The sequence below is a fragment of the Bradyrhizobium macuxiense genome (genome assembly GCF_001542415.1).
GTDB lineage: Bacteria > Pseudomonadota > Alphaproteobacteria > Rhizobiales > Xanthobacteraceae > Bradyrhizobium > Bradyrhizobium macuxiense.
Genome location: NZ_LNCU01000098.1, coordinates 86,585 through 137,513, shown reverse-complemented (window position 1 = coordinate 137,513; position 50,929 = coordinate 86,585). Strand labels below are relative to the sequence as shown.

General features: G+C 62.1%; 56 protein-coding genes and 2 pseudogenes. 26 read left to right on the top strand and 32 right to left on the bottom strand.

The annotated features are described in order from the left end of the window. The first annotated feature begins 347 nt into the window (after nt 1-347). The 4 genes from lanM to AS156_RS29790 all read left to right on the top strand — a co-directional run bounded on the left by lanM (nt 348) and on the right by AS156_RS29790 (nt 2,569). Nucleotides 348-746 (top strand): lanmodulin LanM, encoded by a 399-nt coding sequence (lanM, locus tag AS156_RS29805; protein WP_066512377.1) that lies wholly within the window; start codon nt 348-350, stop codon nt 744-746. A gap of 307 nt (nt 747-1,053) precedes the next feature. Next, nucleotides 1,054-1,134 (top strand): pyrroloquinoline quinone precursor peptide PqqA, encoded by an 81-nt coding sequence (pqqA, locus tag AS156_RS29800; protein WP_035721241.1) that lies wholly within the window; start codon nt 1,054-1,056, stop codon nt 1,132-1,134. Nucleotides 1,135-1,404: 270 nt separating this feature from the next. Then, nucleotides 1,405-2,232, top strand: coding sequence for a transporter (locus AS156_RS29795; protein ID WP_245313132.1), 828 nt, complete (start codon nt 1,405-1,407; stop codon nt 2,230-2,232). 100 nt (nt 2,233-2,332) lie between these two features. Next, a complete protein-coding gene (locus AS156_RS29790; RefSeq protein ID WP_066512261.1) occupies nt 2,333-2,569 on the top strand; it encodes a hypothetical protein in 237 nt (78 codons plus the stop codon). 4 nt (nt 2,570-2,573) lie between these two features. Here AS156_RS29790 and AS156_RS29785 read toward each other — a convergent pair whose 3' ends face one another. From AS156_RS29785 to AS156_RS29770, 4 genes are read right to left on the bottom strand one after another with little or no spacing between them, the layout of a single operon-like run. Continuing rightward, nucleotides 2,574-2,927, bottom strand: a complete 354-nt coding sequence (locus AS156_RS29785; protein WP_066512260.1) for a hypothetical protein — start codon at nt 2,925-2,927, stop codon at nt 2,574-2,576. Nucleotides 2,928-2,968: 41 nt separating this feature from the next. Then, nucleotides 2,969-3,679 (bottom strand): ABC transporter ATP-binding protein, encoded by a 711-nt coding sequence (locus tag AS156_RS29780; RefSeq protein ID WP_066512252.1) that lies wholly within the window; start codon nt 3,677-3,679, stop codon nt 2,969-2,971. Further along, complete coding sequence (locus AS156_RS29775; protein ID WP_066512247.1) at nt 3,669-4,406, bottom strand: ABC transporter permease; 738 nt, start codon at nt 4,404-4,406, stop codon at nt 3,669-3,671. Before AS156_RS29775 ends, AS156_RS29780 begins: the two co-directional genes overlap by 11 nt. 1 nt (nt 4,407) lies before the next feature. Beyond that, on the bottom strand, nt 4,408-5,370 hold the full coding sequence (locus AS156_RS29770; protein WP_245313137.1) for an ABC transporter substrate-binding protein: 963 nt from the start codon (nt 5,368-5,370) through the stop codon (nt 4,408-4,410). A 104-nt stretch (nt 5,371-5,474) separates the two neighbouring features. Here AS156_RS29770 and AS156_RS29765 point away from each other — a divergent pair, with 104 nt between their 5' ends. Beyond that, the gene (locus AS156_RS29765; RefSeq protein WP_066512238.1) at nt 5,475-5,834 is read left to right on the top strand and encodes a hypothetical protein; all 360 of its coding nucleotides are present in this window, start codon (nt 5,475-5,477) and stop codon (nt 5,832-5,834) included. 24 nt (nt 5,835-5,858) lie between these two features. Here the strand turns inward: AS156_RS29765 and AS156_RS29760 are convergent, their stop codons facing one another. Both AS156_RS29760 and AS156_RS29755 read right to left on the bottom strand, forming a co-directional pair. Further along, complete coding sequence (locus tag AS156_RS29760; protein WP_082747804.1) at nt 5,859-6,689, bottom strand: quinoprotein dehydrogenase-associated SoxYZ-like carrier; 831 nt, start codon at nt 6,687-6,689, stop codon at nt 5,859-5,861. Nucleotides 6,690-6,735: 46 nt separating this feature from the next. Then, nucleotides 6,736-7,662 carry a quinoprotein relay system zinc metallohydrolase 2 gene (locus AS156_RS29755; RefSeq protein WP_066512237.1) on the bottom strand — a complete coding sequence of 309 codons (927 nt, stop codon included), beginning with the start codon at nt 7,660-7,662 and terminating at the stop codon, nt 6,736-6,738. 155 nt (nt 7,663-7,817) lie between these two features. On the opposite strand from AS156_RS29755, the gene AS156_RS29750 reads away from it, so the two are divergent. Beyond that, on the top strand, nt 7,818-8,699 hold the full coding sequence (locus tag AS156_RS29750; protein WP_066512236.1) for a substrate-binding domain-containing protein: 882 nt from the start codon (nt 7,818-7,820) through the stop codon (nt 8,697-8,699). After that, the gene (locus AS156_RS29745) at nt 8,696-9,259 is read left to right on the top strand and encodes a PQQ-dependent catabolism-associated CXXCW motif protein (RefSeq protein WP_066512235.1); all 564 of its coding nucleotides are present in this window, start codon (nt 8,696-8,698) and stop codon (nt 9,257-9,259) included. Before AS156_RS29750 ends, AS156_RS29745 begins: the two co-directional genes overlap by 4 nt. Nucleotides 9,260-9,279: 20 nt before the next feature. Here AS156_RS29745 and AS156_RS29740 read toward each other — a convergent pair whose 3' ends face one another. The 6 genes from AS156_RS29740 to AS156_RS29715 form a co-directional block, all read right to left on the bottom strand. Further along, entirely contained in the window at nt 9,280-9,579 is a 300-nt protein-coding gene (locus AS156_RS29740; RefSeq protein ID WP_066512232.1) for a copper-binding protein, read from the bottom strand. 109 nt (nt 9,580-9,688) lie between these two features. Continuing rightward, nucleotides 9,689-10,318, bottom strand: coding sequence for a hypothetical protein (locus AS156_RS29735; protein WP_066512229.1), 630 nt, complete (start codon nt 10,316-10,318; stop codon nt 9,689-9,691). Continuing rightward, nucleotides 10,315-11,163, bottom strand: coding sequence for an ABC transporter permease (locus AS156_RS29730; protein ID WP_066512227.1), 849 nt, complete (start codon nt 11,161-11,163; stop codon nt 10,315-10,317). The genes AS156_RS29735 and AS156_RS29730 overlap by 4 nt, the downstream gene beginning before the upstream one ends. Continuing rightward, on the bottom strand, nt 11,160-11,981 hold the full coding sequence (locus tag AS156_RS29725; RefSeq protein ID WP_066512225.1) for an ABC transporter ATP-binding protein: 822 nt from the start codon (nt 11,979-11,981) through the stop codon (nt 11,160-11,162). The genes AS156_RS29730 and AS156_RS29725 overlap by 4 nt, the downstream gene beginning before the upstream one ends. After that, entirely contained in the window at nt 11,978-12,949 is a 972-nt protein-coding gene (locus AS156_RS29720; RefSeq protein ID WP_066512222.1) for a YVTN family beta-propeller repeat protein, read from the bottom strand. The genes AS156_RS29725 and AS156_RS29720 overlap by 4 nt, the downstream gene beginning before the upstream one ends. Nucleotides 12,950-12,963: 14 nt before the next feature. Further along, complete coding sequence (locus AS156_RS29715; protein WP_066512220.1) at nt 12,964-14,145, bottom strand: ABC transporter substrate-binding protein; 1,182 nt, start codon at nt 14,143-14,145, stop codon at nt 12,964-12,966. Nucleotides 14,146-14,289: 144 nt separating this feature from the next. On the opposite strand from AS156_RS29715, the gene AS156_RS29710 reads away from it, so the two are divergent. Continuing rightward, nucleotides 14,290-14,805 (top strand): DUF3280 domain-containing protein, encoded by a 516-nt coding sequence (locus tag AS156_RS29710; protein ID WP_082747808.1) that lies wholly within the window; start codon nt 14,290-14,292, stop codon nt 14,803-14,805. Nucleotides 14,806-14,818: 13 nt separating this feature from the next. On the opposite strand, the gene fghA is transcribed toward AS156_RS29710, so the two are convergent. Both fghA and AS156_RS29700 read right to left on the bottom strand, forming a co-directional pair. Continuing rightward, nucleotides 14,819-15,664, bottom strand: a complete 846-nt coding sequence (gene fghA, locus AS156_RS29705) for an S-formylglutathione hydrolase (protein ID WP_066512218.1) — start codon at nt 15,662-15,664, stop codon at nt 14,819-14,821. Between the two features lie 25 nt (nt 15,665-15,689). Further along, nucleotides 15,690-16,310, bottom strand: coding sequence for a response regulator transcription factor (locus AS156_RS29700; protein WP_066512216.1), 621 nt, complete (start codon nt 16,308-16,310; stop codon nt 15,690-15,692). 189 nt (nt 16,311-16,499) lie between these two features. On the opposite strand from AS156_RS29700, the gene AS156_RS29695 reads away from it, so the two are divergent. Next, the gene (locus AS156_RS29695) at nt 16,500-17,864 is read left to right on the top strand and encodes a histidine kinase (RefSeq protein WP_066512215.1); all 1,365 of its coding nucleotides are present in this window, start codon (nt 16,500-16,502) and stop codon (nt 17,862-17,864) included. 130 nt (nt 17,865-17,994) lie between these two features. Further along, a complete protein-coding gene (locus tag AS156_RS29690; protein ID WP_066512214.1) occupies nt 17,995-20,436 on the top strand; it encodes a TonB-dependent receptor in 2,442 nt (813 codons plus the stop codon). Nucleotides 20,437-20,520: 84 nt separating this feature from the next. On the opposite strand, the gene AS156_RS29685 is transcribed toward AS156_RS29690, so the two are convergent. Beyond that, entirely contained in the window at nt 20,521-21,495 is a 975-nt protein-coding gene (locus AS156_RS29685) for a helix-turn-helix domain-containing protein (protein WP_066512212.1), read from the bottom strand. A gap of 416 nt (nt 21,496-21,911) precedes the next feature. On the opposite strand from AS156_RS29685, the gene xoxF5 reads away from it, so the two are divergent. From xoxF5 to AS156_RS29650, 7 genes are all read left to right on the top strand, one after another. After that, entirely contained in the window at nt 21,912-23,714 is a 1,803-nt protein-coding gene (xoxF5, locus tag AS156_RS29680; protein ID WP_066512210.1) for a lanthanide-dependent methanol dehydrogenase XoxF5, read from the top strand. A gap of 107 nt (nt 23,715-23,821) precedes the next feature. Continuing rightward, nucleotides 23,822-24,319: a c-type cytochrome, methanol metabolism-related gene (locus AS156_RS29675; protein ID WP_066512371.1), complete on the top strand. Its 498-nt coding sequence runs from the start codon at nt 23,822-23,824 to the stop codon at nt 24,317-24,319. 47 nt (nt 24,320-24,366) lie between these two features. After that, the gene (locus AS156_RS29670) at nt 24,367-25,476 is read left to right on the top strand and encodes an S-(hydroxymethyl)glutathione dehydrogenase/class III alcohol dehydrogenase (protein ID WP_066512207.1); all 1,110 of its coding nucleotides are present in this window, start codon (nt 24,367-24,369) and stop codon (nt 25,474-25,476) included. 33 nt (nt 25,477-25,509) lie between these two features. After that, nucleotides 25,510-26,073, top strand: a complete 564-nt coding sequence (gfa, locus tag AS156_RS29665; RefSeq protein WP_066512201.1) for an S-(hydroxymethyl)glutathione synthase — start codon at nt 25,510-25,512, stop codon at nt 26,071-26,073. A 213-nt stretch (nt 26,074-26,286) separates the two neighbouring features. Further along, nucleotides 26,287-27,225: a hypothetical protein gene (locus tag AS156_RS29660; protein WP_136626494.1), complete on the top strand. Its 939-nt coding sequence runs from the start codon at nt 26,287-26,289 to the stop codon at nt 27,223-27,225. Nucleotides 27,226-27,301: 76 nt separating this feature from the next. Then, complete coding sequence (locus tag AS156_RS29655) at nt 27,302-28,444, top strand: epoxide hydrolase family protein (RefSeq protein WP_066512192.1); 1,143 nt, start codon at nt 27,302-27,304, stop codon at nt 28,442-28,444. Nucleotides 28,445-28,795: 351 nt separating this feature from the next. Further along, nucleotides 28,796-29,428 carry an invasion associated locus B family protein gene (locus tag AS156_RS29650; RefSeq protein WP_066512190.1) on the top strand — a complete coding sequence of 211 codons (633 nt, stop codon included), beginning with the start codon at nt 28,796-28,798 and terminating at the stop codon, nt 29,426-29,428. Between the two features lie 108 nt (nt 29,429-29,536). On the opposite strand, the gene AS156_RS29645 is transcribed toward AS156_RS29650, so the two are convergent. Continuing rightward, nucleotides 29,537-30,055 (bottom strand): YybH family protein, encoded by a 519-nt coding sequence (locus tag AS156_RS29645; protein WP_245313130.1) that lies wholly within the window; start codon nt 30,053-30,055, stop codon nt 29,537-29,539. A gap of 274 nt (nt 30,056-30,329) precedes the next feature. Here AS156_RS29645 and AS156_RS29640 point away from each other — a divergent pair, with 274 nt between their 5' ends. Next, the gene (locus AS156_RS29640) at nt 30,330-31,556 is read left to right on the top strand and encodes an ABC transporter substrate-binding protein (protein WP_066512183.1); all 1,227 of its coding nucleotides are present in this window, start codon (nt 30,330-30,332) and stop codon (nt 31,554-31,556) included. Nucleotides 31,557-31,743: 187 nt separating this feature from the next. On the opposite strand, the gene AS156_RS29635 is transcribed toward AS156_RS29640, so the two are convergent. Beyond that, entirely contained in the window at nt 31,744-32,682 is a 939-nt protein-coding gene (locus AS156_RS29635) for a LysR family transcriptional regulator (RefSeq protein WP_066512180.1), read from the bottom strand. On the opposite strand from AS156_RS29635, the gene AS156_RS29630 reads away from it, so the two are divergent. Continuing rightward, nucleotides 32,590-33,909 carry an LLM class flavin-dependent oxidoreductase gene (locus AS156_RS29630; protein WP_082747803.1) on the top strand — a complete coding sequence of 440 codons (1,320 nt, stop codon included), beginning with the start codon at nt 32,590-32,592 and terminating at the stop codon, nt 33,907-33,909. The two genes, AS156_RS29635 and AS156_RS29630, sit on opposite strands and share 93 nt — an antisense overlap. Nucleotides 33,910-34,018: 109 nt before the next feature. After that, nucleotides 34,019-34,278 (top strand): annotated as a pseudogene (locus AS156_RS41320) (IS701 family transposase); the annotation flags it as partial. Here AS156_RS41320 and AS156_RS45105 read toward each other — a convergent pair. From AS156_RS45105 to AS156_RS45100, 3 genes are read right to left on the bottom strand one after another with little or no spacing between them, the layout of a single operon-like run. Continuing rightward, on the bottom strand, nt 34,227-34,775 hold the full coding sequence (locus tag AS156_RS45105; RefSeq protein ID WP_283807951.1) for a DUF2130 domain-containing protein: 549 nt from the start codon (nt 34,773-34,775) through the stop codon (nt 34,227-34,229). The pseudogene AS156_RS41320 and the gene AS156_RS45105 overlap by 52 nt on opposite strands. Continuing rightward, nucleotides 34,717-35,040, bottom strand: coding sequence for a DUF2130 domain-containing protein (locus tag AS156_RS45675; protein ID WP_283807950.1), 324 nt, complete (start codon nt 35,038-35,040; stop codon nt 34,717-34,719). Before AS156_RS45675 ends, AS156_RS45105 begins: the two co-directional genes overlap by 59 nt. After that, nucleotides 35,021-35,626 carry a hypothetical protein gene (locus AS156_RS45100; RefSeq protein WP_245313129.1) on the bottom strand — a complete coding sequence of 202 codons (606 nt, stop codon included), beginning with the start codon at nt 35,624-35,626 and terminating at the stop codon, nt 35,021-35,023. The genes AS156_RS45675 and AS156_RS45100 overlap by 20 nt, the downstream gene beginning before the upstream one ends. Nucleotides 35,627-35,817: 191 nt before the next feature. Here AS156_RS45100 and AS156_RS29620 point away from each other — a divergent pair, with 191 nt between their 5' ends. Both AS156_RS29620 and AS156_RS29615 read left to right on the top strand, forming a co-directional pair. Further along, nucleotides 35,818-36,615, top strand: coding sequence for a type IV toxin-antitoxin system AbiEi family antitoxin domain-containing protein (locus tag AS156_RS29620; RefSeq protein WP_066512177.1), 798 nt, complete (start codon nt 35,818-35,820; stop codon nt 36,613-36,615). After that, the gene (locus AS156_RS29615; RefSeq protein WP_066512175.1) at nt 36,602-37,522 is read left to right on the top strand and encodes a nucleotidyl transferase AbiEii/AbiGii toxin family protein; all 921 of its coding nucleotides are present in this window, start codon (nt 36,602-36,604) and stop codon (nt 37,520-37,522) included. Before AS156_RS29620 ends, AS156_RS29615 begins: the two co-directional genes overlap by 14 nt. A 621-nt stretch (nt 37,523-38,143) precedes the next feature. Here the strand turns inward: AS156_RS29615 and AS156_RS41315 are convergent. Then, nucleotides 38,144-38,338: a LexA family protein gene (locus AS156_RS41315; protein WP_245313136.1), complete on the bottom strand. Its 195-nt coding sequence runs from the start codon at nt 38,336-38,338 to the stop codon at nt 38,144-38,146. A 113-nt stretch (nt 38,339-38,451) separates the two neighbouring features. On the opposite strand from AS156_RS41315, the pseudogene AS156_RS29605 reads away from it, so the two are divergent. After that, nucleotides 38,452-39,572: pseudogene (locus tag AS156_RS29605) on the top strand (IS630 family transposase). Here the strand turns inward: AS156_RS29605 and AS156_RS46125 are convergent. From AS156_RS46125 to AS156_RS45090, 7 genes are all read right to left on the bottom strand, one after another. Next, complete coding sequence (locus tag AS156_RS46125) at nt 39,539-39,799, bottom strand: CopD family protein (RefSeq protein WP_082747801.1); 261 nt, start codon at nt 39,797-39,799, stop codon at nt 39,539-39,541. The pseudogene AS156_RS29605 and the gene AS156_RS46125 overlap by 34 nt on opposite strands. A gap of 178 nt (nt 39,800-39,977) precedes the next feature. Next, nucleotides 39,978-40,202, bottom strand: coding sequence for a hypothetical protein (locus AS156_RS29600; protein ID WP_066512369.1), 225 nt, complete (start codon nt 40,200-40,202; stop codon nt 39,978-39,980). A gap of 535 nt (nt 40,203-40,737) precedes the next feature. Further along, nucleotides 40,738-40,953 carry a hypothetical protein gene (locus tag AS156_RS29595; RefSeq protein WP_066512170.1) on the bottom strand — a complete coding sequence of 72 codons (216 nt, stop codon included), beginning with the start codon at nt 40,951-40,953 and terminating at the stop codon, nt 40,738-40,740. 371 nt (nt 40,954-41,324) lie between these two features. Further along, entirely contained in the window at nt 41,325-41,558 is a 234-nt protein-coding gene (locus AS156_RS29585) for a hypothetical protein (protein WP_066512167.1), read from the bottom strand. Nucleotides 41,559-41,583: 25 nt separating this feature from the next. Then, entirely contained in the window at nt 41,584-41,988 is a 405-nt protein-coding gene (locus tag AS156_RS29580; protein ID WP_066512164.1) for a hypothetical protein, read from the bottom strand. Nucleotides 41,989-42,377: 389 nt separating this feature from the next. After that, on the bottom strand, nt 42,378-42,650 hold the full coding sequence (locus AS156_RS45095; RefSeq protein WP_245313128.1) for a site-specific integrase: 273 nt from the start codon (nt 42,648-42,650) through the stop codon (nt 42,378-42,380). Then, on the bottom strand, nt 42,586-42,825 hold the full coding sequence (locus AS156_RS45090; protein WP_066512160.1) for a hypothetical protein: 240 nt from the start codon (nt 42,823-42,825) through the stop codon (nt 42,586-42,588). Before AS156_RS45090 ends, AS156_RS45095 begins: the two co-directional genes overlap by 65 nt. Between AS156_RS45090 and AS156_RS45085 the strand changes: the two genes are divergently transcribed. After that, nucleotides 42,824-43,105 carry a hypothetical protein gene (locus AS156_RS45085; protein WP_066512158.1) on the top strand — a complete coding sequence of 94 codons (282 nt, stop codon included), beginning with the start codon at nt 42,824-42,826 and terminating at the stop codon, nt 43,103-43,105. The genes AS156_RS45090 and AS156_RS45085 overlap by 2 nt on opposite strands. Nucleotides 43,106-43,850: 745 nt before the next feature. On the opposite strand, the gene AS156_RS29560 is transcribed toward AS156_RS45085, so the two are convergent. Next, a complete protein-coding gene (locus AS156_RS29560; RefSeq protein WP_066512156.1) occupies nt 43,851-44,645 on the bottom strand; it encodes a class II aldolase/adducin family protein in 795 nt (264 codons plus the stop codon). A 186-nt stretch (nt 44,646-44,831) separates the two neighbouring features. Between AS156_RS29560 and AS156_RS29555 the strand changes: the two genes are divergently transcribed. Next, complete coding sequence (locus tag AS156_RS29555; RefSeq protein WP_066512154.1) at nt 44,832-46,319, top strand: M81 family metallopeptidase; 1,488 nt, start codon at nt 44,832-44,834, stop codon at nt 46,317-46,319. A 6-nt stretch (nt 46,320-46,325) separates the two neighbouring features. Further along, nucleotides 46,326-47,336: a glutathione S-transferase N-terminal domain-containing protein gene (locus AS156_RS29550; RefSeq protein WP_066512142.1), complete on the top strand. Its 1,011-nt coding sequence runs from the start codon at nt 46,326-46,328 to the stop codon at nt 47,334-47,336. A 3-nt stretch (nt 47,337-47,339) separates the two neighbouring features. Here the strand turns inward: AS156_RS29550 and AS156_RS29545 are convergent, their stop codons facing one another. The 3 genes from AS156_RS29545 to AS156_RS29535 all read right to left on the bottom strand — a co-directional run bounded on the left by AS156_RS29545 (nt 47,340) and on the right by AS156_RS29535 (nt 50,857). Next, the gene (locus AS156_RS29545) at nt 47,340-47,612 is read right to left on the bottom strand and encodes a hypothetical protein (RefSeq protein WP_066512141.1); all 273 of its coding nucleotides are present in this window, start codon (nt 47,610-47,612) and stop codon (nt 47,340-47,342) included. 183 nt (nt 47,613-47,795) lie between these two features. Continuing rightward, nucleotides 47,796-48,425 carry a 2-hydroxychromene-2-carboxylate isomerase gene (locus AS156_RS29540; protein WP_066512140.1) on the bottom strand — a complete coding sequence of 210 codons (630 nt, stop codon included), beginning with the start codon at nt 48,423-48,425 and terminating at the stop codon, nt 47,796-47,798. Nucleotides 48,426-48,934: 509 nt separating this feature from the next. Further along, entirely contained in the window at nt 48,935-50,857 is a 1,923-nt protein-coding gene (locus AS156_RS29535) for a flavin-containing monooxygenase (RefSeq protein WP_066512138.1), read from the bottom strand. Nucleotides 50,858-50,929: the final 72 nt, after the last annotated feature.

Genomic DNA, 50,929 nt, shown 5'->3' with positions numbered 1-50,929 from the left:
GGCCGAGCCGCTCCTTGCCGGTCAGAGTACCTTGCCGGGTCGTCTGTCCGGCCGGGGCAGCGGCCCCACTCTCGGCAGACGCGGATCCGACGAGGCAGAGCGCGAAGAAGCAGCCCAGGGCATTCCTGTAGATATGGCGCATGGCTGGCCTCGCTCGATCTTATGGTGCGATGCAATCGACTGACACCGTCAGATGATCACACGGGCCGTTTCTTTCCACCCGAAACCCGATCGCCTTTCGCAGCCCGTACAATCTGTGCGAACTTTCGCTGAGATCTGTTATCGTCGTTCGCGATTTCCCGGCAACGCTCAGCGTCGCCGTCGGGGTACCCCAGGGGAGACGAATGATGATATCGCGCCGATCCGTTGCTCTGACATTGGTCGGAGCAGTTCTGTCCGGTCCCGCCTTGGCGGCGTCCCGCCACGGCAGCGCGCTCAAGATGCTCGATCCGGACAATGACGGTACCGTCGATCTCGCCGAGGCCAAGAAGGCCGCGGCCGCCCTGTTTGCCAAGCTCGATCCTGATCATGACGGCACGCTCGACGTGCGCGAGCTGCGGGGACGGCTCACGGCAAAGGAGCTCGCGGCGGCAGATCCCGATCACGACGGCACCCTCACGCTCGACGAATATCTCGCGGTCGTCGAACAGCGCTTCAACGCGGCCGATCCGGACAAGGACGGAACGCTCGATGCGAAGGAGCTGAAGTCGCGCGCCGGGCGGGCACTGCTGCGCCTGCTCAAATAGGGCCATGCACCGGTTCGACCCGGACCGTGACAAAAAAAAGTTGCGATTTCACTCCTGGACAAGACGCAGGTGAAGCGACCGAGGCAGTGATTGATGGCGGCGCGGCAAAAGCCGGAAAATGCCTGACAGAACAATGTCGGGAGTTCCGACTCGCATCCGCTCCCGCCGGGCGTGGTCGCGCCCTTTGTCAAGCCGCATGTCCAGCAGCGAAGTCGGCCGTTATCCCCCGAGCTTGCGCCGTGCCGGGGGTGGTCCTAGCTTCCGCCCGGGCGCGAGCTATCGCGCCAGCTGACTTGGGAGCACGCGAATGACCTGGAAGACTCCGAAGATCGTCGAAGTGCCGGTGGGCATGGAAATCAACATGTACGCCTGCGCAGCGCGCAAGTGACTTGAGGCGATTTGCCCGGCTCGTGCAGCTCGCTGCATCGAGCCGTGGCAGACGTCTCAGTTACAGCGGCTGTTGAACCATCGATGGCCGCGATCGGTACGAAGGCCGGCTTCCACTGCCGATTTCCGCCTGTAGCCGATTTGCCGACTGCCTCGCGCCTGCGTTAGGGTTGCACCTCTTTGCAGTGGCGCGGATTTTCAAGTCGGTCCGATGGCTATCGGAATCAAGAATGTTCATTGGGCAGAGACGTTATGCGCTGCGAGCGCGATCGTGGCCGCGCTGTTGCCGCTTGCCGTGCAAGCTGAAGAAGGTGTCGATACCGAGCACATCTTCGGATTCATGATCGGATCGGATGTTGGCCCCGTCGGGGAGCGCGAATTCCAGACCGAGACCACAGGCCGCTTCGGCAAGGATAGCGGAACCTATCGCGCGCTTGGTCAGCAGCTCGAGGCGGAGTTCGTGCCCATGCAGGATTTCCGCGTCGAGGTCGGAACGACGTTCATGGCGCATGACATCGCCGGTGTGCCCGGTCTCGACGATCGCCGCCAGCTGTCCTGGCAGGGCGTATCGGTCGATCTTCGTTACCGCTTTCTCGATCGCGAGACCGCCCCGTTCGGCATGACGCTGGCGATGGAGACTCACGCCGATCGCGTCGACGAGACGACCGCGGCCGTGGTCCGCAGCTACAGCACCGAACTCACGGCCGCGTTCGACCGCGAGATCATTCCGAACGTTGCGGTGGCGGCCTTCAATCTCAGCTATCAGCCGGAATGGACACGCATGCCCCAGACCGGCGCCGCCGAGCAGGACGCCACCCTCGGCGCGGCGTTCGGGCTGATGGTGCAGGTGCGGCCGGACATCCTGCTTGGAGGCGAAGTGCGCTACTTCAGGAAATATGACGGGATCGGCCTCGACGCGTTCGCGGGGCAGGCGCTGTTCATCGGCCCGACCGCTTATTTCCAGATATCCAAACGCTCGCGCCTGACTGCGTCCTGGGGCGTCCAGGCCTGGGGGCAGCGTACGGGGAGCAACGCGACGCTCGACCTCGTCAATTTCGAGCGCCACCAGGCGCGGCTAGTGTTCGGGCTCAACTTCTAGGCCGGTTCCTGTTCACTTTCACGAGGCCGTGAAACCTTGGATTGCCTGATCACGTACTTCGCCGCATTATCTGGCGATGGGCACGTTTTGAGGAGTGCACATGAACCTGATCGACCTGATCGTCACCGTATGTGCCGTGGTGTCGCCCGCGAGCTGCGAAGAGAAGCACCTGGTCTTCGACTGGCAGGGATCGTTGCAGCAATGCGCGATGGCCGCACCGCCCTATATCGCGCAATGGATCGGCGAGCATCCGAAATGGACAGCCGTCAAATGGCGTTGCGAATATCCGCACGCTCATGACCATGCCGGCGCAGGCGGCGGCGCGCACATCGGCTAGGCGCTTACTTGTTGCAGTTTTTGAGGTCCTTGTCGGAGACCGAGAACACGGCGTCTGCCTTGATCTCGATGTCACGGACGAAGCACTGCTTGGCGCCGGCGTAGCTGACCTTGGCATCGTAGCGGCCGGGCTCGACGCCGGTGATGCGCAGGCGCTCGTCGTGGTCGACCTCTTTGTCCTTGTCGTTCAGCGTCTGGTTGGGACCCCACTCGTTCTTGCCGGCTGGCGACAGCTCGAAGCCCGAGATCGTCGCGCTGGTCAGATTCCACAGGCGAATGCCTTTGCCCTTGCTCTGGGCGAGCGCCATGCCCGGCAGAGCGAGCAACGAGACGGCAACGACGATCAACGCACGCGACATCGAAAGAACCTCCCTGGATTTCGTTCAAGGATGAACGCGTCTCACATATTTGCAAGGTCCAACTGCGCGAGCCGCGTCTTGATCTCGGTGATCTCTTGCTCGCTCCGTGTCGGCCGCGGCGTCGTGATCGTCTCGACGTGAAGGATCCGGGCCGGCCGTGCCGACAGGAAGAACAGCCGATCGCCGAGGCGGACTGCGTCGTCGAGATCATGGGTGACCAGGAGCGTCATCATCTTGCGGCTGGCGACCAGCGTGGCGATCTGGTCCCGCAGCCGCCCGGCGAGCGCGCTGTCGAGTGAAGCCAGTGGCTCGTCGAGGATCAGGAAATCGGGTTCGACGGCAAACGCTCGCGCCAACGCGACGCGGCGGGCGAGCCCGAGCGACAATTCGCCGGGGAAATGGCTGCGGTGCGCGCTCAACTCCAGCACCTCGAACAGCGTCGACAATCTGCTGTCGTCGACATGCGGCGCCGCGAGCCGCACATTCTCCTCAACCGAACGCCACGGCAGCAGCCGCGGATCCTGAAACACCATGCCGAGCCGGACGCCGGCGGAGCGCACGACTTGGCCCTGGTAGTTGTGGTCGAGGCCGGCAAGGATCCTGAGCAGGGTACTCTTGCCGCAGCCCGAGGGGCCGAACACCACGCCGACTTCGCCGGCGTTGAGCGTGAAGGTGACCCCTGCGAGCACGTCGTGGCGCTTGCCCGCCGCGCTCTCGTAGCTCTTGCCCGTGATATTGACGTCAAGCTGCACGGAGCCGCCACCGCGATAGTCTGGTTTCAAACGGCTGCACCAGCAGGGTTTCGATGACCAGCACGACCGCCGCAAAGCTCAAGGAGTAGGCGAGCAGCAGCGGGATGTCGAACAGCTGGAACGCGACGCCGATCTCGAAGCCGACGCCGTTCGGCCGGCCCAGCAACTCGGCGACCAGCACGATCTTCCACACCAGCGAGAGCCCGGATCGCGCCGCGGCGGCGATGTAGGGCGCAAGCTGCGGCAGGATCACGTGCCGGTACAGGCGACCGCGTGGAAACGCAAAGGCGGTCGCCATCTCGTCCAGTGCCGGATCGAGCGCGCGAGCGCCCTCGCGCAGGGTAACGACCGCGGTCGGCAGCTTGTTGATTGCGATCGCTGCGATCGCCGCGACTTCGGTGAGCCCGGCCCAGATATAAGCCAGCACGATCACGACGAGCGCCGGCAGGTTAAGCAGCAGGATCAGCCAGGGATCGCCGATCCGGTCGACCAGCCGGACCCGGCCCATCGCGTAGCCGATCGCCGAGCCGAGTGCCATGGCCAGCGTGAAAGCCAGCGCAACGCGCGCCAGCGTCGCGCCGAGATTGAGGAACAGCGCCCCGGATCTGGCTTCGGTCATCATCGCCGACAGCACGATCGGCGGCGCCGGCAATTTGGCCTCGCCGATCAGAAGCGAGGCAATCCACCAGGTCACGATGAACAGCACGAATGACAGGAGACGCAGCACCTCAATCTCCAGGGATGGCTTGATAGAAGGTGCCGGGATCGAGTTCGGTTGCGTTCCCGACCAGCTCGCGGCCGCCGATCTGCGCCAGCACACGATAGAGCACGCGTGCATCTGCCTCCTCGTCGGCCACCGGGCGGCGCGGAATGCCTTCGCGGTAGCGGTCGCGATAGGCATGCAGGGTGGCGGCATCGGGCGCGCCGGTGAGCGGCGCGATCGCGTCCCATTCGGCATCCGAGGTCGCGAGTATCTCCTTTGCCGCGCGGGTCATGGCGATGAAACGGGCCACCGTGTCGCGGTGGGCGTCGGCCCAGGCTTCGTCGAAGACGTAGCCGATCATCGCGATCCGTCCCTTGGTGCCGAGCTTCTTGAGGATGTCCTCCATGCCGGCAAGGCGGCGAAAGCCCTTGGCTTCGAGGGCCGCACAGAAATTCCAGTAGTTGAGCACGGCGTCCATCTCGCCGCTGACCGTCTTGGCTGCGAGCAGCGGCGGCGCACCGTAGACGATGGTCGATTGCGATTTCAGGTCGATACCGTCCTGCTTCAGCGCCGCCTGCAGCAGCAGCCAGTTCTTGTCGATTGCGCCACCGGCGATGGCGAGCTTGTGCCCTCTGAGATCAGCGAGCGTCTTGATCGGCGACGAGGCCGGGACCATCACGGCGCCGAGCGCGCTCGAATAGGGATAGAACTGCAGCTTGGCGCCGAGCGAGCGCTCACGCGAGACCCACGGCCAGTCGGATACCATCACGTCGGCCGTACCGGCACGCAGCGCGATCTTGCCGGCCTCTGGACTCGCGAGCTCGACGGTGTCGATCGACAAATTGGCCTTCTTGTCGAGACCGTGGGAGCGGATGACCGCCAGTTCCCAGGCCAGCGTCCCGGTCTTCTGCGCTGCAATGCGGATGGTCTCCGCGTCGCAGGAGGTGCCGGCCTGCATGACGGCCAGAACGGCCGCGGCCAGCAGCATGCGAACAGAACCCTTCATTGTCTCGTGAGCCACTTCCCCGAATGTTTTCTTTTCTGTCGTAGACTCATAGCATAGCCTGCGGCAGCAGAAGAGGAAGCAGGACCATGGCACGAGCTGGCATGCTAGGACCGATTGTCGCCGTCGCGGCCGTGCTCGCAGCGACGGGCATGAGCGCGCGGGCCGATGAAGTCAACGACTATCCGACCTCGGCGCGGGCCGACTATGTCTTCGGCTGCATGAAGGCCAATGGCGAGACCCAGCAGACGATGGAGCAGTGCTCCTGCTCGATCGACATTGTCGCATCGCTGCTACCCTATGACCGCTATGTCACGGCCGAAACCGTATTGAGCATGTCGCAGGTGCACGGCAATTTGGGGACGCAGTTCCGCTCATCCGAGCAGGCCACCAACGCGCTCAATGATCTGCGGCGGGCGCAGGCGGAAGCCGAAGTCAGGTGCTTCTAGCGTCAGACTAGATGGCCAGAGGCGTCAGGTCCCGGAAGCGTCGGCATTCCATTCATGCTGGAAGACATGCCCGTCGGTGTCCTTGGCCTCGGCGCGGAAGTGCTTTGCCCCATTCGAAACGTAGGTAAAGCGGATATTGGGGTCTTCGGAGATCGAGATTCCGCCCTCCATCGCCAGCACCGGGCTGTCGTCCTGCCAGAGCTGCACCTCGTTGATGAAGAAGGCGGGGATATAGAGGTGCGTGACCTGGTCCATCTGAAGGCCGGAATTGTTCGGATGGCCGATCATGATCTGGGCTTCGCGGATGTTGCTAGCCGGCCCCTGTTCCGGCCTGGCGAACTGCCGGTAGCGCATCTGACCTAACCGATTCTTCGCCTCTTCGGCATCTTTGACTGCTGGCGCCGAACAGCCGCCGGACGCCTTCACGTAGACCTTGGTTACGTAGAGCTTGCCGTCGCTGAGCTCGGCCACCGCGTGCACATCGGTGTAGTTGTTGACCCGGACGCGGGTCGAGATCTCGGTGACGTTGGCGTCCGGACCCAGCGTGAATTTCGCGGCCATCGGGGCGGGGTTCTGGTCGATTACGAGCGTGATCGTCTTGATGCGACGGTTGTCGCCGGGCGACAGCTTGGTGCGCAGCGTCACCGGGACGATCGCGGCGTCCTCCGCGCGTGCCGGCATCTCGATGCCGATCACGTCGCTGCCGTCATTCATCGGACGGTTGTTGAAGATGTCCTGCACGAGCCCCGGCCAGGGATCATAGGCATCCGCGGCCGCCGCGGGCGCGACGGATGCAGCCAGTGCGACTGACGCAAGGCTGGCGAAGCAGAGCAGGCGGATGCGATGTCGAAGCATGGTCACTGATCCAATTTGGCAGCATCACTATAGGATACTGCGGCAGCTATTCCCATTCCATTTCCGAAAATGCTGCAGTTGCGTTGCGCGCATTGTAGTCGTCGAACAGCTGCCAGCGCGACCGTTCGGACGCTGCGGCAGTTTCGGCGGCCACCGTGATCGGCTTGCCGCTGGCGATCAGTGCACGAACGTCCGCGGCCAGCGCGTTGAGATAGCGCCGCTCGTCGGCGAGCGCTGCAGGCCATTTGCTCACGGCTCCGTGACCGGGAACTACGCGCTCGGCGGGGATCGCAGCTAGCTCATCGAGCGCGTCCAGCCAGCCCTTCAGGCTGCCGTCGACCACCGGAATATGGGTCAGGAACACCAGGTCGCCCGCGAACAGGGTTTTGGTCCGCTCATCGAACACCGTGAGGTCGTTATCGCTGTGGGCCGGCGGCCACGCCTTGAGCGTGAGACTGCGACCGCCGAGATCGAGCTTGAGCGTGTCCTCGACCAGCACAGTTGGTGATACGAGGCGGACCTCGTCGATCAACGCATCGCCCATCGTACGGCGAAAACCGTCGAGGTAGAATTGCCCGCGCATCGTCAGGGCGCGCGGCAGGTTCTTGTGGCCGACGAAGCTCGCCCCGGGGTCCACGAAGGCAGCGTTGCCGAAGCTGTGGTCCGGATGGGCGTGGGTGTTGATCACGTAGCGGATCGGCTTGTCGGTATGCTTTCGGACCGCGGCCAGCAACTGGCGCCCTTCGCGGACGCTGCCGCCGGTGTCGATGACCGCGACGGCGCTATCGCCAACGATGAATCCCACATTGGCGATGGCGCCTTCGTTTTCGCGGGTCATTAGCGCGGTGACGCCGATGTGTACGAATATTCCCGGCGCGACTTCGCTTACAGGCAATTCCGGCTCTTGCGCCCGGGCTATGGTCGAGGCACCGAGCATCAGCAGCAGTGCGATCACTGAAATGCCATGAGCCATGTTTCCGCCTTAGTTTCACCGGGAGGCGCGATCTTCCGGTTTGCATTGCAGCAAGCAACGCGACGCTATCGCGAGGATTATTCCTGTTGCACGCCATGGTGCGCCGGGCAATCTATGGATGGCGGCGACCCGTCCGATCGAGAGGAGACCGTGTAATGAGAATTGTCGGATGTCGTCCCGTATTACTCGCGCTGGTCGGCCTTATCGCCTGCTTCGTCGGACGCGACGTGGCGCGTGCGCAGGTCAACGACCAGGGCGAACTCTCCATAGAACTGGTCGATCCTAAGGTGCTGCGCATCTGCGCCGATCCGCGCAACCTGCCGTTCTCGAACGACAAGGGTGAGGGATTCGAGAACAAGATCGGCGAGCTGTTTGCCGAGAAGCTGCAGAAGAAGCTCGACTACATGTATTTCCCCCAGGCGACCGGATTCGTGCGGGTGACGCTCGGATCGCATCGCTGCGACGTGATCCTGGGATTCCCGCAAGGCGACGACCTCGCGCAGGGGACCAATCCCTATTACCGCACGGCCTATGCGCTGATCACCAAGGCAGGAGGCGGCCTCGATGACGTCGCAACGCTGGAGGACGAGCGGCTGAAGGGCAAGCATATCGGCGTCGTCGCGGGCACGCCGCCTGCGACCAACATGGCGCTCGCCGGCCTGATGGGGAATGCGAAGCCATATCCGCTGATGATCGACACGCGTTTCGATTCCTCGGCGGAGGCGATGATCACCGATCTGACCAAAGGCGAGATCGATGCCGGTATCCTGTGGGGACCGATGGCGGGCTTTTACGCCAAAAAATCCAATCCGCCGCTGCATGTCACGCCGCTGGTCAAGGAGACCACGGGGCCGAAGCTCGTCTATCGCATCGGCATGGGCGTGCGTCCGGCCGATCAGAACTGGAAGCGCCAGCTCAATCGGCTGATTCAGGAGAACCAGCCGGCGATCAACAAGATCCTGCTCGACTACGGCGTGCCGCTGCTGGACGAGAATAACCAACCGATCGGACCGGAGACCGCAAACAAGTCGCCATGATCAGGCTGTCCGCAGCCGCGCTCGCAGCAATGCTTGCCATGGCCGCGCCTTCCGGCGCGCAGGAGAGGCCGACCGAACCTGCGGACTATCGCACCGAAGACTACCGTGCGCCGGTGCCTGCGACGCTGGCCGGCGCACGCGTGCTCACCACGGCGGAAGCGGAAACGATCTGGCGCGAGAAGTCCGGTACTTTCATCGATGTGCTGCCGCGTGCGCCGAAGCCGGCGAACCTGCCCGCCGGCACGGTGTGGCGCGACAGGCCGCGCCTCGATATCCCCGGCAGCATCTGGCTGCCCGACACCGGCTACGGCAGACTTGCCGCGCCGACCGAGGATTATCTGAAGCGCGGGCTGGTCCGCGCCTCCGGCGGTGACGCCACAAAGTTGCTCGTGATCTATTGCCAGGAGAATTGCTGGATGTCCTGGAATGCCGCCAAGCGCGTGCTGTCCTATGGCTATCGCAACGTCGCGTGGTATCCGGATGGAACCGACGGCTGGGAGCGTGACCTTTTGCCGCTTGCAGCCGCCGAGCCTGAGCCACGGGCTGGCGAGGAGAAATGACTCCCCGCGCCCGTGAGCCGTTACGGCTTCTGCTTCTCGAGCTTGCCGATCGTCTTGCCGCCGTTGCTCTCGGTGGCGGAGAAGGAGACCTTGTCGCCGGCGTGGAACTCCTCGAGCGATTGTCCCTTTGGCACCTTGTATTCCTGGGCATTGCCGCCCGCTGCGCCGACCGTGCCGGATTGCGTCTGCTGGATGACGATGGTTCCGGCCAATCGGTCAATCTTGGTGATCAGTCCCGACATGGATTGCTCGGCCAAAGCCGCTGACGTGACCAGGCTCGCGACCGCAAGGCTGGTCAGGGCGATCTTAGCTGCTCTCATCTATGTCTCCCAATTTCAGAGGTAGTTGGAGACAACGGGGAGGCGGGCCAGTTGGTTCCGCACTTTGTCCTGGAAGAAGGTCGCGAGGCCGAGGTGTCTTGCCGCAGGGCTAATCAAGTTCCTGCTGAATCGCACGGCTGAGCGCGAAAAGGCGCTGATCGATCGTGGTCGGCACCTCGCAGACATATTTCACCACGTGCCGGCGGTCCTCGAAGATCCGCGTCTCCCAGGTCAGCTGATTGCCGAGCGCATCGACCTTGGCCTGATCTGGCGGCGTGGCGTCCTGTAGGGCCTGCAACGCGAGCGTATCGTCTCGGATCTTTTCCGCCGCCGCGCGCTGCTTGCGCATGACGCGCTCCAGTCCGTTCATGACCGACGCGCGCTGCGCATTCAGCGTATCGAACAGGCCGGCAAACAGCAGTTTTCCGGCGTTGGTTTTGTCTGCCGCCGCAGCCGACAGGAAGCTGGTGATCTCCTTCTGCGCGTCCTCGATCGGAAATCGGCGCGCCGAAAGCTTCGTCACCAGTGCGCTGATTTTCGGATCGTCCTTCCACTTGGTTTCGGCGTCATCGAGCGGCGGCCCGGCCCAAACGGCGGCGATCGAGATTTCGGGGACCTTGGCCTGCGCGCATGGCCAGTCGGGATAGCGTGGATCGACGGCCCGCGCGGCTTGGCTCGACAGTGCGGCGGCGAGCAGCGCGCCGAGCGCGACTTGCCCAATTGTGCTTTGCCATCTCATGCCTCGCCTCCGCCAGGCCCGCGGCGGACCAGGCCGCGCGATGGATCGTAAGCAAAGATCGCGGCCACCATGAAGACCACCGTGCAGCCTCCGACCACTGCGAGCGAAACCCAGTTCATCTTGCCGTACAACGCAAACCGTATCAGCTCCACCGCATGCGTGAAGGGATTGCACTGGCAGACATAGTACAGCATCGGGCTGCCCTCCTGCACGCGCCAGAGCGGGTAGAGGGCCGATGATGCAAAGAACATCGGGAAGATGACAAAGTTCATCACACCGGCGAAATTCTCGAGCTGCTTGATGACGGACGAGATCAGCATGCCCAGCGCGCCGAGCATCAGGCCGGACAGCACCAGCGCCGGAAGCACCGTGAGATAGCCGATCGTCGGCGGCGCGATGTCCCAGAACCACGCGATCAGCAGGAAGGTGTAGACCTGCAGCACGGAGACGGCCGTGCCGGCCAGCAGCTTGCAGAACAACAGATAGCCGCGCGGCAGCGGGCTCACCAGCAACGTCCGCATGTTGCCCATCTCGCGGTCGTAGACCATCGACAGCGAGGACTGCATGCCGTTGAAGAGCTGGATCATGGCCATCAGGCCGGGCGCGATATAGACCTCGTAGAGGATATAGGTCTCGTAAGGTGGAATGATCGAGATGCCGAGGACCTGGCGGAAGCCGGCGGCGAAGATGAACAGCCACACCAGCGGCCGGACCAGCGCCGAGATGAAGCGCTCGCGCTGATGCAGGAAGCGCAGCGCCTCGCGCCACACGATGCCGTTGAGGCAGACGATGTATTCCGACAGCGAGAAGCCGCTTTTCGCCGATGCAACCGTCGTGCTGCTCATGAGGGTGGCCTCCCGGTGAGCGTTTGCGTCCCGGTCAGGCGCATGAACGCCGTGTTGACGTCCTGGGCGCCGGCTTCGGCAATCACGCGCGACACCTGGCCATGCGCCAGCATCTTGCCCTGATGCAGTACGACGAGGTCGTCGCTCGGCAGGATCTCGTCGAACAGATGCGTCGCCCACAGCACGCCGATGCCCTGTTCGGTGACGAGCTGCCGGACGTGGTCGAGGATGTCGGCGCGCGCCTTGACGTCGAGCCCGACGGTTGCCTCGTCGAGCAGCAGCAGGCGCGGCCGATGCAGCAGCGCGCGGGCGATCTCGAGCCGCCGCATCTGGCCGCCAGAGAGGTTGCGCACCTTGCTGCCGGCGCGATCGGCGAGGCCGATGCGGCCGAGCACCTCGGCGCTGCGCAGCCGCGCCTCGCGCCGCGAGATGCCGTGGAGGGCGGCGTGATAGAGCAGGTTCTGCGTCAGCGAAAGGTCGAGATCGAGCGTGCGCGGCTGGAACACGACGCCGAGCAGCCGCAATGCTTCGCCCGGTGTTCGGCTGATGTCATGGCCGAAGATGCTGATCTTGCCGGTCTGGATGCCGAACAGCCGCGTCACCAGCGAGAACAGCGTGCTCTTTCCCGCACCGTTGAGGCCGAGCAGGGCGGTGAAGCTGGCGGGCGCGACGGTGAAGTTGACGTCGATCAAGGCGCGGCGCTGTCCGTAGCTGTGGCTAATACGGTCGATGGACAGCGCGGGCTGCGCGGCCGCGGCCGGCTCCGGCGCGGGGTCCGGCAAAGGCTGATTTGCGATGTGCGCGTCCGTTGCTGTCATGGCTTTCCGATCGTGACCCCCCAGGGCAGCTCGCCGACCTGGATGGTCTTGATCACCTTCTGCGCGGCGACGTCGATCACCGAGACGTCGTTGGAGACGCCGTTGGTGACCATCAGGTATTTTTCATCCGGCGTGAAGTCCATGTGCCAGACCCGTTGGCCCACCAGCAAATATTTGAGCACCTTGTGCGTGGTGGCGTCGACCACCGCGACGCGGTTGGCCGGACCAAGCGCGATGAACGCCGTCTTGCCGTCCTTGGTCATGCCGATGCCGACCGGCTGGATCGCCTCGCTCCGCAGGCCGGGAATGTCGAAGGTGATCTTGCCGGTCACTACGCGCTTGGCGGGATCGATGATCGACACCGTGCCCCCGATCTCGGAGGACACCCACAGCTCGGACTCGTCCTGCTTGAACACGGCGAAGCGCGGTCGCGAGTCGACCAGCACGCTGGCCACGACCTGGCGCGTCGCGGTGTCGATGAAATGCGCCATGCTGGTGGTCTCGGAGGTGTTGATCAGGATCTTGCCATCCGGGCTGACGGCCATGCCTTCGGGTTCGACGCCGACCTGGATGTCGCCGATCCGGGACCGCTTCTCGAGGTCGATCACCGTAACGGTGTTGTCGTTCTCGTTGGCGACATACATGGTCTTGCCGGCGGCGTCCTGCGTGAACAGTTCGGGATCGGGACCGGAGGGGAGGGTGTCGACGATCTGCTGGGTCTTGGTATCGATCACCTGGATCGTGTCATCGTCTCCCACCGCGACCCACACGAACTTGCCGTCGTGGGAGAACTCGATGCCGCGCGGCCGCTGGCCGACCTTGATCGTGTTGGTGACGCTCCAGCTGTCGGTGTCGATCACCGTGACCGTGTTGCCCTTCTCGTTGGAGACGTAGGCGACGTAGGCGGACGCCGGCGCGGCGGCGGCGAGCCACGCGAACATCCCGGTGAACAGACAACGGCGCCACATGCGTTACTTCTCCCTCACTGCAGCTTGCACTTCGTCTCGGGCCGGTCAACACCGAGCGTATCGAGTTCGGAGACCTGATGCAGGAAGCCCTCCTGCGGCGACACCGAGACCACCATGCGACCGTCAGCCAAAAGGATCGGCTGCCGGAGCTGCAGATTCCAGTCCCGCAAGGTCAGTCGCGTGCCCTTGAAGGCGGCAACCGAGAAACTCGGCCCCTTGAGGAAGGCAATGACCTTCTTCGGATCATTGGAATTGGTGCGCGCCGTTGCCTCCCCGATCATGCGGGCGGCGGTCCAGGCCTGCATGTCGAGCGCCGTCATGTGCCGGTTGTTCAACTTGATGAAGCGGTTTTGTATCTGGATGGCACCCCACTGGTCATGCGCAGCGTCCCAACTGGTCGGCACCAGGCCGGCCGAGCCCGCCACCGGCCGCGGGTCCCAGGTCCGGTAGGGCAGATAGTCGGCGAACACCTCGCTCTCGTCGGCTGCGACGAGAACGTCATAGGCGGGCGCCTGCTGCGTGAACACCGGCATCTGGCGCTGGATCAGCGTCACGCCGCTGTCGGTGCGGCGCGCGCCGCCGGTGTCCTCGAACGTCCGCTCCTGGACGATCTTGGCGCCGAAGCGGGTGGCGGCGCGGCGCAGCGCATCGGCGTAGAGCTTGTCCGGCTCATGCGAGCCGACCACCAGCAGCCAGCGCTTCCACTGCTTCCACACCAGATACTGGCCGAGCGCATCCGCCAGCATCGAGCGAGTCGGGGCGACATGGACGACGTTGGCGCGACAATCCTGCTCGCGCAGCCGATCGTCGGTCGCGCCCGCGTTCAACAGCAGCGTGCCGCGATCGCGTAGCGCGTCGGCGACCTTGAGCAACGCATCGGCGGAGAGGTCGGTGATGATATAGTCGTTGCGGCTGGCGAGATCGGTCGCGACCTTGGCGACATCGTCGGTATCCTTGACCCGGACCTCGTCGAGCACGAAGTGCTGGTTGAGGAATTTGCCCGTCGTGTTGTTGTCTTCGATCGCGAGATTTGCGCCGGCGACGCCGTCGTTGGCGGCGGGTTGTTCGGCTAGCGACAACGTTTCCTTGACGCCGGCACGACCGAGATAGCCGATATGGATCTCGATCGGATCCGCCGCCAGCGCCTGGCTCGCTACCAGGCTGAGCGCGATCGCGCCGATCAGCCATCGGAACATAAGTCCTCCCGTTACGTCTTCTCTTTGTCGAGCATGCTTCCGCTTTTGCGGATCATGCTGCGGCTTGCAAGATGACCGAATTGTCCTAGCTTGCAACCCCGCATTTTGGCGTTGCCGCGTTACAAATTCGATTGGTTCACGATCATGAGATCGACATTCATCTTCGTCGTGGCGGTGCTCGTGATGTCGGCGGCGGTGCGCGCCGAACCGCCCAAGCTCGCGGTGTTCGACTTCGAGATGATCGACACGAGCCTGCAGGGCGAGGTGAACGGGCCGCGGGCGGACGAGCAGGCGCGGCTGGGCCGGACCGCCGATCAGGTGCGCAAGGAGCTGGCCGAGTCCGGCAAGTTCCGTGTCCTCGATGTCGCGCCGGTCAATGCTGCGGCGCACGACAGCAATCTTCAGGCCTGCGGCGGATGCGACGTGACGCTGGCCGACAAGCTCGGCGCCGATCTCGCGCTCACCGGCACAGTGCAGAAGGTCTCCAATCTGATCCTCAACATCAATCTCTATCTGCGCGACGTCCATAGCGGGAAACTGCTCACGGCTGCCAGCGCGGACATGCGCGGTAACACCGACGAATCCTGGTCGCGTGCGACCAGCTATCTCGTGCGCGAACGCCTTCTCGCGCCGAATTACGGCGCGCCGCAGGCGCGATAGAGCGAGGCAAAGGTCAGGCCTTCAGGCGTGCGGCGTGCCAGCGCAAATGATCGGTCATGAACGTTGAAATGAAGTAGTAGCTGTGGTCGTAGCCGGGCTGGCGCCGCAGGGTGAGGGGAGTGTTGGCCTTCTCGCAGGCGGCCTTCAAAAGCTCGGGCCGAAGCTGCTCGGTGAGAAACTGGTCGGCATCGCCGTAGTCGACGAGCAGATCGGAGAAGCGGGCGCCGTCCTCGATCAGCGCAACGGCGTCGTGCTTTCGCCACGCAGCCTTGTTGCTGCCGAGATAGCCGCCCAGCGCCTTGTTGCCCCATGGCACTTGCGAGGGCGCCACGATCGGCGCGAAGGCGCTCGCAGCGCGATAGCGCTTGGGGTGGCGCAGCGCCACGGTCAGTGCGCCATGGCCGCCCATCGAGTGGCCGAGGATCGATTGCCGAGTCGTATCGACAGGGAATTGCGCGGCGATCAGGGCAGGCAATTCCTCGGTGACATAGCTCCACATGCGATAATTGTTGGCAAACGGCGCTTCCGTCGCATCGACATAGAAGCCCGCGCCAAGTCCGAAATCGTACGAATTGGCGGGATCGCCGGGCACGCCTTCGCCGCGCGGGCTGGTATCGGGCGCAACGAAGATCAGGCCGAGCTCGGCGCAGGCCGCCCGAAACTCGCCTTTCTCCGTGACGTTGGCGTGGGTGCAAGTCAGTCCTGACAGATAGGTGACCACCGGAAGCTTCGCGCCGGCCGCATGAGCCGGGACGAACACTGAGAAGGTCATCTCGGTCTTGGTCTCACGGCTCGGATGGCGGTACACGCCCTGCACGCCGCCATGAGATTTGTTCTGGGAAATCGTCTGCATTGTCATGTCCCTTTAGCTGTGAAGCGCGGCGTCAGGCGACGCCGCTCTCGATTGCCAACCGCACCAGCTCCGCCGAGCTGCGCACGCCAAGCTTCTGGCGCATGATCGATGACGTATTGGCGACAGTCTTGTAGGAGGAATGAACCAGCCAGGCGACCTCCGACAGGCTCTTGCCGGAACTGAGCAGGCGCAGGATCTCCATCTCGCGCGAGGTCAGTTTGGACAGCGGATTTTGCGCGAAGGTCGGCCGCGCGAAGGCGACGCTGCGCGCAATCGCGGGCGGCAGATAGACGTCGCCATTGCCGACCTCGCGCACCGCTTCGACCAGATCATTGGGATCGCCGGTCTTGGAGACGTAACCCTTGGCGCCGACGTCGATGGCGCGTGCAGCAAACACCGGGTCGTCGTTCATGCTGAACATGATGATGCGTGCGGCGCCCTCGCGCGCCAGGATGCGGCGCGCCAGCTCGAAGCCGGAAACCGTCGGCAGGTTGATGTCGATCACGCAGATATCGGGCTTTTCGGCAACGAAGGCGCGTTCGCCGCTCTCGGCGTCCGGCGCTTCCAGCAGCACGATCTCGGGATCGTCGGCGAACACGGTACGGCAACCCGAGGCGACGATCGGATGGTCATCAACGATCAGAATGCGCATGGCGTTGTTCCGTCGACCCGCTTCAACCCGTTCATCATCGCATTACCTTGCACGAAGAACCGGTGAACACCGGTTCCGATCCGGTTGTGCACCGCGTGCGAGATTGCAGTAGGCTGCGATTAGATAGCCGGGCAAATTTGGCTGTCAACGATCCTCTGGGAGGAGGACGTCACGGTCAGGGGCAACGCGATGTGGCGAAAACTATCCTTGCGCGCACGGATCAACCTGCTGCTGGCGCTGATCCTGTTGATCGGACTGGGCATCAATATTGCGCGGCTCGTGCTGGAAGCGGGACCTCGGGTGCAGGCTGAAGACCAGAGCACGATCCGCCTGGCGCGCGAATTCGTCGGGACGATCGTTGCCGGTCTCAACGAAGCGCCGGATCCCGATGCGCGGCTTGATCGGATCGTCCAGGACCTGAGCCGGCTGCGTCATGTCAGCATCACGCGGCAGGATAACGCGACGGCCAAGGCGTCCGAGCGTCCGGAGGAAGTCAGCGACGGACGCGCGCCGCCAGCATGGTTCATCGCGCTGGTACATCCGGAGCAGACCTCGGTGCGGGTGCCGATTTCGATTCACGGCCAGCAGCAATCGCTGCTGATCACCTCGCATCCCGACGATGAAGTGGCCGAGATTTGGGACGGAATCGTCACCCAGGTCGAGGTCGGCTCGGCGATCGCGGTTGCGCTGTTTCTGGTCACCATGCTGGTGGTCGGCCGTGCGCTTGCACCGCTGGAGGCGTTGTCGCAGGCCATGACCAGCATCGAGGCGGGGTTCTACGATGTGCGGGTCGAACCGGGAGGATCGCCCGAGCTGGCCGCGATCTGTTCCAAACTGAACCATCTGGCGGCGACCCTGGGCGAGGCGGTGGACGGCAAGCGGCAGCTTGCCGAGCGCGCGGTGTCGTTGCAGGACTCCGAGCGCAAGGAGATCGCGCGCGAGCTGCACGACGAGTTCGGGCCCTATCTGTTTGCACTGCGAGCCCATGCGGGCGCCCTGACGCGCATGTCGGAGGTCGACAAGCCTGATCCGGTGGCGCTGCGCAAGCACGGCAATGCGATCCTCGAACAGGTCAACGCCCTTCAGCAGTTCACGCGCCGTATCCTCGAACGATTGCGTCCCGCCGGCTTGGCCGAGCTCGGGCTTCGCGATGCGCTCGGCGCATTGGTGCGGCTGTGGAGCGAGTCGCATCCCGAGGTGGAGATCGAGAGCAGCGTTTCGAGTGCGCTCGGCGACGCCGGCGAGATGGCCGATTTGACGATCTATCGCATCGTCCAGGAAGCTCTCACCAATGTTTTCCGGCACGCCGAGGCAACGGCGGTCAGCATCACGATCGCACCTGCCGATCGGCAGGCCGGCGTGCGCGACAGCCGCGTCTGCGCGCTGGTCCGCGTGAGCGACAATGGCCGCGGTCTGCGACCGGACCATAAGCTCGGGCGCGGTCTGACCGGAATGCGCGAACGGATCCTCGCGCTCGGCGGGACGCTCAACGTCAATTCGGGCGATGATGGCGTCACGGTCGAGGCGCTCGTTCCCAAGGCCGTGCAAGCCTAGAAGCGATCGCTTCGCTTGGATTCGGGAATTATTCCCGAATCTTTCGGGAACAGTTTTGGATGGCGTGGCGCGCAATCTGCTTACTAGTATCCCGGTACGAACCGGTGGGGATCGACAAGGCCGGTCGTCGATGGGTGGACGGATGGGCGGCGTGCGGTTCGTGATGGTCGCGTCAATTGCGATGGGCCTGGTTGTCGGCAAAGACGCCGCCTTTGCGCAAGGTGGATCCGAGCACGTCGAAACGCTGCCGCCGGTCGAGGTCACGGCGCCCAGCCAAGGCGTGAAGCGCGGTCGCCCGCGCGAGACGAGGCGTATCGTTCGTCCCCAGCCGAGAGTGGCGATACCGACCACGCCCGCATCGACGCCCTCGTCGGCATCCGCGATCGATGCCGACAAGGTTCCGGGCAGCGTCAACGTTGTCGACACCAGACTGATCGAACGGACCGGATCGCCCAACATCACGGACGCGTTGCAGCAGAGCGTACCCTCCGTCAACATCTCCGAGGTTACCGGCAATCCGTTTCAGCCGAATCTGGAGTTCCGGGGCTTCGTTGCGTCCCCCGTTTCAGGCACACCCCAGGGGCTCGCCGTCTATCAGAACGGCGTTCGCATCAACGAAGCCTTTGGCGATACCGTCAATTGGGACCTGATCCCGACCCTCGCGATCAAGTCGGTGACCGTCGTCACCAACAATCCAGCCTTCGGGCTCAATGCGCTCGGCGGTGCGGTGGACCTCCGGATGAAGGACGGTTTCAGCTATCAAGGTACCGAGCTCAGCGTGATCGGCGGCTCGTTCGGCCGCATCCAGGGCTCGGGGCAGTGGGGCAAGACGATCGACAATAACTATGCCGTCTACGGCGCCCTCGAGGGTGTGCACGACGACGGCTTCCGCAACTTCTCGCAGTCCGACATCCGCCGCTTCTACGGGGATATTGCCTACAAGAACGACGCCAACGAATTCCACCTCAACATGGGCGTTGCCGACAACAAGTTCGGCGCCACGGCAACCGTGCCCGCGGAATTGCTGCAGCAATATTGGGGCGCGACCTACACCACGCCGCAGACGTCGCACAATCAGGTGGGCTATTTCAACCTGACAGGCAAGGTCGAGGCGACGCCGACCTGGACCATCGAAGGTGCCGCGCATCTGCGCTTCTTCAAGCAAAGCACCCAGGACGCCAATCCGACCGGCACGCAGCCCTGCGACGACCCGACGCTGCTGTGCTTCGGCGACAGCTCGACGCCAGCCTTTGGCCTGAACGGCGTGCAGCTCAGCAATCCATTCCCGTCGGATGCGTTTCTGGGCGAGAACGACCGCACCTCGACGCGATCTACCACGGCCGGTTTCTCGCTGCAGGCGACCAACGACGACAAGCTGTTCGGCCACGGCAATCACTTCACCGTCGGCACCAGCATCGACACCAGCGTCACCTGGTTCAATGCCAGCGCCGAACTCGGCACCTTCGGCTCGAATTACGTCTTCAACGGCAGCGGCATTTTCCTCGGGCCCTCCGGGTCGCCCGTGACCGATGGACCGGTCTCGCTGCGAACCACCAACCAGTATATCGGCCTCTTCGCGCTCGACACGTTCGACGTCACCGACAGGTTTTCGATCACGGGAGGCGGCCGGTTCAACACGGCCAACGTCAACCTGCAGGATCAGCTCGGTACCGCGCTCAACGGCAACCATGACTACAACAGGTTCAATCCGGTCATCGGCGGTACCTACAAGATCACGCCCGAACTGACCTTCTATGCCGGCTATTCGGAGGCCAATCGCGCGCCGACGCCACTCGAATTGGGCTGTGCCGATCCGGCGCATCCATGCACGATTGCGAGCTTCCTGGTGTCGGATCCCGACCTCAAGCAGGTGGTGTCGCACACGATCGAAGCGGGGTTGCGCGGGACCAGAGAGCTCAACATCGGGACCCTGAGCTGGAAGCTCGGAGGTTTCCGCGCCAAGAACACCGACGACATTCTCGATATCCCAAGCCCCATACTGCAGGGCTTTGGTTATTTCCAGAACGTCGGCGATACAAGGCGGCAAGGCATCGAGGCCGAGGTCAACCTGAAATCGTCTGTACTGCAGGTCTATGCCAGCTATTCCTTCATCGATGCGCGTTTCCTGAACTCGCTGTTGCTCGGCTCGAACAGCCCGTTTGCGGACGCCAACGGCAACATCCAGGTTTCGCCCGGCGACCAGATCCCTGCGATTCCGCGCCATCGCATCAAGGCCGGCATCGACTATGCCGTTACGGATCAATTCAGGATCGGCGGCGACGCCATCTGGGTCAGCAGCCAGTATTTCATTGGTGACGCATCCAACCAGGCGCCGAAGCTGCCGTCCTACGCCGTGGTCAACGCGCACGCGTCGTACCAGATCAACAAGACCTTCCAGATCTTCGGCCGCATCGATAACATCTTCGACAATCGCTACGCGACCTACGGCACCTTCTTCGACACTGGTCAGCTGCCGAACTTTGCCAATGGCGGAGCGCCCTTTACCGACCCGCGCTCGCTCAGCCCGGCGCGGCCGCGCGCCTTCTATGCGGGCCTCAAGGCGACGTTCTAGGATTGTCGCGGCGAGCAGGTGAAGATCGCCTATGTCGGCACCGGCGAAATGCCGGTCGCCGTGCCCGGATGCCGGACGGAGGCGTTACTCCAGCACCACATCCGCCGGAATGCCGCCGTGCTGCGCCTTGTTGACGGACGAGGGCGCGATGCCGAAATACTTCCGGAACACGCGGCTGAAATGCGAGGAGCTCGAGAAGCCCCACGAAAATGCGACGTCCGTGATGGTCTTGCCGTTCTGGGATTCCAGCTCCTGCCGGCAGTGCTGCAGCCGGGCCCGCCAGATGTAGTCGCTGACCGTCATGCCGCGATCGCTGAACAGCATGTGCAGATAGCGCTTGGAGCAGCCGAGCGCCGTGGAAATGCGGTCGATACACAGATCGGGGTCGCGCAGATGCTCGCGGATGAAGCCTTGCGCCCGGACATAGGTCGCCTCGGCGCTGCCGCGGTCGAACATCGCGCCGGTCTCGCGCAGCGGCAGCAGCAGCAGGTCGATCAGCGAATCGGCGACGCCGACCGCATTGAGCGGGGACAGCTTCGAGGCCTCGCCGAAAGCGGCGTGCACGAAGTCATAGGCGATGCGGCCGGTGCCGTTGCGCGCCGACAGCTTGCACGGCGCCATCTTGGAGAGCTGGAAGCCGCGCTCCTTCAGGAGATCCTTGGGGACGATGACGACCTCGTGACGCGTCAGGGACGGGCTGATGATGGTGTGCGGGCAGGAGACGTCGTAGGCGAAGCAGTCGCCGGGCACGATGTCGAAGTGCCGGCCTTCCTGCTCGAAATGCGACACGCCATGTGTCTGGAAGAGGATCTTGATGTAGGGGTGTTCGCTCAACTTGATGCGCGAGAACGTGTGCGCGATTCGATGCTGACTTGCCTCGATTTGGCACAGCTTCAAGCGCGACACGGTGGTGTAGTTGATCCGTCCCTCGAGCGAGGACCCTTCGAGGGCATCGACCTCGAACTGACCGCACAGGTCGGTCAGCGCATCGGACCAGCGCTCGATTTGCCGCTTGGGCGTCAAGCCGTTTGTGCTGAGTGAATGGACTGTATCGGACATCTTTCCAGCCACCGATTCGATCCCCAAACGTGACTGCTCATAGCGCGAAAGTCTGGCCCGAGATAATGCGCCTTTTCCCTCATTTCGTGAGCGGTAGAGGGGGAGGGCGGGATTCTTCCCGGTCAATGTCGGGCGATCCTCCGACTAAGTTCTTGCGCCGTCAAGCGCAACCTTGGAGGGCACGAGGCGCGACAATGCCTCTCGCTGGGCACTGATGCTGTGCAGCATAACGCAGCCTCCCAGACGAATTCAGGCCGGACCGGAAAATTTTAGCGGAGTTTCGCTGTCGAACAAACACCTCTTCGCTCTTGGGCAAGTCGTCGCATGCCGATCGGGGTACGGCTAAGGAACCAAAATGGAAGAAGTGGGCCGTTTCAACGGAAACCCTGAGCTCTTGAAACTGGGAGGAATCCACGATGCGCAAGGTACTTTACGCGACAGGTGTTGGGGCAATGGCGATGATCGCCGCCGGGGCTGCCAATGCCAACGAAGAACTCAGCAAGATGTCGAAGAACCCGAAGGACTGGGTAATGCCAGCCGGGGACTACGCCAACACCCGCTATTCGAAGCTGAATCAAATTAACGCATCAAACGTAGGAAAGTTGCAGGTCGCCTGGACGTTTTCGACCGGCGTGCTGCGTGGCCACGAAGGCGGCCCGCTGATCATCGGCAACACGATGTACGTGCACACGCCGTTCCCGAACAAGGTCTACGCTCTTGACCTTTCCCAGGACAGCAAGATCATCTGGAGCTACGAGCCCAAGCAGGATCCGAACGTGATCCCGGTGATGTGCTGCGACACGGTGAACCGTGGCCTCGCCTATGCGGATGGCAAGATCTTCCTGCATCAGGCAGACGACACGCTGGTCGCGCTCGACTCCAAGACCGGCAAGGTGGCGTGGTCGGTGAAGAACGGCGATCCGAAGAAGGGGCAGACCGGCACGTCGGCGCCTCTGGTCGTCAAGGACAAGGTGCTGGTCGGCACCTCCGGCGGCGAATTCGGCGTTCAGTGCAGCATGACGGCCTACGACGTCAAGGACGGCAAGCAGGTCTGGAAGGCCTACTCGGAAGGGCCGGATGACCAGCTACTGTTTAACGACAAGACCACGTCGCTCGGCAAGCCGGTTGGCAAGGATTCGAGTCTCAAGACCTGGCAAGGCGATCAGTGGAAGATCGGCGGCGGCTGCACCTGGGGCTGGATCGCCTACGACCCCGAGCTCGATATGGTCTATTACGGTTCGGGCAACCCCTCGACCTGGAATCCCAAGCAGCGTCCGGGCGACAACAAGTGGTCGATGACCATCTTCGCGCGCAATCCGGATACCGGCATGGCCAAATGGGTCTACCAGATGACGCCGCACGATGAGTGGGACTATGACGGCGTCAACGAGATGATCCTCACCGACGAGAAGATCGGCGGCAAGGATCGCAAGCTGCTGACCCATTTCGATCGTAACGGCCTTGCCTACACACTCGATCGTACCGACGGCGAACTGCTGGTCGCCGAAAAGTATGATCCGAAGGTGAACTGGACCTCCGGCGTCGACATGGACAAGAACTCGCCGACCTATGGCCGTCCGAAGGTTCTTGACGCGGCCTCGACCGAGAAGGGCGGCGAGGATCACAACACCAAGGGCATCTGCCCGGCCGCGCTCGGTACCAAGGACGAACAGCCGGCAGCCTATTCGCCCGAGACGCAGCTGTTCTACGTGCCGACCAACCACGTCTGCATGGACTACGAGCCGTTCAAGGTGAGCTACACCGCAGGTCAGCCTTATGTCGGCGCGACGCTGTCGATGTATCCGCCCCCCGGCGACAAGAATATGGGTAACTTCATCGCCTGGGACGCCAAGACCGGCAAGATCGTCTGGTCGGATCCGGAGCAGTTCTCGGTGTGGTCGGGTGCGCTCGCCACTGCCGGCAACGTGGTGTTCTACGGCACGCTGGAAGGCTACCTGAAGGCTGTCGACGCCAAGACGGGCAAGGAGCTCTACAAGTTCAAGACTCCGTCCGGCATCATCGGCAACGTCACGACCTATGAACATGGTGGCAAGCAGTACATCGCCGTGCTCTCGGGTGTCGGTGGTTGGGCAGGTATCGGCCTCGCGGCCGGCCTGACTGATCCGACGGCCGGTCTCGGTGCGGTCGGCGGTTATGCCGCGTTGAGCAACTACACCTCGCTCGGCGGAACGCTCACCGTGTTCTCGCTGCCGCAGTGAGCTGACCAACCTCGTTCCGGCGCATGGGTCGACCTCCATGCGCCGGTCCGTCTTCAATCGCACGCGAGGATAAGCTTTTGCGACAGATCTGGTTTGTGATTGCTGCGATGTCAGTCGTGGCGATGGGAGGAGTTGCTTCCGCTGAAGACGTCGGCGATCCGACCGCCGTCAAGTCCGAGGACGGAAAGTATCTCGACAAGGATGGAAACCCGACTTTCAAGGTGCAGGCCGACGGTACCGTGGACTGGTACACCTATTCCGGATTCCGTCGCTATCATTCGGAGTGCCATGTCTGCCACGGTCCCGATGGCATGGGATCGACTTATGCTCCTGCGCTGGCGAATTCGCTGAAGACGATGAGCTACGCCGACTTCCTCGGCACGGTTGCGAGCGGACGCAAGAACGTCAATACCGCGCAGGAAAACGTGATGCCGGCGTTCGGCGATAACCCGAACGTTGCCTGCTACATGGACGACCTCTATGTGTACCTACGCGCCCGCGCCAACAACGCGATCCCGCGAGGCCGGCCGGCCAAGCACGAAGACAAGTCGGACGCCTATACGAAGGCGGAAGACGCCTGCATGGGCAACAACGACAAGAAATGAGCGTGGCCGGCGCCTGACAACCCTATGAGTGTTTTGGAGAGACTAAAATGAAAACGCGCGCCGCAGTCGCATTCCAGGCAAAGAAGCCGCTTGAGATTGTCGAACTTGATCTGGAAGGACCCAAGGCCGGCGAGGTCCTGGTCGAGATCAAGGCGACGGGCATCTGTCACACCGACGCCTACACGCTCGATGGATTCGACAGCGAAGGCATCTTTCCTTCGATCCTCGGGCACGAGGGCGCAGGCATCGTTCGCGAGGTCGGGGCCGGCGTGACGTCGGTCAAGCCGGGCGATCATGTGATCCCGCTCTACACGCCCGAATGCCGCCAGTGCAAAAGCTGCCTGAGCCAGAAGACCAACCTCTGCACGGCGATTCGCGCCACGCAGGGCAAGGGCGTGATGCCTGACGGCACCTCGCGCTTCAAGTACAAGGGCGAGACGGTCTTCCACTACATGGGCTGCTCGACGTTCTCGAACTTCACCGTGCTGCCTGAAATCGCGGTCGCCAAGATCCGCGAGGACGCGCCGTTCGACAAGAGCTGCTACATCGGCTGCGGCGTCACTACCGGCGTCGGCGCGGTCGTCAACACCGCCAAGGTGACGCCGGGCTCCAACGTCGTCGTGTTCGGCCTCGGCGGCATCGGCCTCAATGTCATCCAGGGCGCCAAGATGGTCGGTGCCGACAAGATCATCGGCGTCGACATCAATGATGCGAAGGACAATTGGGGCCGCCAGTTCGGCATGACGCACTTCGTCAACCCGACGAAGGTGAGCGGCGACATCGTGCAGCACCTGGTGGGGCTGACCGATGGCGGCGCCGACTACACATTCGACTGCACCGGCAACACCAATGTGATGCGCCAGGCGCTGGAAGCCTGCCATCGCGGTTGGGGCGTCTCGGTGGTGATCGGCGTCGCTGAGTCCGGCAAGGAAATCGCAACCCGCCCGTTCCAGCTCGTCACCGGCCGCGTCTGGAAGGGCACCGCCTTCGGCGGCGCGCGCGGCCGCACCGACGTGCCGAAGATCGTCGACTGGTACATGAACGGAAAGATCCAGATCGATCCGATGATCACCCACGTGCTGAAGCTCGAAGAGATCAACAAGGGCTTCGACCTGATGCACGAGGGCAAATCGATCCGCTCGGTCGTCGTGTTCTGAAATCAAAACACCAAGCACTAGGAGGATAGACCAATGACTGTTCATATCCACCCATCGGTCGATAACGGCGTCAAACAGGGGTCAGGCCATTTCGCCGGCGGGACCTTGATCTGCAAATGCAAGGACAAGCCGGTCAAGGTCGCCATCAAGGGCGACGTGGCCCACAATCATGCCTGTGGCTGCACCAAGTGCTGGAAGCCCGACGGGGCGACCTTCTCGGTGGTCGCGGTGGTGCCGCGGGAGAACGTCACCGTGCTCGAGAACGGCGACAAGCTCAAGATCGTCGACACCGCGGCGGTGATCCAGCGTTACGCCTGCACGGGCTGCGGCACCCATATGTACGGCCGGATCGAGAACAAGGGCCATCCGTTCTACGGTCTCGATTTCATCCATCCCGAGCTGTTCCAGGAATCCGGCTCTGCCGCTCCCGGATTTGCGGCATTCGTCTCGTCGGTGATCGAGTCCGGCGTCAAGCCGACGGATATGGCCGGGATCAGGTCGCGCCTGAAGGAGCTCGGGCTCGAGCCTTATGACTGCCTGTCGCCGCCATTGATGGATGCGATCGCCACCCACGTGGCCAAGGCCAAGGCAGCCTGACCGGTCCGGCTCGACCAAACCCGTGTCGGCGGCGGCTGCCGCCGGCAAGGGTGAAGGTTTCCGGGTGACGTGGACGCCGGTCTCCGCGCGCAGGCGCGTCAAGCAAGAATCTTGAGCCTTGGTCCTGAAGTCAACCGGGACCGAGGCTCCAGTACCCCCGTGACCTTTGAACCTTGCATGCCCTGCGGGCGACCACAGGGCATGCATTTGTTCATGCGCCTTTCCCTTTGCCTCGCCCCGATCCTGGTCCTGTCGCACGCCAATGCCGCGTCGCCGGAGGACCGCTACATCGCCGCGCGTGACGCCGCGATCGCCAAATTCGCCAAACAGATGGACGCTGGGCAGACTGGTGATGCCGTCGACAAGGCCGAAGCGGCTGCACGGGCAGATCTCAAGGTCCAGCTAACAACGATCCTGTCCGAGTCTGCGCGTGCGGGCTTCGGGCCGGCTCAGCTCAATCTCGACACTCTCTATAAGGGTGACGAGGGGTTCGGCATGCTGGACGCCCTGCGCTTCGATGCCGATACCGGCAAGGGCGGCGCAAAGGCCGGACAAGGTGCCGACGGCAGCTATGTCGAGCCGAAGGCCCACGTCATCGTCACCACCGAAACCCTGTTCACTCGTTGGCTGCAAGGGCACAAGGATTGGTGGGACAAAGGCTCCAAAAACGTGCCGCAGCAGTTCGATGCGGCGCTGAAGTTCGAGGGCCTCTACACCCAGGCGATCTCGACCGATGCGGCGGTGATCAATTTCAACGAGCTGCCGATCGCCAGGCCCACGGCGGCCACGTCGACCTACGCCTTCCTGGCCGGCCGCACCCAGGACGATACCCCCGATCGGGCCGACGAGGTGTTCGCGGTCGCGCTTGCCAACGGCAAGGTCTATATCGCCTATGGCGGCATCGAGCCGGCCGTGCAGGTGCCTGCCTGTAGCGCGATCCGCGCTGGCTACATCAAGCGGGCTGACGAGGCGGAAGAGAAGCTGCGCCGCAAGCAGATCGACAAGAAGGCCTACGACAAGCTCGGCAATCTGCGGGAGCAGGGCGAGGCGGCCTTCAGGCGATGCTTCACGGAGCGCGCGCCGCAGCAGCCGGCTTTTGCCGAGGCGACCAGGCAGGCCCAGGCGCTGCTGGAGACGGCTCTCGGCAAATAGCGGCGTGCGGCGGTTTGATCGGCCGACGGCCCGATCCTATGTTTCACGGCAGGTCTTGTGCCCCCGGGGAAACGCCATGAACGATGCCATCAGCCCATTTCGCATTTCCGTTAGCGACGATTTGCTCGACGATCTCCGCGCCCGGCTGCGCCGCACGCGATGGCCCGAAGCCGAGCTGGTCGACGACTGGAGCCAGGGCGCGCCCCTGAAATGGATCAAGGACGTCTGCCGCTATTGGGCCGAGGACTATGATTGGCGCCAGCGCGAGGCAAGGCTCAATCGCTTCAGCCAGTTCACGACCGCGATCGACGGGCTCGACATTCATTTCATCCATGTCCGCTCGCCTCATCCGAACGCGAAGCCGCTGATCATCACTCATGGCTGGCCGGGATCGGTGGTCGAATTCCACAAGGTGATCGAACCGCTGACCGACCCGACTGCGCATGGCGGGAACGCGGCCGATGCGTTCCACGTGGTATGCCCGTCGCTGCCGGGCTTCGGCTTCTCCGCCAAGCCGACCGCGACCGGCTGGGGCGTCGATCGCATCGCCAAGGCCTGGGCCGTGCTGATGCAGCGGCTCGGCTACACGAGCTATTTCGCGCAAGGCGGCGATTGGGGCTCGGCGGTCACGACCGCGATCGGCGGGCAGGACGCCGCGCATTGCGCCGGCATCCACATCACGCTCGCGATGTCGACGCGACCCAATGTCGAGGGGCAGCCGACGCCGGAGGAGACACGGGCGCTCAACGGCATCAAATACTATGTCGACTGGGATTCCGGATATTCCAAGCAGCAATCCACCCGGCCGCAGACGCTGGGTTACGGTCTGACGGATTCGCCCAGCGGGCAGGCGGCCTGGATCCTGGAGAAGTTCTGGGCCTGGACCGATTGCGATGGGCATCCCGAGAACATCCTGAGCCGCGACGAGCTGCTCGACAACGTCATGCTGTACTGGGTCCCCGCGACAGCTGCGTCGTCGGCGCGGCTCTACTGGGAGAGTTTTGGCGCGAACAAGCGTACCCTGCACAAGGTGACGGTGCCGACCGGCGTCGCCGTCTTTCCCAAGGAGATCGTGACGCCGGTCCGCAAATGGATGGAAGCGAGCTTCCCCAACATCCAGCACTGGAAGGAGATGCCGAAGGGCGGGCATTTCTCCGCATTCGAGCAGCCCGAGCTGTTCGTCCGCGAAACGCGCGAGTTCTTCGGGATGCTGTGCTAGCCGCGCAGAGCCGAGCGCAACGATACCCATCCTTTTCGGCTCGGACGCGAGCCGGGGATGTTGCGGCGTGCCACCCATCCTGCGGATTATCCTGCATCAAGTGATGCAGCGGTGACCGACGCGTCGCCGGTCACCGCTGCAACTATCGCCCGCGCCTGTTCGCCGCTTTGGCTTCCTGCGCCGCTCCCCAAAGATACCTGCCACAAAACGCAACAATCGCGATAACCACGGTGGCGGCGATCAGCTCTTGCATGTCCCGGACTCTCCAAGTAAGTGTGTCTCCAATGCGTGGGAAGTTTACCCACGTAAAGTGCAAAATTGGATTAGAGACCTGAAAGGCAGGGTGGGGTCATGGTTAAGGCCAACGCGGCAGAGAAGCGCCTTCGCGCGATTGTCGCTCTCGTTTTCATCGCCAGTAGCGGTTCAGCGGACGCCGCGCGAACTGCCGATACCTCCAACATGCAGCAAACCGGCGGCGGCGCCCCGATCGGCGCGCGGAGCCAGCCTCCTACGGCTGACGGCACGGTCCGTGCTTTCCAGCTTCCCAAGGGCGCATCCGCGATCAGCGAGACTTACGGCGATTGGATCGTCAAATGTGTGGTCGACAACGGTGCGAGGCTCTGCACCCTCAGTCAGTCGCAGGTCTCCAAGGAGACCAACCTGCAGGTCTTCGCCATCGAGCTGCTTTCCAGGGACGGAAAAACCGAAGGCAACATGCTGATGCCGTTCGGGCTGAAGCTCGAAGCGGGGGCGGTTCTCAAGCTCGATAACAGGGATCTGGAGCAGGTGCGTTTCTCGACCTGTACCGCGCAAGGCTGTCTGCTTCCACTGTTCTTTCCCACCGCCGTGACGGACACGCTGGGCCGCTCCAAGGTCCTCACTGTTGCCGCGCAGAACCTCAACACCGGGCAGGCCGTCGTCTTCAACATACCCCTCAACGGCTTCGCCGCAGCCCTTGAGCGCACCATTCAACTCGGAAGCTGACGTTCCGTAAGGGCGGTACGAAAGCGATCGCGCTTACAGCGCGCGCGAATTTCGCCAGCATGAAGAGAAGCCGCCGATCGGCGGCTTCTCTCTGTCGAGCTCGCGACGCTAGTCCTTTGGAGGAGGCGCCTTTGGGAACGCCGAGAGCATCCGGATTTTCAATCCCTCGCCGTCACGGACGTAAACCGCAGTCCAACGACCGACGATATTGATGGGTTCGCCGCTCTGGTTCTTGCCGCTGAGATGGTATTCGCCGACGCCAAGCGCGGCATCAGCTCCCAACGGGGAGACCTGATCGATGGTGACGTCGCTGTGATCGCATCCGGTCTTGAAGATGCCCTTGTAGATCTCTGCAATATCCGTGTGAGATCCCGTCGGATTGACGACCATGCCATCGGCGGTGTACCGCGCGGCTATCCCTGCAGGATCATGCTTGTTGAAGCTGTCGACATAGGCTGCGGCAACCTTCTCGACCTCCTGTTTCAGATTTGCATCGTCAGCCTTCGCTGGGATCGAGAATACTGACACCAAGAGACACGAGACAAAGGAAATGACATAGGAAATTCGCATTGCGTCCTCCAAAATTGATTGTGTTGAAATAGGCTGCGGCGTCGTGAGCCGCCGCAATCGACCATATCACCGCCGATCCGATGGATGCCAGCCGGGTGTGCCGATGCTGGCAGCGTCTAGCGACGTGCCACGCTGCTCTATGGGGTTATCTCTCATCCAAGTCAGTCTGATTGACCTATCGCGCGAGTTGGCCGCGCGAAAGCGAGTGTGAAGTGTCGGATTGCATCGACTTTGTTCGATGGCCGGTATTCAATACAGGACAGGCGGCCCGGAAGAGGCCGCTCAATGCCAGACACAACATTCATAGTTTATTTCATTTGGGAGAAACGAAATGCTTTTCGTCGCTCGACGACTGGCGGCGCTTTCGACCGCCATTGCTTTCCTCGCGATCTGCCAAGACGGCGCATTCGCGCAGAAGAAATACGATACCGGTGTCACCGACACAGAGATCAAGATCGGCAACATCATGCCCTATAGCGGCCCTGCATCCGCCTGGAGCATGGTCGGCAAGGCCGAAGCGGCTTATTTTAGGAGGCTGAACGCCGAGGGCGGCATCAACGGGAGAAAGATAAAATTCATCAGCTATGACGACGGCTACAGCCCGCCAAAGACTGTCGAGCAGGCGCGCAAGCTGGTCGAAAGCGACGAGGTTCTCCTCATCTTCAGCTCGCTCGGTACTCCGACGAACTCGGCGATACACAAATACATGAACAGCAAGAAAGTGCCGCAGCTGTTCGTCGCGACCGGCGCGACCAAGTGGGACGATGCTGCAGAATTCCCATGGACCATGGGCTGGATCCCGAGCTACCAGAGCGAAGCTCAAATCTACGCCAAGTACATTCTGAAGAGCATTCCGAGCCCCCGGATTGCGGTGCTTTATCAGAACGACGACCTGGGGAAGGACTATCTCAAGGGCCTGAAGGACGGTCTCGGCAGCATGGCTCAGTCGATGATCGTGGTCGAGGAGAGCTACGAGGTCGCCGATCCCACGGTGGACGCCCATGTCGTCAAGATGAAGTCTCTCAATGCCAACGTCTTCGTTGACATCACCGGACCGAAATTCGCGGCGCAAGCGATCCGAAAGGCAGCCGAAATCGGCTGGAAGCCGGTGCACCTCCTCGCGAGCGTCAGCAGTTCGACCGGTGCGGTGATCCAGCCGGCCGGCGTCGAGAATGCGCAAGGGATTATCTCAGTCGCCTATTTGATGGACCCGTTGGATCCGCAGTGGAGAGACGACCCGAACATGAAGGCGTTCGACCAGTTTCTCGAAAGAGATTTTCCCGAAGGAAATCGAGCCGACGGCATGGTGTCGAACGGGTACAATCTCGCCCGGACGCTCGTTCAGGTCCTCAAGCAGTGCGGCGACAATCTCACGCGAGAAAACGTGATGCGGCAAGCGGCGAGCCTGAAAGACTTCAGAAGCGGTACGCTGCTGCCCGGCATAACCATCAACACCAGCCGGTCCGACTTTGCGCCGCTGAAGCAGATGCAACTGCGAAGGTTCGATGGTGCCAAATGGGAGTTGTTCGGCCCCGTCATCAGCGGTGCAAGGAGCTGAGGCGGGCAGGCACAGCGTAAAGCATCTACGCGCTTGACAGGGATGACATCCCTTTCCAAGCTGGCATGCGGTTGAGCCTCACGACTGCGCCGGACGCGCAGTCCCTGATGTGACGATGTTTGGCTCACTAAGTCGTCCCGGCGAACCGTGCCCTTTCCAAGTCCACAGCGGGGCTGATGCACCGCCGCTACCCGAACCTCATTCGCGCAGCCGGTGTCCGGTCAATTTCGGACGCAACATCGGAGATCGTCTCGCGCATCCACACCAGCGCGGGATCCGCGTGAAATGACGCCGGCCACTGCAGCATCTCCCGAAATGCCGGAATACGGACAGGGGCGTGCAGCAGCTTCAACGGAAAGCTCCGGGCAAAGATGACGGCAAGGCGCTTGTGCACCGTTGCCACACGGTCCGTTCCGATGACCGAAGCAACCATCGTGGTGAAATTCGGCGCAATGACCTCTATGCGGCGCTTGTAACCCGATCTGGCCAGTGCCTTCTCCTCGAAGGACGGCCTGCGGATGGGACCGAACTGAGCCGTGACGTGGCCAAGTTGAAGATAGCGGCCAAGCGATATCGAGCGTCCGATCTTGCGACTGCCGGTCCAGGCGATGCAGCAGAACTCGTCCGCGAACAGATGTTGCCTGGGGTGATCGTCGACGGCATTGACGTCGGGCATGATGATGAAGTCCACTTCGCCGCGCTCGAGCTGGTCATCCACCCGGTCGTTGAAGGGAAGAAGCTCCAGCGAGATCCCGGGTGCCTCCCGGTACACGCGCTTCATCACCGGATGCATCAACACGATGCTCGCATAGTCCGAAACGACGATCCGAAAGCGCCGTTGGGAGTTCGCCGGCTCGAATCCGGGAGCCGAGATCAGATTGGCTCGAACGCGCAGCAATATGTCGCGCGTCGGTCGTTCGAGCGACCGGGCCAGTGGGGTCGGCACCAGCTTTCTCCGCGACATCGTGAAGATGTCGTCGTTGAAGTACTGCCGCAGCCTGCCGATGGCGGCGCTCATCGCCGGCTGACTGAGATGAAGGCGCTGACTGGCCCGCACGACGCTGCCTTCTTCCAGGATGGCATCGAGCGCGACCAGCAGATTCAAGTCCAGGCCTTCGAACCGCATTGGCTGATATCCAATCTATCTATCCCAGGGGTCATTATAATCAATTCTTCAAATTCGAGGACCGGGTGTAGCGAGAGGACTGCGGCACAGGTGCTCGAGCTCAATCGGGCCGCCGAGCAAAATCATTTGCTCTGGGAGGAGCCCTTGATCAAGCCCTGGATCTTCGAATTCATGCAGGCCCCCAACCTCGGTGCAGGGGAGGTGCGGCAAGACCTGGCGTCTGCCGTGTTCGACGAAGCCTTCGGGTTCTGGCTGGAAGCCGAAAGGATGGGGTTCGAGGGGATATTCTTCAGCGAACATCACTTCGGTCTGTCGTACAGCCCGTCTCCGAACCTGTTGATCGCTGCCGTATCCCGCCGCACGACGCGACTGCGCCTAGGAACCATGGGGATGGTGGTGCCGCTCTACGCGCCCTGGCGCATCGTCGAAGAGCTCGCGATGCTGGACCATCTGACGAACGGGCGTCTCGAGATTGGCTTTGCGGCCGGCGTGCCGCAGGAGTTGCTGCGTGTCGGTCTGAGCATGGAGGAGGCGCGCGAACGCTTCAACGAGAGCCTGGAGATTCTCGATGCGGCGCTCGTTCGTCCCGTCGTCAACCATAAAGGAAAGTACTGGAAGTTCGAAAACCTGACCCTGATGCCGAACGTGTTCCTGCAGCCTTCGCCGCCCAAATGGACGACGGTTGTAAGTACCGGATCGGCGCAGAGGTCGGCCCAGCGGCGCTCCAAGATCTGTACGGGATTCGAGTCGGTCGGTCGAATAACCGAAATCTTCGATGTGTATCGCAACGAATCCGCGGAATTGGGCGTCGCGGTCGGACCCGATCAGCTCGCAATCCGGCGCAATGTCTGCATTTCACACGACGAAGCCGAGGCGCGCGAGGCGTCGCGGGCCGAGAAGGCTGCGACCCTGAAGGTGGTTGCAGGTGATCCGAGGGTCGTCGCAAACTCCTCGCCGTTGCTCGATGCGCCGAGGGCCGGAAGCGGCTTCTCGCTGCATGATGACGACTACATCGCCGGCACGCCGGCGCAGGTCATCGAGCAGATCATCGATCAATGCCGCAGGTGCGGCGCGGGCCATTTCCTGGCGATGCTGGGGAGAGGCGCGACGGCAAATCGCCGCCAAACGCAGACGCTGTTCGGCGAAGAGGTGATACCGCAATTGCGGCGGGCGCTGGTTGACAGACCGGATCGATCGGCACGGACCTGCGACAAATCACCCCGGTAGGGCAAAATTCCGCTTCGCGTTTGACCCAACTCAGCGGTCTAATACGCGCGTCTCACCCGATTGAGGGGCGTGTCGCGATCGTCACGAGTGTTGCGGTGGGATGCGGTGTGGCCGCCCCCGCAAGCGGAGCATTCCCGACGTTCTATCGATTGCGGCCGAAGACATGCTTGCTTGGGCGGTTGGCATTCCGCGTCATCTGTCCGCGTGCGCACAGCGGACGGACCTCCGCAACGGATATGGGATAAGGGCCAGCAGCATCTTCCAGGGGAGGAAGCCTGGCTCATCGGCGAGCACCGCGCGTCGGGAGAGAAGAAATACTATCTTGCGAACCTGCCAGCCGGGATGGACCTGCGCAGTTTGGCCGCCACCAGCGTGTCGGCGTCGCTTTTGATTTCATAGTCATGCAGGTAGCCGTTGACGACAGCGATATCTACGCGGCAGGTGCCATGGCGCAGGCCGAGTTCGTCGAGCACCAACGTATCCGCGTCGCCGTGACGCTCTTTCAGCACCTTGCGGTGCAGAGCTTGCCTGACGTCACGATCTCGGTAGTGGTAAACTTGCTCGATCTTGCTCTGCTGACCCTGCTGAACGAGACGTGAGCTGCTCACATCGATTAGACCCTGGCGGAGCGCCACGGCGACTGGCAATGCGCAACGCGGATGAGCCACCCATACACCGTCGACCAAGTCAAATTGCTCGATATGCTTTGGTAGCGCATGTGAGATGATCAGTGCGATATCGGCACCGGAACGACGCTGATCGTCGCGCAATTTAGCGAGCCACCCGTCACTCCATGCCTTGGCGCGCTTAGTTTCCCAGCTTAGTTTCCCAGAGGATGATGCCGGCAGATTGGCCGATAGCACCATTTACCTGCTGAATTACGTCCGCCCCGAGCTCACCTTTTCCAACGGGCTCAATCGAATCCGCCGGAAAACGTCCGCACAGAAGCTCTTCGAGCTCGAGCACTTCCCCTTGGGATTGCTGTGATCCATGCTCGGCCTTGCGCTTGAGCTTCTGGATCGTTCGGGACATCGACTCGATGGTCTGGTCCTTCTCGGCAACGCGCAAACGCGCTGTTTCGTCGGCTTCCTGCCTGGCCTTGATCTGGATTTCACTGATTGAAGCCTGCACGCGCCTCTCTATTGTCAGGTCGAGTTTGCGCTTTTCCTCTTCGAGTGCGCGCTGCGGTCGCATCAGTTCGGCCTGCTGCTTTTGCGCCTCGGCAAGCTTTGCGTTGTTGGTAAGCAGGTTCGCTCGCAGCTCCGCGGCTTCCGCGTCCCTTCGCCTGCAGCTCTGCTGCGGCCGTCTCTCGCGCCTTCTTGCTTTCGGTCGCGACCAGTTGGGCACGTTTGGCGGTCAATCGCTTCGCAACGTGGTTCTCGATTTGCTCGCGGTCCTTAGCGACCTGCTCGCGTTCCAGCCGCAGTGCCTCGGTCTTACGCTCCATCTCTGCATCTTTGCTGGCCAGCTGCTGTTGAAAGCGCTGACGGGTTTCAGCGAGGAGGGGAGCAGCCAACGACTCCGTCAGCCGGATCTCGTGATTGCAGTTGGGGCAATGCAGGGTTGCCTCATGCGAAGCGCCGGTTGCTTTGAAACTCATGAACTCCCCATCATCGTTGCAGCCGGATTCAACATGATCTGTGCGCGATTGCGATGTCGCTCGGCTTAATGTCCACATGCGCGTCGTCGATTTTGATGTGACCGGCGGGTTTTCCACCGACGCATCGATCTGCCCGAACGCCTGCGCGAGCAGCCCCAGGAGGGTAGCCTGCTATAGAACAAAAGAGAAACAAAACGTCAATTTCGGATTTCGAGTTTGTTTTGTGATGATTTTACTTAGTCTAGTTACGGAAAATGGGTGTTTTTTAAACCTTGAGCTTGGTTTGAGAAAGTGCCAATTTACCCAGTATGGCTGAGCAAAGGGACAGAAAGCTAAACAAGCTCGAAAGGACTCTGCCGCAGGGACTTCTGGTCGATGCCGCCTGGATGGAACGGCATGGATATTCCACCAGCCTGCGCAGCCAATACGTATCGGCCGGCTGGCTGGTTCAGCCGGCGCGGGGAACCTTCAAACGCCCGCTCGGCAAACTCTCCTGGCAAAGTGTCGTCGTTTCACTTCAGCGACTGCTCGGCTCAGATCTCGTCGTCGGGGGACGTACCGCGATCGAGGCGCAAGGCTTCAGTCACTACCTGAGCCAGACGGGTCCTTCGACTATACATCTATACGGAACGCGGCCTGCTCCCGGCTGGCTCGGCAAACTCCCGCTCAAACAGAAATTCCGCGTTCACCGCGCGCAAAGCCTATTCACAACGCACGGGAGCCTGCCCGAATCAAAGTCGGGTACGACGCGGGAAATACCGGGACCATTCGACTGGCCTCTTACGGTATCAACGCCCGAACGTGCGTTCCTCGAACTGCTCGACGAATTGCCCCGCCACGAAAGCTTCCATCAGGTCGATGCACTGGCGGAAGGCTTGAGGAGCCTGAGTCCCCGGCGGCTCCAAACGCTTCTGAACGACTGCAAAAGCGTCAAGGTCAAACGATTGTTCTTCTGGTTCTCGGAGCGGCATCAGCACGCCTGGCTCAAACAGATCGACAAGTCGAAAGTCAATCTCGGCACGGGAAAGCGCATGCTCGTTAAGGGCGGCAAACTCGACACCAAATACCTCATAACCATCCCAGACGACCTCAATGCCCCTGTCTGAAAAATTTCGGCATCAAGTGGCCTTGTTGCTCGAGACGATTCCGTTCGTCGCGACGGAGCCCGATTTTGCGCTCAAAGGCGGCACCGCCATCAATCTCTTCCACCGCGACATGCCGCGCCTGTCGGTCGATATTGACCTGACCTATCTGCCGGTAGCTCCGCGCCCCGAATCTCTTGCCACGATCGATGCAGCGATGAAGCGCGTGGCAGCGGCCATCAGGAAAGGATTGCCGGGCGCGCGGGTGACGGAAGTCGTCAACACTCGTGAAAAGATCGTCACCAAGCTGACTATCCAGAAAGGCGACGCGCAGATCAAGATCGAGGTCACGCCGGTGATCAGGGGCCGCGTCTTCGAGCCGGAGCTGCGCGATGTCTCGCCTGGCGTCGAAGAAACGTTCGGCTTCGCACAGATGAAAGTTGTTTCGTTCGCCGATCTATACGCCGGCAAGCTCGTCGCGGCTCTCGACCGGCAGCATCCGCGCGACCTCTTCGATGTCCGCGATCTGCTCGCCAACGAAGGCATCACGGACGATCTCCGCAAGGCGTTCATCGTCTACCTCATCAGCCATGACAGGTCGATTTCCGAGGTCGTGGTTCCTCGTCGCAAGGACATCCAGCACGAATTCACACACGGCTTTGAAGGCATGATCGCCGATGAAGTAAGCCTGGACGAGTTGCTCGAAGCCCGGGAAACGCTGATCGCCGAACTCGCTGGAAAAATGCCGCAGGCTCATAAGGATTTCCTCATAGGGTTCAAGCGCGGCGAGCCGGACTGGAGCCTGCTGGGCCTCCTTGGAGCGGCGGACCTGCCAGCGGTGCGCTGGAAGCAGATCAATCTGGACAAGCTTCCTGCCGAGCAAAGGGCGAAGCTCGTTGCGCAGCTCGAGGAAGTCTTGCGCAATGCCTGAGGTCGGAGGAGGGGATCTCTGTCGAGCGCGCGCGGGCTAACTTGTTCAGACGACATCTCGAGTGAGTACTCCGCCACCCAGCGAGAGCGGAGCTTGCGGGCTTCAGCTCAGCCACCTATCGGGAGCCTCACCTCGACGGTGTCGTTGCCTGCATAAAATTTCTGAATCGTTATCGATGCGATGCTCGTCGATAAGACCTTTGGCAGCCTAGTCAATCCGGCGCGCATCGGTGCGGCCAGTCATTCGCTCGGTGGCTATACTGTCCTTGCGGATGCTGGCGGCAGCAGCAATCCGGAACGCTGCAAGTGTTCTGCCGCTCGCCCGCTGCCGACGCCTCATGCAAACCGCCGCCGCCCGCTGCCGTCATGCGCCGGGAGACCCTTAGCGCGTATGGGCGTCGACCCGGATTTCCGGCAACGCTACAGCGAGGCCGGCAAGTCCTATCGTGACGAACGCATTCGCGTCGCCTTCGCCATGGCGCCCGGGCCAGGCCCAATCTTCGCACGGGACAGCTTTGAGAAAATCTCGCTTCCCGTCGCGATCGTTGCCGGACGCGCCGACGAAATCATCCCGACGGCTGCCGCTGCCGAGGCGTTCGCTAGTCGTTCATCACAGTGGTTTTTAGGTTTTGATACCGAGCCATTCGAGGATCGGCAAGTTTTCGGGTGGCAGGAGAATCTCGATGCTTCGGGGAACGCCTTTCTGACGGCGAATGAAACCGTTTCGTTCGAGGGTGACGATCATCTGGTGGACTGAGGGCGGACTGACGCGAAAATGGCGCTGAATGTCGGCTTCAGCGGGCGGCTGTCCGAACATGTACGAATAGGTGTGGATGAAAGCGAGGTAGTGACCCTGCTTCTCGGTGAGGCGCGCGCCTGATTTTTGACTCATCGCTGGATTCGTCCCGGCCTCCGACCAGGAGGCAAAGCATGAATGTACGTTATCGGGTCGAATTGAGCCAAGGCGAGCGCGACGAACTGACGGCGATGCTCGGCGGCGGCAAGCAAGTCGCCCGCAAGCTCAAGCGGGCGCAGATTTTGCTGGCGGCCGCTGGGGCCCGCCGCGACGCCCGGACCGTGAGTGTCAGCCTCTCCACCATCGGCCGGACCAAGCGCCGCTTCGTGGAAGGCAATCTGGAGCGGGCCTTGAGCGAAGAGCCGCGTCCGGGCGCAGAGCGTAAGCTAACCGGCAAGGAAGAGGCCCTGCTGGTCGCGACCGCATGCGCCAAGCCACCTGCCGGCCGCGAACGCTGGACGCTGACGCTGCTGGCCGACACGATGGTCAAGCTCACCGATCACGACAGCCTGTCGGGCGAGACCGTGCGTCGCCGGCTGGCCGAGAACGACCTCAAGCCATGGCGCAGGGACATGTGGTGCATTCCCCATGTCGACGGCGAACACGTCGCCCGCATGGAGGACGTGCTCGACCTCTACGCCGAGACGCCGGATCCCGCCCGGCCACTGGTCTGCTTCGACGAGACCCCCGTCCAGCTGATCGGCGAGGTGCGCCAGCCAATCCCGGCTCAACCGGGACAGCGCGAGCGCTACGATTACGAGTATCGCCGCAGCGGCACCGTCAATCTCTTCGTCACCTTCGATCCGTATCGGGGCTGGCGTGACGTCAAGGTCACCGACCGCCGCACAGCCGTGGACTACGCCCACTGCATGCGTGAGCTCGTCAACGTCCATTATCCCGGCGCCACCTGCATCCGTGTCGTGCAGGACAATTTGTCGATCCATAAGCCCGGGGCGCTGTATGAGGCCTTCGCGCCCGCCGAGGCCCGACGCATCCTGCGCCGCCTCGAATTCCACCACACCCCGAAGCACGCCAGTTGGCTCAACATGGTCGAGTGCGAGATCAGCGTGCTTCAGCGCCAGCGTCTCGGCCGCCGCATCGACGACCCCGACAGGCTTCGAAACCAGATCGCAGCATGACAACGGCAGCCAAATAAAACCCCAGCCCGCATCAAATGGATGTTCACAACCGACATGCCCGCGCCGAACTCGGCCGCGCCTATCAAGCTGTCCACAAAGAGTCAAAATCACCGTGATAAACCACTAGGACGGTTTCAATCGCGCTGTTCCGGGCGAACTGACCAAGCGATTTTGATTGAGCACCTTTGGAGCACCCGATCGCAAGTCGCGGCGTCAGATGGAATCGGTTGACCGCCACAAATGCAAGCATCATGGCGAAAACGCCGAGTTTCAGGATCAGGACACGTCCATCTGACCGCCTCGCCCACTGTGACGAACGGTGCGTCCCGCGACGATTGCGCATGGTAGAATACCAATCCGCATCGCATGATGGAGCGCGAGGTGACTGATCCGCTCGCGCAAAGACTCATGCACGATATCGTTGCTGAACTGGAGGCCGCGCTGCGAAGCCCCAGCGGCAACGCACGCTCGGCCTGAGCGCCGGCAGTTCTTCGGGCGGTGAACTTGAGAGACGGCTTCGGCTATGCAGCCTTGTTCGACGTGAGTTCCGACACAGCCGCTTGCCCGGCTTCGGTGAGGCCGCCAAGCGTTCGATCGCCGCCTTCCGCGCACTTGATAATCCGGCGGGCGATGTAACGGCGGGCGTTATAGTCGTCGGTGCCCTTTGGCAGATGCTCACAGGCCCTTTCCAGTGCGACTTCCATGTTGGCAAAAGTCCGGCTGTCAAACCGATCCGCAGTGAGCATGAGCAACCTCCCTAAGCAGCTATTTCGGTAGAAAAAGGGCTCGGCGGAAAGCAATACGCTAACTGGGCTTGGGCGCGCCGTCGATAGCCAAATGATTGCGCAAGAACAGATTGCGCGGCGTCCGCCCAGAGCGGGGCAATATTACCGACGGTATTGTTACGGCTTAAATAATCGATCTGGACCCATTCCGTCGGACGTAAGATCGCAGCCTACTTCCAATCGAAGGGAGAGACGCTATGCCGTCGCCCGTATGCATTGCCTGTAACACGGAACGGATACTCGTCGCCGTCGCGGCTCTGACCAAAGATTACGACGTTCGGTCATTTGAATGTCCGATCTGCTTTTCCACCCTGCAACTGGTGGCGCGACGGGAACCAATGTGGGACCGAGTGGCAGGACACGCCTGAGCGCGCCGCCCGTATTCGCCCGGGATGGAAGTTCACTTCGCGCCGCAGCATATTCGCGTTGTTCATCAAGCTCATACTTCCTCTCGCCCGGCCGTCTTAATTGGCGGCCGGGCCTTTGCATATGGTCGTCACGCGCTTTGATCGGCAGTGCAGTTCTTCTTGAGATCGCTGAGCCTACGCACGTAGTAGCGTTGGCTCTGAACCGCCTGCCTGATCTCTTCGCTGGTCCGGATGACCCTCTTCTTGCTCTTTCGCCATTTCCCTTGCGCACTATCGGCCGGCAAAGGAAACCCCTTTCTCACGACGAGCAGATCACGCCTGACGTTGAAATAGACCTCGACCATGTGATGTCCCAAACGATTCAAAATATTCACTCAGAGCAAAGCGCGGCTCGCACAAATGCTGCAATCCGTTCCTTGGCGACAGCCTGTGAATATTGAGGAAAAGCGCGGCCCGCGCCATCCGCGAACGACGTTTTCTGTTTCGAGGTTGTTCGCATGCCGCATCCAACGACCAACGATTATCTCGATGAGTATGAGGGGGAGCTAGACGAGATCGTCGCCGCCTGTGATGGCGATCCACGCAGCACTCTCAGGGCTCTCATGCTTGTCAACGAGCAGTTGGAGCACATCCTAAACTGCTTGAACGCGGAACGGGTCAAGCACGCATCCCGGCATCGAAGGCAGACGTTGCACTAGTTGATTGGACACGCGTGTCATATTGCCTGCCCAACGGCGGTCAGCCTTAGGAATGTCCCGCCGCCATCAGGGTCCTCAATCCAACCGAAACTTTCTGCAAACTTGAGCGCGGCGGTGAGATCATCACACTTCGCACCGTCTTTGCTCCAAACGGCAATAATCGCTTCTCGATGGACGATCTGTCCCATGCAAATCCCAGCAGCCTTCATCACCTCGATCAACTTGAGGCCGTGCTTCTCGATATCATCCAATGTCGTCGTCCTCGTGCGCAGACCATCAACGGGAGCGCTTCGGTAGTTTCGGCAGTCTGCTGAGATTGAACGGTGGCAAGGGTGCGGTCGGTCCTGGCGTGGGCGATACGCCGTCGCTCAGAATGAGAGTGCCTTCAAGGAGCACTCCCGGCATCTGATCAGCCGTTCCTACGTAAGTGCCTATGTTCGCGGGGCACGTTCCCTCAAGCCGTAGGGTCAGATCATCCACGCCAAAAACTGTTGCATGGCCTTCGGTGTGCCGCTTGAGCGTCACGATCGCGGTGAACCGATCGCCATCGACCTCGCAAGAGCCGCTGTAAGACATAATGCTGTCACGGCCCCAGATTTTCCCATCCGCGACATGGGCTATGCCTGTGCCTTCGCCCAATGGGGTCTTGAACCAAGCCGCATAAGTTCCGTTTTTGAGCATGGGAGGAACTGCCACCTAATTTCAGCGCCGCCCAATGATGAACGTCACGCACGTAAGATTGGGTTAATCAGGCGCCGATGGATCGGCTGGTGCGCGCCGGACATTTAATGGAACCTATGTGGGGCCCGGAACGAGGAAGCGCGCTTAGTGTTCATAGGTGGGGCCAGACAGGGTTCTTGTCCAATGAATGAAGCAACATTGTTCATGATGGGCGTAGCGTGTTTGGCACTATGGGCGGCGATCGTCGCGGTCCATGACATAACGGCGGCATGGAAGCGAATGCGGCTTCGCCGCCGGGATAGCTGACATAACCTTTCGAGAGCCCGACCTAGAAGTCGGGCCCCATGGTCTATATGAACACCGTTGATGGGTCGATGAACGGTCGTAGGTTAGGCGACCAGCTGCAATTCGGACCCTGCTGGCGTGATCATAATCCGCCGCAACTCGGCCGCGACGCCGATGAGCACCTTGCGCTTCTCTGTCATCCGCTTTGAGTGATTGTAGACCTTGCCCGTGACGGTGGACACGATCTGGTCCTGCTTCTTGCTCGCGGCATGATCAAGGCACTTCGCGATCCACGCGTCGTCAAAGCCGAGATCACAGGCCAAAGTCGCCGCTGTCCGGCGCAGATCGTGCGGCGTAGACGGCTTGAGACCGGGCAACGCGGCCTGACGCGGCGCGGCGCATGAGGGGGGCATTGGCGATCGATACGCCGACCTTGCCGGCAACGATGTCGTTCGAGAGGCTGGCGATATTGTGCTTGATGACCTCGCCGGCGAGCTCCCTGCCGAGCCGGGGCTGATGAAACGCCGCAGATGGCTGGCGACGTTCTCCCATGTCTCGATCCGGGGCCGCATCTCGCCGTCCGGCTTGCGGACCGGCGCTCCTCGATGATCTCGTCGACGGTCTTGCCCCGTTTGGCCTTCGCCGCCTTCTGCTCGCGGAAGGTCTCGGCCAGCGCCTCGCCGCCAATGGCCTTGAGGCCGTAGACCTTGCTGCGGGCATCTTCGACGGTGAAGGTCTCGGGGTTATAGGTACCGAGCCATCCGGTGCGCTGCTTGCCGGTCTGCCGATCGATGAACTTGAAGGAAAAAGGTCGCAACGCCAGCCCTGGTGATGCTGACGTAGAGGCCCGGGCATTCGCGATCGTAAATCTTGACCCGCTTGGCGACGCGCTTTTGGCACATGCGATCGGTCAGGATGACGCTGCCATTGCGGCCGCGCTTGCCTGTGGGTTGAGTGGTTGTGGTAGTATCCATTACGGTTTCAGGCTTCCAAAGGGTTTGGACCATGGGCTCGGGCTTGGGCCTCTCAGTCTCCGTGGAAGGGTTGAGAGAGGCTTGGGCCGGGCCCTAGATTTGACGAAACCCGCCGAAGCAGCCGAGGCAAGCCCTCTTGCTGATGACGATGACAAAAGAGCCCAGTCTCACCGGGGAGCACGTATAAGCCGTAACCCATCGCGCAGGGAAAGCCGGGTTTGCTCCGGTTACACCTGTGGTCCTACCCCTGTGCTTTTTTCATTGCACCGGGCCCATGGGTGCGATCAGCACCCGGCTTTCCCTGCGCCCTCTGCTCTCAGAGTGGCGAAACGAGATGAAGAGCTCAGGCAAATCACGTCGCGAGAATTGCGAAGCTGGTCCCCACACACATCTGTCATCGCCCGGCTCGGCCGGGCGATGCAGTACGCCGCGGCCTCTCGGCTCAAGCGTCGGCGCCTCTGGAATACTGAATCACCCGCATGCGCGCGTGATGACACCCGAGATGAACTATTCCGATGTCGAATCCCAGCAAAGGAAATGTCGTTCTTGCTTGCGCAGGGACGACATCGTTGCTGGGGCGACGAACGAGGATGGCCTCGCGCCTCAGTCCCGATATGACGGATCCGCGCGGTCGAGTTTGCGCAGCAGAGCGGGCCAGGCGAGTTCGCCGTTGCGTGCGGCACGGCCGGGCTTCGGCAGCATCCGCTCATAGGTGTCTTCGAGGGTGTTTTGCGGCGGGTAGGTCAGCTTGGTGTTGCAGGACAACGCCATCACCTGGGTCTGGCAGGCGCGCTCCAGGCGGAACAGCACGTTGAATGCGGCGGGGACGGTCTGGCCGACCACCAGCAGGCCGTGGTTGCGCAGGATCATCGCCTCGTTGTCGCCGAGGTCGCGCACCAGCCGCTCGCGCTCGTCGACATTGTCGGCGATGCCTTCGAAGTCGTGATAGGCGATGTGCAGGAAACGCATCGAGGTCTGCGCGATCGGCAGCAGGCCGCATTCCATCGCCGAGACCGCCATGCCGGCCGGTGTGTGGGTGTGCGCGACGCAGTCGATGTCGTGCTTGGCCAGGTGGATCGCGCTGTGAATGACGAAGCCCGCGACATTGACGTCATAGTCGGAGGCGTTGAACAGCGTGTTGCCCTGGACGTCGACCTTGATCAGCGAGGAGGCGTCGATCTCCTCATAAAGCATGCCGTAGGGATTGATCAGGAACTGGTCGGTGGTGCCGGGAACGCGGCAGGAGATGTGGTTGGCGATCATCTCCGTCATGCCGTACATCGCCGTCAGCCGGTAGCAGGCGGCGAGATCGACACGGGCCTGCCATTCCTCCGCGCTCACTTGATCGCGAACCGATTTGACGACCTTGATCGCGGGCGCGTTGACGGGCGGATTCATGGCGTTCTCTCCTGGATGTCGGGCGGACTGGGGACGAATTGTTGACCGCGAAGATAGCAGAATTCGCAAGCCGGCAAGGCGCAGCTCGTCAGCTTATTTGCAGGTCTGGCGGGCAAAATCCGAATGCGGCATTGGCGCGCAGGCACTTCGATGCCACACTGCGGAAAAAGAGTGAGGCGCATGAAAATGAGTGATCGCAAGATCCGTATCGCCGTCCTGCAATTTGCCCACGAAACCGTCTCGTTCCTGCCGAACGAGACCAAGCTCGACGATTTCATCTATCCGGGCTCGCCGGCCAAGGGCGAGGCGCTGCTGCGCTCCGATCCGAGGAACTACATGGGCGGCTTCGTAAAGGCGGCGCGGGAGTTTTCCGAGGTCGAACTGGTCGGCATCGAATCCCCGCTTTGGCCGAAGACGGGCACCGGATCGGGCTGGATCACCCAGGAGGCTTACCGGACTTTTGTCGGCAGGATGATCGCCGGGCTCAAGGCAGAGGGGCCCTTTGACGGCGTCTATCTGTCCTTGCACGGCGCGATGGCTGTGCGCGACGTACCGCGTCCGGAAGCCGACCTGGCGCGGCAGGTTCGGGAGGTGGTCGGGCGCGGTGCCTTCATCGCCGCGACCTTCGACCTGCATGGCAACGAGGACGAGGCGTTCCTCGCGCAGGCCGACATGGCGTTCACGGTCAAATATTTCCCGCACTATGACGGCTATCTGCAGGGCGAGCGGGCCGCGCGCATGCTGGTCCGCGCGATCCGCGGCGACTACAAGCCGGCGCACAAGACCATCAAGATTCCCGTGATCTCGCCGACCGTGCTGCAATGGACCGGGGCGCGGCCGTGGATGGATCTCGTGCAGCGCGCGCTGGTGTGGGAAGCCCGCGAGGTCGATGTCTACATCAACATCTTCTTCGGCTTTCCGTTTGCTGACGTGCCCGATGTCGGCATGACTGTTCACGTGCTGACAAATGACAAGCCAGAACTCGCCGACCAGGTTGCGCGCGATCTCGCCGGCACGATCTGGCGGCTGCGTGAGGCCTTGCTGCAATCAACCAAACTGCACAGCATTGCCGAGGGTGTCGCATTGGCAAAGCAAGCCGTTGCAGACGGCAATACACCGGTGGTACTGGCGGATCACAGCGACCGTTCGGGATCGGCGACCTGGCTGCTGCGTGAGATCGTAGCGCAGGATCTCGCCAACACGCTGATCGCCACTATTGCCGATGCCAAGGCGACCGCAAGCCTGAAGGCTGCCGGCGCCAAGGCCGGCGATGCCTTCGACATGGCGGTCGGCGGTCTCGTCGACGAGTCGGCGGGAGCGCCGGTGTGGGTCCAGGGGACGATCATGGCCGCGGTCGAGGGACATGGGCAATTCTGGATCTGCGTGCGTTTCGGCCGTAACAATGTCCTGATCCTCTCCACCTATCTGGTGCAGATCATGGAGCCGTTCTCGCTGAAGGCACTCGGCCTCGACATCGCGGCATTCGACGTGATGGCAATCAAGTCGCGAGTGCATTTCCGGCGCGGCTTCGACGACAACGGCTTCGCCAAGACGATCCTGCTGGTCGAGCCCGAGCAGCCGTTCCTCGGCACGACGCGGCTCGACAAGTTACCCTACAGAAACGTTGATCTTGCGAAGTTTTATCCGTACGGCAATCCAGCATTTTCGGTGTGATCCATCATGACTGACAGCCGCTATCGCCTGATCGGATCCACCGCGTCGCCCTACGCGATCAAGCTGCGGGCGCTGATGCGCTACCGGCGGATACCGCACGACTGGGTCATCATGACCAAGGCGTTGCGCGAGGCGACCGCGCATCTGAAGCCGATGCTGATCCCGGTGCTGCAGTATCCCGACGGCAGCTATCGCGGCGAGACCACGACGCTAGCCTATGATCTCGAGGCGCGGCATCAGGGCCGTTCGGTGATTCCGGAGGACAGGGCTGTGGCCTTCGTTTGCGATCTGCTCGAGGACCTCGCCGACGAATGGGCAGTGAAGCCGCTGTTCCTCTATAGGTGGTGGGATCCGGAAGATCAGACCTACGTCTCGCGCTGGGCCGCCGAGGAATGGTCGACGTCGGAGGCCGAGACCGGAACCGCGCAGGAGATCGAGGAGTTTCGCGAGCGACAGATCTCGCGCATGGTCATTCTCGGCGCGACCGCCGAGAACAAGCCGCTGCTGGAGGAGAGTTATCGCCGCATCCTCGCAGCCTTCGAGCCGCATGTCGGCATGACGAAGTACATGTTCGGCAGCCGGCCGTCGCTGGCGGATTTCGCCTGGTTCGGACAGCTCAGCGAGATGGCAACCGATCCGACGCCGATGCGGATCATGCGGGAGCGGGCGCCCTTCACGGAGCATTGGGTGCGCAGGCTCGATGACGCCTCCGGTGCCGATGGCACTTGGTATCCGCGCGAACAGGCGCTGGGCGGGTTCGCCGAGGCGCTGTTGCGGATTGCCGGCGAACTCTATCTGCCGTTCCTGGCCGCCAATGCGGACGCTTTTGCGAAAGGGCTCGACCGGCTCGAGATCAAGGTCTGGGGCCTGCCTTACGCGCTGGCGCCGTTCAAATATCAGGTCAAGTGCCTGCAGCAGCTCCGCGTGAAGTTTGCTGCGCTCGACGGCGACGATCGCGCCGCCCTGAAGCCGGTGCTCGAACGCACCGGCTGCTGGGCCATCCTGAGTGGAGCCTGATGATCAACCCTTCGGAAAGTCCTTGCGCAGCGCGATCTCGGCCGCGTCAGCCGGAGACAGCACGTTGCTGTCGAACGCCGTCTGGCGCTCGGTCACGATGTTGTAGAGCGAAATCTGGTTGATCGGCTTGGCCAGCAGCAGCCGAATGCAGTCCGCCAGCGTTCCGTTGTAGACCAGGTAGGGCGTCTTGCTGGTCACGCGCTCGTTCCTGAGAGAAGGCCACTTCTTCAGGTCGGCCGGCGCATCATAGGCAATCGGGAGGCCTTCCTTGAACATAGCCGGATCCCGGTGGTCACATCTCCGGAAGGCTAGCAAAAGAGGGTAAACAGATTCGAAACGGTCAGGACCGTGCTTTCAATGACAACGATAAGCTACGATGTGCGACGTGTTTGCAGCGTCCCGGCAGTATTTGGATTTCGATCACCAGCATCGTTGCACGCGGTCAGTCAACGAATGAACCTACTTGCGGTGCCTGCTTCCGAGCGCGGTCGCGACTGTTTCCGGATGTTCGATCCGCTCGATCAGCATGTCGATGCGGTCGCCGCCCCAGAACAGCTCGCCGTTGAACACCATGCTCGGAACGCCGAACACGCCGAGTGCTTCGGCTTCGTCGATGATGCGGTCGTGCTCGGCGCGAGCGGGCCCGCGAACATAGGCCTCGAAATCATCGGCGGAGCCACCGATGGTGGAGATCACGCCGGCAATGTCAGAGAATTCATCGATCTCCAGCTCATGGTTCCAGAACCGCCGAAACACCGTATCGTGATAGGGCTGAAACAAGCCATGACGCTGAGCGAACAGCATCCCGGCGCTGGAGTAGAACGCGTCATAGATCCGGCGCGGGCCCTTCATGACGAGGCCTTGCGCGTTGGCGAAGCGCCGCGCGTCCATGTAGGAGTACCGCACCTTGCGCCAGAAATGCGGTGTGCGTTCCTCGACCGTGCCCATGAACTCGGGGATGCGCAGAGTATAGGGAAGCCATTCCAGCTCGACGCCGTATTTCTCCTCAAGCTCGAACAGTCGCTTGTTGGCGACATAGGCGTACGGACTCTTGTAGTCGGTGTAGATGCGCACCCGCGGCTTTTCCATCATCAATCCTCGCTTGCTCCGGACGATTGTTTCCGATCGAGAGCAGCGACGCAATGCGAGGTGGCGATCCGGTGGGGCAGCAGCGCAAACGAACGGGCCCCGGTGCATTCAAGCATCGCGGGGCCCTGCTACTTCGTTTTAGCGAAGGATATCTGGTACACACCAGTGATGGTTCGGGACCTAAAAGCGCTTGGCCTTTGCGCTCTTGTCCTGCGGATATGGTCAGATTGTCGGCGGCGCAATGTGGCTAGCAGCTGCTGATCGCCTCAACTTGCGCCGTTACCTTGCTGGTGAGCAAGGTCGCTGGCTTGTGCCGGTGGCGTCATGCTCCTCTCCAAGGGTGGGCCGACGGACATCTGTCCGCTTCTGCTGCGTGCCGGCTGATCATATAATCCGCCGTCAGTTCCTGCGATGCTGGGAGCGAGCGCTCCGCACCTCAACAGGTGCAGTGGCCGAAATGCTGCGGCAGATATCGCGGTCTGTCAAGTTACCGAGAAGGTCGATTCAGGTCAGGATTCCTGTCCGGCTTTGGTCTGACGATAGCGGCTGAAATCCGGATCGTGAGTCATTTTCCAGTAGTCGACGAACCGCCACGGCATCGCCGAGAACACGCGACCCTGTTTGTTGCGGTAGTAGGTTGTCATTCCCGGATGCGTCCAGATCAGTTGCTCATGCTCGGCGTCGACCTTGCTGATGTATTGATCATGCGCGTCAGGATGCACGTCGATCGCCGCGATGTCGTTCTCGATCATCTCGACCAGACACGCGGAGATGTAGCGGCTCTGACATTCGGACTGGAAGATCACGCTGCCGCCATGCGCGGGCCCTGTGTTCGGTCCGAGCATCAGGAAGAGATTGGGAAAGTCCGGCACGGTGAGGCCGAGATAGGCGGTCGGATTGTCGTCGCGCCAGACCTGCTTGAGATTCTTGCCATCGCGTCCGGCGACGTTCAGCCGCGCTGCCATTTCGGAGACCTTGAAGCCGGTCGAGATCACGACGATGTCGTGCTGGCGCAGCGTGCCGTCGGCGGTGACGATGCCTTCCTGTGCAAAGTGATCGATCTTGTCGGTGACGAGCTCGACGTTGGGCTTGGTCAGCGTCCTGAACCAGTTGTTGTCGAGCAGGATGCGCTTGCCGTAGGGCGGATAGGTTGGCACGCATTTCTCGATCAGGTCCGGACGGTCCTTCAATTCGGAGAGGATGAAGTCGGTCAGTTCCTGGCGGTGCCGGTCATTGCCCTTGTTGACGGCGCGATCCGGATGCGGCCACGCCGGGTCCTTGCGCAGGAACGGCAGCAGGCCGTCGCCATAGCGCCAGAACATATTGAAGCGGTACCACTGAACATAGAACGGCAAATGGGCGAGCAGCCACTGCGCGCCTTCGGTGATCGGATCAGAGTAGCCCTTCACCGGGCGCGCCCACTGCGCGGTGCGTTGATAAACGGTGACCGAGGCGACGCGATCGGCAATCGAAGGCACAAGCTGCATTGCGGTCGCGCCGGTGCCGATCACGGCGACATGCTTGCCGTCGAGCTTGATGTCGTCCGACCATCGCGCCGAATGGATCTTCAAGCCCTTGAAATCCTCGTCGCCCTTGAAGCGGGCCGGCGAGGGGTCGTTGAGCTGGCCGATCGCGCTGACCAGCGCGGTCGACTGGAAAGTCTCTTCGCCATTCGCTGTCTTGAGGGTCGAGATCCAGCACCGCTTGCCCTCATCCCAGCGCGCGGCGACGAGCTCGGTGTTGAGCCGGACATTCCGGCGGATGTCGTGTTCGCGCACGACCTTGAGCAGGTAGTCCAGCAGCTCTTGGCGCTGCGCGAAATAGCGCGTCCACGGATTGCGCGCGCCGAAGGAGAAGGAATAGGAGTGGTTCGGCGTATCGACGCCGCAGCCGGGATAGCGGTTGACGTACCAGGTGCCACCGATCTCGTCTTCCTTCTCGACGATGGTGTAGGGGATGCCGAGCCCTCCGAGCGCGACGCCGAGCGCAATCGCGCAGACACCGGCGCCGACGATCAGCACATGCTGCCGCGCCAGCGTCTCGTCGGAGGGGCGCTTGTGCCAGCGCGCCTCGCGGGGAACAAACCCCATCTCCTCCCGCATCAGCGGCGCGTATTCCGGTGTGACGTTTTCGCCGAGCGTCGCCCGCATCATCGTCAGCATCATCTCGTCGCCGGGGTCGGTGATGACGGGTTTCGGCGTGCCGTTCGCGAAGAGATTGAGCACCGCCGCGCGGATCTCGTCCTGGATCTCCTTCGGCACGCCGGCATCGGGATCGGGGATCAGGCGGACGTCGCGCTTCGGCTTGTAGGGCGGCTCCAGCCACTTCGTGTCGCCGGTCATGTGCACCAGCACCATCAGCAGCACGCGGATGTCGCCTTCAGCAATGGCGGAGGACAGATCGAGGGCCTTGCGCGGGAGTTCGATGTTCATGCGGTGCTGTCCTTAGCTCGCCGGCGTGTCCGGCAGGCCGCCATAGGCGGCCCAGGTGGTGCCGGCGATGTA

What these genes read in the sequence shown, in the direction of transcription:
- AS156_RS45090 (WP_066512160.1), bottom strand. Translation starts at nt 42,825, where the DNA reads ATGGGAGAACGTCGCCAGCCATCTGCGGCGTTTCATCAGCCCCGGCTC.
- AS156_RS29700 (WP_066512216.1), bottom strand. Translation starts at nt 16,310, where the DNA reads ATGCGCATTCTGATCGTTGATGACCATCCGATCGTCGCCTCGGGTTGC.
- xoxF5 (WP_066512210.1), top strand. Translation starts at nt 21,912, where the DNA reads ATGCGCAAGGTACTTTACGCGACAGGTGTTGGGGCAATGGCGATGATC.
- AS156_RS29755 (WP_066512237.1), bottom strand. Translation starts at nt 7,662, where the DNA reads ATGGCTCATGGCATTTCAGTGATCGCACTGCTGCTGATGCTCGGTGCC.
- AS156_RS29580 (WP_066512164.1), bottom strand. Translation starts at nt 41,988, where the DNA reads ATGCTCAAAAACGGAACTTATGCGGCTTGGTTCAAGACCCCATTGGGC.
- AS156_RS45085 (WP_066512158.1), top strand. Translation starts at nt 42,824, where the DNA reads ATGTCTCGATCCGGGGCCGCATCTCGCCGTCCGGCTTGCGGACCGGCG.
- AS156_RS29685 (WP_066512212.1), bottom strand. Translation starts at nt 21,495, where the DNA reads ATGTCCGATACAGTCCATTCACTCAGCACAAACGGCTTGACGCCCAAG.
- AS156_RS29765 (WP_066512238.1), top strand. Translation starts at nt 5,475, where the DNA reads ATGGCACGAGCTGGCATGCTAGGACCGATTGTCGCCGTCGCGGCCGTG.
- lanM (WP_066512377.1), top strand. Translation starts at nt 348, where the DNA reads ATGATATCGCGCCGATCCGTTGCTCTGACATTGGTCGGAGCAGTTCTG.
- AS156_RS29630 (WP_082747803.1), top strand. Translation starts at nt 32,590, where the DNA reads ATGAAGGCGCTGACTGGCCCGCACGACGCTGCCTTCTTCCAGGATGGC.
- AS156_RS29760 (WP_082747804.1), bottom strand. Translation starts at nt 6,689, where the DNA reads ATGCTTCGACATCGCATCCGCCTGCTCTGCTTCGCCAGCCTTGCGTCA.
- AS156_RS29635 (WP_066512180.1), bottom strand. Translation starts at nt 32,682, where the DNA reads ATGCGGTTCGAAGGCCTGGACTTGAATCTGCTGGTCGCGCTCGATGCC.
- AS156_RS29785 (WP_066512260.1), bottom strand. Translation starts at nt 2,927, where the DNA reads ATGTCGCGTGCGTTGATCGTCGTTGCCGTCTCGTTGCTCGCTCTGCCG.
- AS156_RS29535 (WP_066512138.1), bottom strand. Translation starts at nt 50,857, where the DNA reads ATGAACATCGAACTCCCGCGCAAGGCCCTCGATCTGTCCTCCGCCATT.
- AS156_RS41315 (WP_245313136.1), bottom strand. Translation starts at nt 38,338, where the DNA reads ATGTTCGGACAGCCGCCCGCTGAAGCCGACATTCAGCGCCATTTTCGC.
- AS156_RS29790 (WP_066512261.1), top strand. Translation starts at nt 2,333, where the DNA reads ATGAACCTGATCGACCTGATCGTCACCGTATGTGCCGTGGTGTCGCCC.
- AS156_RS29695 (WP_066512215.1), top strand. Translation starts at nt 16,500, where the DNA reads ATGTGGCGAAAACTATCCTTGCGCGCACGGATCAACCTGCTGCTGGCG.
- AS156_RS29670 (WP_066512207.1), top strand. Translation starts at nt 24,367, where the DNA reads ATGAAAACGCGCGCCGCAGTCGCATTCCAGGCAAAGAAGCCGCTTGAG.
- AS156_RS29720 (WP_066512222.1), bottom strand. Translation starts at nt 12,949, where the DNA reads ATGTGGCGCCGTTGTCTGTTCACCGGGATGTTCGCGTGGCTCGCCGCC.
- fghA (WP_066512218.1), bottom strand. Translation starts at nt 15,664, where the DNA reads ATGACAATGCAGACGATTTCCCAGAACAAATCTCATGGCGGCGTGCAG.
- AS156_RS29660 (WP_136626494.1), top strand. Translation starts at nt 26,287, where the DNA reads ATGCGCCTTTCCCTTTGCCTCGCCCCGATCCTGGTCCTGTCGCACGCC.
- pqqA (WP_035721241.1), top strand. Translation starts at nt 1,054, where the DNA reads ATGACCTGGAAGACTCCGAAGATCGTCGAAGTGCCGGTGGGCATGGAA.
- AS156_RS29640 (WP_066512183.1), top strand. Translation starts at nt 30,330, where the DNA reads ATGCTTTTCGTCGCTCGACGACTGGCGGCGCTTTCGACCGCCATTGCT.
- AS156_RS29690 (WP_066512214.1), top strand. Translation starts at nt 17,995, where the DNA reads ATGGGTGGACGGATGGGCGGCGTGCGGTTCGTGATGGTCGCGTCAATT.
- AS156_RS29595 (WP_066512170.1), bottom strand. Translation starts at nt 40,953, where the DNA reads ATGGTCGAGGTCTATTTCAACGTCAGGCGTGATCTGCTCGTCGTGAGA.
- AS156_RS29545 (WP_066512141.1), bottom strand. Translation starts at nt 47,612, where the DNA reads ATGTTCAAGGAAGGCCTCCCGATTGCCTATGATGCGCCGGCCGACCTG.
- AS156_RS29740 (WP_066512232.1), bottom strand. Translation starts at nt 9,579, where the DNA reads ATGAGAGCAGCTAAGATCGCCCTGACCAGCCTTGCGGTCGCGAGCCTG.
- AS156_RS29620 (WP_066512177.1), top strand. Translation starts at nt 35,818, where the DNA reads ATGGCTGAGCAAAGGGACAGAAAGCTAAACAAGCTCGAAAGGACTCTG.
- AS156_RS29540 (WP_066512140.1), bottom strand. Translation starts at nt 48,425, where the DNA reads ATGGAAAAGCCGCGGGTGCGCATCTACACCGACTACAAGAGTCCGTAC.
- AS156_RS29650 (WP_066512190.1), top strand. Translation starts at nt 28,796, where the DNA reads ATGGTTAAGGCCAACGCGGCAGAGAAGCGCCTTCGCGCGATTGTCGCT.
- gfa (WP_066512201.1), top strand. Translation starts at nt 25,510, where the DNA reads ATGACTGTTCATATCCACCCATCGGTCGATAACGGCGTCAAACAGGGG.
- AS156_RS29655 (WP_066512192.1), top strand. Translation starts at nt 27,302, where the DNA reads ATGAACGATGCCATCAGCCCATTTCGCATTTCCGTTAGCGACGATTTG.
- AS156_RS29560 (WP_066512156.1), bottom strand. Translation starts at nt 44,645, where the DNA reads ATGAATCCGCCCGTCAACGCGCCCGCGATCAAGGTCGTCAAATCGGTT.
- AS156_RS29745 (WP_066512235.1), top strand. Translation starts at nt 8,696, where the DNA reads ATGATCAGGCTGTCCGCAGCCGCGCTCGCAGCAATGCTTGCCATGGCC.
- AS156_RS29615 (WP_066512175.1), top strand. Translation starts at nt 36,602, where the DNA reads ATGCCCCTGTCTGAAAAATTTCGGCATCAAGTGGCCTTGTTGCTCGAG.
- AS156_RS29550 (WP_066512142.1), top strand. Translation starts at nt 46,326, where the DNA reads ATGACTGACAGCCGCTATCGCCTGATCGGATCCACCGCGTCGCCCTAC.
- AS156_RS29675 (WP_066512371.1), top strand. Translation starts at nt 23,822, where the DNA reads ATGTCAGTCGTGGCGATGGGAGGAGTTGCTTCCGCTGAAGACGTCGGC.
- AS156_RS29600 (WP_066512369.1), bottom strand. Translation starts at nt 40,202, where the DNA reads ATGCTCACTGCGGATCGGTTTGACAGCCGGACTTTTGCCAACATGGAA.
- AS156_RS29715 (WP_066512220.1), bottom strand. Translation starts at nt 14,145, where the DNA reads ATGTTCCGATGGCTGATCGGCGCGATCGCGCTCAGCCTGGTAGCGAGC.
- AS156_RS29725 (WP_066512225.1), bottom strand. Translation starts at nt 11,981, where the DNA reads ATGACAGCAACGGACGCGCACATCGCAAATCAGCCTTTGCCGGACCCC.
- AS156_RS45105 (WP_283807951.1), bottom strand. Translation starts at nt 34,775, where the DNA reads ATGGTGCTATCGGCCAATCTGCCGGCATCATCCTCTGGGAAACTAAGC.
- AS156_RS29730 (WP_066512227.1), bottom strand. Translation starts at nt 11,163, where the DNA reads ATGAGCAGCACGACGGTTGCATCGGCGAAAAGCGGCTTCTCGCTGTCG.
- AS156_RS46125 (WP_082747801.1), bottom strand. Translation starts at nt 39,799, where the DNA reads ATGCGCAATCGTCGCGGGACGCACCGTTCGTCACAGTGGGCGAGGCGG.
- AS156_RS29710 (WP_082747808.1), top strand. Translation starts at nt 14,290, where the DNA reads ATGAGATCGACATTCATCTTCGTCGTGGCGGTGCTCGTGATGTCGGCG.
- AS156_RS29555 (WP_066512154.1), top strand. Translation starts at nt 44,832, where the DNA reads ATGAGTGATCGCAAGATCCGTATCGCCGTCCTGCAATTTGCCCACGAA.
- AS156_RS29750 (WP_066512236.1), top strand. Translation starts at nt 7,818, where the DNA reads ATGAGAATTGTCGGATGTCGTCCCGTATTACTCGCGCTGGTCGGCCTT.
- AS156_RS29770 (WP_245313137.1), bottom strand. Translation starts at nt 5,370, where the DNA reads ATGCTGCTGGCCGCGGCCGTTCTGGCCGTCATGCAGGCCGGCACCTCC.
- AS156_RS29735 (WP_066512229.1), bottom strand. Translation starts at nt 10,318, where the DNA reads ATGAGATGGCAAAGCACAATTGGGCAAGTCGCGCTCGGCGCGCTGCTC.